This window comes from Pseudomonas sp. FP453 (assembly GCF_030687495.1).
Classification (GTDB): domain Bacteria; phylum Pseudomonadota; class Gammaproteobacteria; order Pseudomonadales; family Pseudomonadaceae; genus Aquipseudomonas.
Genome location: NZ_CP117435.1, coordinates 2,112,501 through 2,170,171, shown reverse-complemented (window position 1 = coordinate 2,170,171; position 57,671 = coordinate 2,112,501). Strand labels below are relative to the sequence as shown.

Annotated in this window: 43 protein-coding genes, 2 rRNA genes and 2 pseudogenes (2 of these 47 cut by a window edge); 23 read left to right on the top strand and 24 right to left on the bottom strand. The window is 63.2% G+C overall.

What is annotated here, in order from left to right; all coding sequences use genetic code 11:
• The 6 genes from PSH87_RS09975 to PSH87_RS09950 form a co-directional block, all read right to left on the bottom strand.
• On the bottom strand, positions 1-173 hold the 5' portion of the coding sequence (locus PSH87_RS09975) for a type III secretion protein (RefSeq protein WP_305433370.1). Its footprint begins 778 nt before the window's first position; 173 of the gene's 951 nt are visible here — the first part of the coding sequence; its start codon is at positions 171-173; its stop codon lies off the left edge, out of view.
• A 137-nt stretch (positions 174-310) separates the two neighbouring features.
• Positions 311-490: a hypothetical protein gene (locus PSH87_RS09970; RefSeq protein ID WP_017736448.1), complete on the bottom strand. Its 180-nt coding sequence runs from the start codon at positions 488-490 to the stop codon at positions 311-313.
• Positions 491-805: 315 nt separating this feature from the next.
• A complete protein-coding gene (locus PSH87_RS09965; RefSeq protein ID WP_305433368.1) occupies positions 806-1,732 on the bottom strand; it encodes a type III secretion effector protein in 927 nt (308 codons plus the stop codon).
• Between the two features lie 197 nt (positions 1,733-1,929).
• On the bottom strand, positions 1,930-4,326 hold the full coding sequence (locus PSH87_RS09960) for a TonB-dependent receptor (RefSeq protein WP_305433366.1): 2,397 nt from the start codon (positions 4,324-4,326) through the stop codon (positions 1,930-1,932).
• A gap of 97 nt (positions 4,327-4,423) precedes the next feature.
• The gene (locus PSH87_RS09955; RefSeq protein WP_305433364.1) at positions 4,424-5,371 is read right to left on the bottom strand and encodes a FecR family protein; all 948 of its coding nucleotides are present in this window, start codon (positions 5,369-5,371) and stop codon (positions 4,424-4,426) included.
• A 14-nt stretch (positions 5,372-5,385) separates the two neighbouring features.
• Complete coding sequence (locus tag PSH87_RS09950; protein WP_305433362.1) at positions 5,386-5,886, bottom strand: sigma-70 family RNA polymerase sigma factor; 501 nt, start codon at positions 5,884-5,886, stop codon at positions 5,386-5,388.
• A gap of 182 nt (positions 5,887-6,068) precedes the next feature.
• Here PSH87_RS09950 and PSH87_RS09945 point away from each other — a divergent pair, with 182 nt between their 5' ends.
• From PSH87_RS09945 to PSH87_RS09925, 5 genes are all read left to right on the top strand, one after another.
• Positions 6,069-6,869 (top strand): SDR family oxidoreductase, encoded by an 801-nt coding sequence (locus tag PSH87_RS09945; protein ID WP_305433361.1) that lies wholly within the window; start codon positions 6,069-6,071, stop codon positions 6,867-6,869.
• Positions 6,862-8,688 carry a glycoside hydrolase family 15 protein gene (locus tag PSH87_RS09940; RefSeq protein ID WP_305433359.1) on the top strand — a complete coding sequence of 609 codons (1,827 nt, stop codon included), beginning with the start codon at positions 6,862-6,864 and terminating at the stop codon, positions 8,686-8,688. Before PSH87_RS09945 ends, PSH87_RS09940 begins: the two co-directional genes overlap by 8 nt.
• A gap of 39 nt (positions 8,689-8,727) precedes the next feature.
• Entirely contained in the window at positions 8,728-9,207 is a 480-nt protein-coding gene (locus tag PSH87_RS09935; RefSeq protein WP_305433357.1) for a cysteine hydrolase family protein, read from the top strand.
• Positions 9,204-10,139 carry a GNAT family N-acetyltransferase gene (locus tag PSH87_RS09930; protein WP_305433355.1) on the top strand — a complete coding sequence of 312 codons (936 nt, stop codon included), beginning with the start codon at positions 9,204-9,206 and terminating at the stop codon, positions 10,137-10,139. Before PSH87_RS09935 ends, PSH87_RS09930 begins: the two co-directional genes overlap by 4 nt.
• A 71-nt stretch (positions 10,140-10,210) precedes the next feature.
• A complete protein-coding gene (locus PSH87_RS09925; protein ID WP_305433353.1) occupies positions 10,211-11,125 on the top strand; it encodes an alpha/beta fold hydrolase in 915 nt (304 codons plus the stop codon).
• Here the strand turns inward: PSH87_RS09925 and PSH87_RS09920 are convergent.
• A pseudogene (locus tag PSH87_RS09920) lies at positions 11,071-12,064 on the bottom strand (GlxA family transcriptional regulator). The gene PSH87_RS09925 and the pseudogene PSH87_RS09920 sit on opposite strands and share 55 nt — an antisense overlap.
• Before the next feature lie 90 nt (positions 12,065-12,154).
• Here PSH87_RS09920 and inhA point away from each other — a divergent pair.
• Entirely contained in the window at positions 12,155-12,835 is a 681-nt protein-coding gene (inhA, locus tag PSH87_RS09915) for an isonitrile hydratase (protein WP_017736430.1), read from the top strand.
• Between the two features lie 86 nt (positions 12,836-12,921).
• Here inhA and PSH87_RS09910 read toward each other — a convergent pair whose 3' ends face one another.
• Positions 12,922-13,551: a LysE family translocator gene (locus PSH87_RS09910; RefSeq protein WP_305433351.1), complete on the bottom strand. Its 630-nt coding sequence runs from the start codon at positions 13,549-13,551 to the stop codon at positions 12,922-12,924.
• A gap of 159 nt (positions 13,552-13,710) precedes the next feature.
• On the opposite strand from PSH87_RS09910, the gene PSH87_RS09905 reads away from it, so the two are divergent.
• The 15 genes and pseudogenes from PSH87_RS09905 (at position 13,711) to PSH87_RS09835 (ending at position 33,546) form a co-directional block, all read left to right on the top strand.
• Entirely contained in the window at positions 13,711-14,226 is a 516-nt protein-coding gene (locus tag PSH87_RS09905) for a sigma-70 family RNA polymerase sigma factor (protein WP_017736428.1), read from the top strand.
• The gene (locus PSH87_RS09900) at positions 14,213-15,163 is read left to right on the top strand and encodes a FecR domain-containing protein (RefSeq protein WP_305433349.1); all 951 of its coding nucleotides are present in this window, start codon (positions 14,213-14,215) and stop codon (positions 15,161-15,163) included. Before PSH87_RS09905 ends, PSH87_RS09900 begins: the two co-directional genes overlap by 14 nt.
• Positions 15,164-15,269: 106 nt before the next feature.
• Positions 15,270-17,756: a TonB-dependent receptor gene (locus PSH87_RS09895; protein WP_305433347.1), complete on the top strand. Its 2,487-nt coding sequence runs from the start codon at positions 15,270-15,272 to the stop codon at positions 17,754-17,756.
• 428 nt (positions 17,757-18,184) lie between these two features.
• Positions 18,185-19,624, top strand: a complete 1,440-nt coding sequence (locus tag PSH87_RS09890; RefSeq protein WP_305433346.1) for an undecaprenyl-phosphate glucose phosphotransferase — start codon at positions 18,185-18,187, stop codon at positions 19,622-19,624.
• Positions 19,624-21,084: a mannose-1-phosphate guanylyltransferase/mannose-6-phosphate isomerase gene (locus tag PSH87_RS09885; protein ID WP_305433344.1), complete on the top strand. Its 1,461-nt coding sequence runs from the start codon at positions 19,624-19,626 to the stop codon at positions 21,082-21,084. Before PSH87_RS09890 ends, PSH87_RS09885 begins: the two co-directional genes overlap by 1 nt.
• A 1-nt stretch (position 21,085) precedes the next feature.
• Positions 21,086-21,997, top strand: coding sequence for a glycosyltransferase family 2 protein (locus tag PSH87_RS09880; protein WP_305433343.1), 912 nt, complete (start codon positions 21,086-21,088; stop codon positions 21,995-21,997).
• A 29-nt stretch (positions 21,998-22,026) separates the two neighbouring features.
• Positions 22,027-22,803 carry a polysaccharide biosynthesis/export family protein gene (locus PSH87_RS09875; RefSeq protein WP_017736422.1) on the top strand — a complete coding sequence of 259 codons (777 nt, stop codon included), beginning with the start codon at positions 22,027-22,029 and terminating at the stop codon, positions 22,801-22,803.
• Positions 22,804-22,817: 14 nt separating this feature from the next.
• Positions 22,818-24,809, top strand: a complete 1,992-nt coding sequence (locus tag PSH87_RS09870; protein WP_305433342.1) for an exopolysaccharide transport family protein — start codon at positions 22,818-22,820, stop codon at positions 24,807-24,809.
• The gene (locus PSH87_RS09865; protein WP_305433340.1) at positions 24,809-25,999 is read left to right on the top strand and encodes a glycosyltransferase; all 1,191 of its coding nucleotides are present in this window, start codon (positions 24,809-24,811) and stop codon (positions 25,997-25,999) included. The genes PSH87_RS09870 and PSH87_RS09865 overlap by 1 nt, the downstream gene beginning before the upstream one ends.
• A complete protein-coding gene (locus PSH87_RS09860; RefSeq protein ID WP_305433339.1) occupies positions 25,989-27,317 on the top strand; it encodes a cellulase family glycosylhydrolase in 1,329 nt (442 codons plus the stop codon). Before PSH87_RS09865 ends, PSH87_RS09860 begins: the two co-directional genes overlap by 11 nt.
• A 7-nt stretch (positions 27,318-27,324) precedes the next feature.
• Positions 27,325-28,543: pseudogene (locus PSH87_RS09855) on the top strand (glycosyltransferase family 4 protein).
• On the top strand, positions 28,534-29,637 hold the full coding sequence (locus PSH87_RS09850) for a glycosyltransferase family 1 protein (protein ID WP_305433337.1): 1,104 nt from the start codon (positions 28,534-28,536) through the stop codon (positions 29,635-29,637). Before PSH87_RS09855 ends, PSH87_RS09850 begins: the two are co-directional and overlap by 10 nt.
• Positions 29,634-31,067 carry an O-antigen ligase gene (locus PSH87_RS09845; RefSeq protein WP_305433335.1) on the top strand — a complete coding sequence of 478 codons (1,434 nt, stop codon included), beginning with the start codon at positions 29,634-29,636 and terminating at the stop codon, positions 31,065-31,067. The genes PSH87_RS09850 and PSH87_RS09845 overlap by 4 nt, the downstream gene beginning before the upstream one ends.
• Positions 31,067-32,476, top strand: a complete 1,410-nt coding sequence (locus tag PSH87_RS09840) for a lipid II flippase MurJ (protein WP_305433334.1) — start codon at positions 31,067-31,069, stop codon at positions 32,474-32,476. Before PSH87_RS09845 ends, PSH87_RS09840 begins: the two co-directional genes overlap by 1 nt.
• Before the next feature lie 14 nt (positions 32,477-32,490).
• Positions 32,491-33,546 carry an acyltransferase family protein gene (locus PSH87_RS09835; RefSeq protein ID WP_370695300.1) on the top strand — a complete coding sequence of 352 codons (1,056 nt, stop codon included), beginning with the start codon at positions 32,491-32,493 and terminating at the stop codon, positions 33,544-33,546.
• A gap of 204 nt (positions 33,547-33,750) precedes the next feature.
• On the opposite strand, the gene PSH87_RS09830 is transcribed toward PSH87_RS09835, so the two are convergent.
• From PSH87_RS09830 to PSH87_RS09805, 6 genes are all read right to left on the bottom strand, one after another.
• Positions 33,751-36,114, bottom strand: coding sequence for a TonB-dependent receptor (locus PSH87_RS09830; RefSeq protein WP_305434284.1), 2,364 nt, complete (start codon positions 36,112-36,114; stop codon positions 33,751-33,753).
• Between the two features lie 127 nt (positions 36,115-36,241).
• Positions 36,242-37,192, bottom strand: coding sequence for a FecR domain-containing protein (locus PSH87_RS09825; protein WP_305433332.1), 951 nt, complete (start codon positions 37,190-37,192; stop codon positions 36,242-36,244).
• On the bottom strand, positions 37,189-37,704 hold the full coding sequence (locus tag PSH87_RS09820; protein ID WP_017736411.1) for a sigma-70 family RNA polymerase sigma factor: 516 nt from the start codon (positions 37,702-37,704) through the stop codon (positions 37,189-37,191). The genes PSH87_RS09825 and PSH87_RS09820 overlap by 4 nt, the downstream gene beginning before the upstream one ends.
• 100 nt (positions 37,705-37,804) lie before the next feature.
• Entirely contained in the window at positions 37,805-38,380 is a 576-nt protein-coding gene (locus PSH87_RS09815; protein ID WP_017736410.1) for a DUF4174 domain-containing protein, read from the bottom strand.
• Positions 38,381-38,545: 165 nt separating this feature from the next.
• A complete protein-coding gene (locus PSH87_RS09810; RefSeq protein WP_305433330.1) occupies positions 38,546-39,178 on the bottom strand; it encodes a glutathione S-transferase in 633 nt (210 codons plus the stop codon).
• Positions 39,179-39,273: 95 nt separating this feature from the next.
• Positions 39,274-41,631 carry a DNA polymerase II gene (locus tag PSH87_RS09805; RefSeq protein ID WP_305433328.1) on the bottom strand — a complete coding sequence of 786 codons (2,358 nt, stop codon included), beginning with the start codon at positions 41,629-41,631 and terminating at the stop codon, positions 39,274-39,276.
• A 181-nt stretch (positions 41,632-41,812) separates the two neighbouring features.
• Here PSH87_RS09805 and PSH87_RS09800 point away from each other — a divergent pair, with 181 nt between their 5' ends.
• The gene (locus tag PSH87_RS09800; RefSeq protein WP_305433327.1) at positions 41,813-44,038 is read left to right on the top strand and encodes a TonB-dependent siderophore receptor; all 2,226 of its coding nucleotides are present in this window, start codon (positions 41,813-41,815) and stop codon (positions 44,036-44,038) included.
• A gap of 148 nt (positions 44,039-44,186) precedes the next feature.
• Here the strand turns inward: PSH87_RS09800 and PSH87_RS09795 are convergent, their stop codons facing one another.
• From PSH87_RS09795 to PSH87_RS09765, 7 genes are all read right to left on the bottom strand, one after another.
• A complete protein-coding gene (locus tag PSH87_RS09795; RefSeq protein ID WP_370695299.1) occupies positions 44,187-46,601 on the bottom strand; it encodes a TonB-dependent siderophore receptor in 2,415 nt (804 codons plus the stop codon).
• 88 nt (positions 46,602-46,689) lie between these two features.
• Positions 46,690-47,664, bottom strand: coding sequence for a FecR family protein (locus tag PSH87_RS09790; RefSeq protein WP_305433323.1), 975 nt, complete (start codon positions 47,662-47,664; stop codon positions 46,690-46,692).
• Positions 47,661-48,173, bottom strand: coding sequence for a sigma-70 family RNA polymerase sigma factor (locus tag PSH87_RS09785; RefSeq protein ID WP_124529244.1), 513 nt, complete (start codon positions 48,171-48,173; stop codon positions 47,661-47,663). Before PSH87_RS09785 ends, PSH87_RS09790 begins: the two co-directional genes overlap by 4 nt.
• 149 nt (positions 48,174-48,322) lie before the next feature.
• Complete coding sequence (locus tag PSH87_RS09780; protein ID WP_017736403.1) at positions 48,323-48,790, bottom strand: SRPBCC family protein; 468 nt, start codon at positions 48,788-48,790, stop codon at positions 48,323-48,325.
• A gap of 80 nt (positions 48,791-48,870) precedes the next feature.
• Entirely contained in the window at positions 48,871-51,369 is a 2,499-nt protein-coding gene (locus tag PSH87_RS09775) for a TonB-dependent receptor (RefSeq protein ID WP_305433318.1), read from the bottom strand.
• Positions 51,370-51,468: 99 nt separating this feature from the next.
• A complete protein-coding gene (locus PSH87_RS09770; RefSeq protein WP_305433316.1) occupies positions 51,469-52,419 on the bottom strand; it encodes a FecR domain-containing protein in 951 nt (316 codons plus the stop codon).
• A gap of 2 nt (positions 52,420-52,421) precedes the next feature.
• Positions 52,422-52,952 (bottom strand): sigma-70 family RNA polymerase sigma factor, encoded by a 531-nt coding sequence (locus PSH87_RS09765; protein WP_305433315.1) that lies wholly within the window; start codon positions 52,950-52,952, stop codon positions 52,422-52,424.
• A gap of 136 nt (positions 52,953-53,088) precedes the next feature.
• Between PSH87_RS09765 and PSH87_RS09760 the strand changes: the two genes are divergently transcribed.
• Positions 53,089-53,490, top strand: coding sequence for a GFA family protein (locus PSH87_RS09760; RefSeq protein WP_305433314.1), 402 nt, complete (start codon positions 53,089-53,091; stop codon positions 53,488-53,490).
• A 1-nt stretch (position 53,491) separates the two neighbouring features.
• Here the strand turns inward: PSH87_RS09760 and mrdA are convergent, their stop codons facing one another.
• From mrdA to PSH87_RS09745, 3 genes are all read right to left on the bottom strand, one after another.
• Complete coding sequence (gene mrdA / locus PSH87_RS09755; protein ID WP_017736398.1) at positions 53,492-55,384, bottom strand: penicillin-binding protein 2; 1,893 nt, start codon at positions 55,382-55,384, stop codon at positions 53,492-53,494.
• 214 nt (positions 55,385-55,598) lie between these two features.
• Positions 55,599-55,714 (bottom strand): 5S ribosomal RNA (gene rrf, locus PSH87_RS09750).
• Positions 55,715-55,870: 156 nt separating this feature from the next.
• Positions 55,871-57,671, bottom strand: a 23S ribosomal RNA gene (locus tag PSH87_RS09745) (it continues 1,086 nt past the right edge of the window).

Below are 57,671 nucleotides of genomic sequence, written 5' to 3'. Positions count from 1 at the left end.
CGAGGTAACTCACCCGATGAGCTGTCACGAGGCCGGGCAGCATGGGGGGGGTCGTTCCAGGCATCGCGGTGGGTGGCCGGTGAACACGCCGCAGATCGTGTGCCCTGTTCTGCCGGCGCCGATGCGCCCGTGGCCGCTTGCCGCGCGTGAGGTAGTGCAGCATCGATTGTCATGCGACTTCTCCAACTTTTCTCAGATCCGTGCTTGGTTCCATGAACACAAGCAAACCTCTGTGGTGAGTGGAGTGCGACAGTTCCAGACTGGCGCAGAATACCAATGACAGTATGTAAAAAGGCGGCCAGACCTGTGCTCAGCCAGGCTTGTGCCGGCGCCAGGCCGCCAGCCCCATGATCAACGTCGCCAAGGCACTGGCAAGGTGTTTCAAGGGCGAGGCCACCGTGCCGTCAGCCAGCCCTGGGGCCAGCATGCCCCTGGCAAAATCATCGGCGACCGGCGCCTGGAATTGCCGTTGGCCGGCAAAGGCTTTCATTCGCCGGGTCTGGGCGCAGCAACTGCTCGCCGGCAGGCTGGCCGGGAGCGCTGCGGCTGTTTCAGCAGTGGCAGCCGCCCCCGCGTCATGCCCACAGCGAAAGGTTTCTGAAAAACCATCCTGGCGAGATTGAAACGACGTTGTTGTCATAGCTGGCCCCTGACTCGATGCCTGAAAAGCGACCCGTCCCACCAGAGCCGCCGAGGTTGTATTACCTGAGTGGCGTCGCTGTGGAAATGGTTCCTGACACATTCATCGCCCGGCATGAGGCACTGCAAAACGCTCACGGTGCCTCATGACACTGCGGCCTTTGCGTCAGGACGACAACCGCTGGAGTTCCCTTCGACTGAGGTATCCATCGCCATTGCGATCCATCGCCATCAGCAAGTTGCCACGCCTGAGCAGTACCTGGGCCAGCTGGATGAGGTGATCCCTGGGAGAGTCGCCCGTCAGGGGTTGGGCAGCGAGTCTGTGCAGGTCCCGGATACTGATTTTGCCGCCCCAACGCCGTGCCAGTTCATCGAAATGGCTGAGCATTTCTCCGGCGATCTCCTTGTCATCCTTGTACCGGAAAAAGTTCGTGTCATTGAGGGCGTTACGCAAGTCTTGCTTGCTGAACCGGTTGTCCGTCGCCCCCGTGCCGTTGTTCCGGTCCAGGGCCTGCATCAGGTCGGGGCGGTTCAGAATTTCCCGGGCCAGGCGAATGTTGTTGTTCATCACCGGGTCGTTGCCAAGGGGTCTACTGGCCATTTCCCCGATGTCACGGGTGGTCATGAAACGCGCGTGATGGGACCCGGTAAACGCCTTGAAGTTATCCAGCAGCGCTTGCGTCAACTGTTCATGGTTCTGCATCGAGTAATCCGGTTTTGGGTGCGGCCTGGAAGGGGCACCGCTACCAGGGTGCGGCCTTGGCGGGGCACCGTTGCAAGGCCTGTGCATGGGCGGACAGTGCCCGCCAAACCAATGGCTCTTCCAGTCTTTGAAGCGCTCCATGAACCCTGGATGCCGCATCGCCTGCGTCGTTGCCAAAGGGTCATGGCGCTGGCCCGCGCGATCGGTCGGCGGTTGATGATCGCCAAACACCGGTCCGGTCTGTTTCTCCTGCGAGCGGAAACTCACGTTCGTCGCGTTTTGGCCGTCAACGGAAGGCGCCGGGCGACTGGCCTTGGCTTGCGGCGCAGGCGATGGCGTATCAAAGGTGGATGATGCAGGTACGGATGACTCGAGGGTCGATACCGACATAGATGGCTCCAGTGCAAGAAGATTGAGTCCTGAACCTGCCAGCCCGACGTCACGTCAAGGCCAATCAGGTAACTCACTGTGTGGCGCACTTGTCGGAAACGGTTCCTGTCAAACCTCATGGCAGTCGAGTGAAACCGTAGGAAAACGCCAAAAAAAATCGCAGCCCTGGAGCTGCGATTTTTCCCACTGGATACAGATCAGAACCCGACGCTTGCCTGTACAAAGAACGTACGTGGCTCACCCAGGTACAGCCCGGCATTGTTATCGCTGGAGCGCGTGTAGTGCTGCTGGTCGAAGACGTTTTTCACCCCCACGCCCAGCTTCAGGTTCGACAGTTGCGCGCCAAAGTCATAGCCACTGCGCACGTTGACCGAGACATAACCCGGAATATCACCGTATTGGCCGTCGGCAGTGCCTTGGGTGATGTAGGTAGTACCCGTGCCCGGCGCGCGCTGGCCGGACTGGGCGTAGACGTCCAGGTTGTGGGTCCAGTGATTGACGTCATAGCGCAGGCCCAACGTTGCCACTTCACGGGAGTACAGCGGCAGGTCACGGCCCTTGAAGGGCACATCGCCTTCGGCGGTGGCCTTGGTGTAGGTGAAACCGGCGTTGGCGGTCAGGCCGTCCAGGCGCGGGTCGAGGTTCGACAGATCGTAGTGGCCCGAAGCTTCGATACCGGTGTGCTTGGTGGCGCCGAGGTTGGTCCAGCCCACCGCGTTGCTGACGTATTGCAGTTCATCGGCGAAGTCGATGTAGAACAGCGTCACTTCGCCACCCCACACGTTGTCGTTGTAGCGCGTGCCCACCTCGTAGGTTTTGGCTTTTTCCGGGTTCAGGCCGCTGGCGGTCTGATCACCTGAACCACCCTGCCCTAGCTGGAAATATTGCAGGCTGCCGAAGGACGTTTCGTAGTTGGCAAACAGCTTCCAGGCGTCGGAGACGTGGTACATCACGCTCAAGGCCGGCAACGGTTCGTTGTTGTGCACCTCGCGGCGTTTTTCCAGGGTACGCGGGCCGGTCAGCGGGACCACCGGGCGATCGTGCCATTCGGTGCGGATGTCTTCGAAGCGGATGCCGGGGGTGATGGTCCACTTGCCGATATCGATCTTGTTATCGACATAGAACGCATTGGCCTCGGTGCCACCGGTACGGTCCTGATACACGTGGCCATCGCTGCGCCCGCCCGGGGTGGGCACGTTGTTGACCAGGTTGAGGCTGGTGGCCTGCTCGTGCATGCCTTCCTTGAGGTAGCGATAACCGACGCTGACTTCCTGGGTGCTCGGGCCCAGGTCAAACACATGGCTCACCCGTGGCTCGATGCCGAAGGTGTAATAGGTGCGCGGGTACGAGCCCAGGATGAGCAGGTCACGGTTGGCGATGTTGCTGCCACGGAAGCTGTCGGAATAGTACGTCAGCACTTCGGCCTGGGTGCGGTCGTCGATCTGCCGGATGTACTTGAAGGACACATCCTTGCGGCGCCCGGTGAAATTGTCCCAGTCGCGCACCGACTGATACGGGTTGGCGTCGAATTGCTTCTGGGTCAGGCCGCCAGGCATGTCGGCGGTGGCGTCGTAGTAGTGGAAGTTGAGGGAGAAGTCGTCTTGATCGGTCGGCGCCCAGTGGGTCTTGAAGATCACGTCGTTAATGTCATTGGAATTGTTGCTGTTGCGATAGCCATCGCCCTTGACCCCGGAGTACAGCAACGCCGCGCCGATGCCGTTGTCTGCGGTGCCGCCGACAAAGGCGTTTTCCAGATGTTTCCAGCCGCCATGGGCCGAGGTTTCCAGGGTGGTGCCGACTTCACCGGAGAACTTTTCCGGGATCGCGCGGGTGACAAAGTTGATCACGCCGCCGACGTTTTGCGGCCCATACCGCACGGAACCGGCACCGCGCACCACGTCGATGCTGTCCAGGTTGCCGGCGGAAATCGGCGCCATCGACAGTTGCGGCTGACCATAGGGGGCAAACGCCGCCGGGACGCCGTCGATCAACACCGTGGAACGTGGCGACAACCGCGAAGTAAGACCACGTACACCGACGTTGAGGGAAATGTCGCTGCCACCGGTGCCGTTGGACTCCTGCACCTGCACGCCCGGCACACGGCGCAACACGTCGCCGACGTTCATCGCACCCTGCTCCACCATGGCCTCGCGGCGGATCACCGTGCGTGCGCCGGGGTGGTTCTGCACCACTTCGGCATTGGCATCGCCGAGCCAGTCGCCGACCACCTTGATGTCGGTGGTGCCCAGTTCCAGCGGCGAGCCGGCTGCACCGGTGCCGCTGCTCAGCGGGCGCAACGTGACCGAGCCGGCGTCGATCTGGTAGTCCAGGCCACTGCCCTGCAGCAGCTGGCGCAGGGCCTGTTCCGGCGAGAGGTTACCGTCCACGGCCGGGGCTTGCTTGCCGGCGACCATGTCCGGGCTGAAGAACACTTGCAGGGACGTTTGCTGGCCCAACTGGCTCAGCGCCGCACCCAGGGGCTGGGCCTGGATATGGATGGCGTCGGCGGCGTACGCCGCGCTGCTGACGGCCAGTGCCAGGGCCAGCGGCGCCCAGCGGGAGATTTTATTGTTGTGGCGAGCAAGTTTTTTCACGTCGAATCGAGTCCTGTGATCGCAAGCAAGTGCGGCCGTTAATGCAAACCAGTTGCAGTTGCAGGAGAAGACGACGAGCGCGGAAAAAACCTGAATGTCAGCGTGAAATAATTTCCTGACTGCCGTCCGGCAACGCGCGCACGGCCACCGGCAGGATGTGGGGCAAGGCCTTGAGCAAGGCCTCGGTGTCGTTGGCCTTGAACACGCTGGTCAGCCGCAGGTTGCCCACCGCCGCCGAGCCCACCCGCAACGGCTGCTCGCGGTAGCGTGAGACTTCCCGCGCCACCTCACCCAAGGTGGCGTTGTTGAACACCAGTTTGCCAGTGCGCCAGGCGGTCAGCTCTTCAGCGTTCACCGCGTAGGCCGGCACCACGTTGCCCTGGCCGTCGATGTGCGTGCCGCGCCCCGCCGTGAGGGTGACGATGGCATCGGCTGCACGCCCTTGCACCTTGACGGTTCCGGCCTCGACCACCACGCGGGTCTGGTCGTCGTCGCGGCGCACGTCAAAACGGGTGCCGGTCACGGTGACCTGCCCGGCCCCGGCGGCGACCACAAACGGTCGGCGGGTGTCATGCTCGACGCTGAACATCGCCTCGCCGCTTTTGAGCACCACACCACGCCGGCCTTTCTCGAAATGCACTGCAACCACGCTGCGACTGTTCAACTCCATCATCGAGCCGTCGGGCAGGGTCACCTGGCGATGTTCTCCCAACCGCGTGCTGAACTCGGCGCTGTAGGGCTTTGGTTGAATGCTGAACACACCCAGGCCAATGGCAACCGCCACCACACCGGCAGCCACCGCATAACGCAACACCGCGCGACGCCCGGGGCGCTCGGCAGGCGCCGCACACAGCGCCTGCAGGCGCGCCTCTGGCACCAGGTCGGCGGCACTCCACAGGCCGCGCAGCACATCGAATTCATACTGGTGGGCGGGATGCGCTTGGCGCCACGCCTCGAACTGCTGGCGCTCGGCGGCGTCCAGCTCGGCGTCTTGCAGGCGCACAAACCATTGCGCGGCCTCGTCTCGGGCACGGTTATCCATCATGGAAGATCCTTGGTTCATGGGGCCAGCGCGTCCAGGCGGTCGCGCAGATGCCGCAGGGTGCGGATCATATACTTTTCCACCATGTTCTTGGACAAGCCCAGGCGGTCGGCGATTTCCTGCTGGGTGAGGCCTTCGATTTTCTGCCAGATGAAAATCCGCCGGCAGTTGAGCGGCAACTCCGCCAGGGCCCGCTCGATGGAATCCGCCAACTGGATCGCGTGCATGAAATGCTCCGGGTCGCCACTGTGGGGCGCACTCTGCTCAAAGGCGTCCAGCCCCAATGCCTCGCGCCGGTCTTCGCGGCGATGGGCGTCCACCGCGATATTGCGCGCCGTCTGATGCAGATAGGCGCGCGGTTGCTCAACCTCGGTGGAGCGGGCCTCCAGCACCCGCACAAAGGTGTCGTGCGCCAGGTCTTCGGCCTGCTGACGGTTCCTCAGGCGGCGCGTCCAGGTGCCGATCAACTCTTCGTAATACTCGAAAAAGCCTGTTCTGCGGGGCGGCTGGGGAATCATCGCGAAGGCACTGGGGAGGCGGGACGTGAATAGTAATGCTTCCTATTAAGTCGGGCAATTGCTACCGGTCGTGTCAGCACAGTTCGACGCGCTGCGGCATCGCCATCGATGCAATCGCCGCTGAACTTACGCCCCGCCCCACCAGTCAGCTGACTGAACCCTCTGACAATGGTGCTTGGCCCATGCTTCTCTCATTGCAGCAACAAGTCGCCCTGGTCACCGGCGCCAGCTCCGGCATCGGCGCAGGCGCCGGCAAGGCCCTGGCCGACGCCGGCGCGGCCGTGGTGCTCAATTACAACGCCCAGGCCGCCCCCGCCGAAGCCCTCGCCGCGCAGATCAACGCCAACGGCGGCCGGGCGATTGCCATCGGTGGCGATGTGTCCAAGGAGGCGGACGTGGAACGCCTGTTCGCCCAGACCCTCGACGCCTTTGGCCACCTCGACATTCTCGTCGCCAACTCCGGCCTGCAAAAAGACGCCAACCTGGTGGACATGAGCCTCGACGACTGGAACACGGTGATCGGCGTCAACCTCACCGGCCAGTTCCTCTGTGCCCGTGCCGCCGTGCGTATCTTCAATCGCCAGGGCGTGCGTGAAGGCGTGTCGCGGGCAGCGGGAAAAATCATCCACATGAGTTCGGTACACCAGTTGATCCCCTGGGCCGGGCATGTGAACTACGCCGCGTCCAAAGGCGGCGTCGAGATGCTGATGCGCACCCTCGCCCAGGAAGTCAGCGAGCAGCGCATCCGTATCAACGGCATTGCACCGGGGGCGATCCGCACGCCGATCAACCGCGCGGCCACCGAGGGCGCAGCGGAAAAGGAGTTGCTGAAGCTGATCCCCTACGGCCGCGTCGGCGACGTGGAAGACGTGGCCAACGCTGTGGTGTGGCTGGCCAGCGACGCCTCCGACTACGTGGTCGGCAGCACCCTGTTCATCGACGGCGGCATGAGCCTTTATCCGGAGTTTCGTGGCAATGGTTGAGTCAAACAACGAAGCGCAAAGCGCCATCGACGCCCACGGCATCATCGGCGACATGCGCACCGCCGCATTGGTCAACGACAAAGGCAGCATCGACTTCTTCTGCTGGCCGGAGTTCGACAGCCCGTCGATCTTCTGCGCCCTGCTGGACAGCCCCGACGCCGGCATTTTCCAGCTCACCCCGGACCTGCCCAACGCCCGCCGCGAGCAGATCTACCTGCCCGACACCAACGTGCTGCAAACCCGCTGGCTCAGCGATGCCGCCGTGGTGGAAATCACCGACCTGCTGGTGATCAGCGATGAAATCGACGACCTGCCGCTATTGATTCGCCGCGTGCGGGTGGTCAGCGGCACGGCCGATATCCACCTGCGCTGCGCCGTACGCCATGACTACGCACGCGCGCCCACCCACGCCGCGCTCGACAACGGCACCGTGTGCTTCAACGCCGACGGCCAGCCCGGCCTGCGCTTGTCTGGCAGCCATCCGCTGCACGTCAAGGAGGGTGCGGCAGTCGCCCGCTTCACCCTGAAGCAGGACGAAGGCGCGGAATTTGTCCTCGGCGGCCAGGAAGATGAACGCGTGGACAGCCGCTGCACCGACCTTGCCCTGGCCCACACCCTGGCGTTCTGGCGCGGCTGGATCGCCCAGTCGAACTACCGCGGGCGCTGGCGCGAAATGGTCAATCGCTCGGCCCTGGCGTTGAAGCTGCTGACCTCACGCAAACACGGCGCAATCATCGCCGCCGCCACCTTCGGCCTGCCGGAAACACCCGGCGGCGAGCGCAACTGGGATTACCGCTACACCTGGATTCGCGACGCTTCGTTTACCGTCTACGCGTTCATGCGCCTGGGCTTTGTCGAGGAGGCCAACGCCTATATGCGCTGGCTCAAAGGGCGGGTCAGTGACTGCTGCGGCCAGCCGATGAAGATCAATATCCTCTATGGCATCGACGGTCGTCAGGAACTGCCGGAAACCGAACTGGCGCACCTCGCCGGCCACGGCGGCGCCAAGCCGGTGCGCATCGGCAATGGGGCGGTCGGGCAGATCCAGCTGGATATCTACGGCGAGCTGATGGACGCGGTGTACCTGGTCAACAAATACGGCGAGGCCATCTCCCATGACGGCTGGCAACACACGGTGGAAGTCGCCGATCAGGTCTGCGAAATCTGGAACAGCGAAGACGTGGGCATCTGGGAAATGCGTGGCGAACAGCATCACTTCCTGCATTCGCGACTAATGTGTTGGGTCGCGCTGGACCGCGCGATCCGCTTGGCCTCCAAGCGCTCGCTACCGGCGCCGTTCGCCCGTTGGGACCAGGCGCGCCAAGCAATCTACGCCGACATCTGGAGCAACTTCTGGAACGCAGAACGCGGGCATTTTGTGCAGCATATCGGCAGCACGGCGCTCGATGGTTCGATGCTGCTGATGCCGCTGGTGCGCTTCGTCGCGGCCACCGACCCGCGTTGGCTGTCGACCCTTGAAGCCATCCAGAAAAGCCTGGTGCGCGACGGCATGGTCTACCGCTACCGCAACGACGACAGCCAGATCGACGGCCTGCAAGGCACCGAAGGCGCGTTTGCCGCGTGCTCATTCTGGTACGTCGAATGCCTCGCGCGCGCCGGGCAAGTGGAAAAGGCCCACCTGGAATTCGAACAACTGCTGCGCTACGCCAACCCGCTGGGCTTGTACGCCGAAGAGTTCGACAGCCAGGCCCGGCACCTGGGCAACACACCCCAGGCCTTGAGCCACCTGGCGTTGATCAGCGCGGCAACGTTCCTCGACCGTAAGCTCAGTGGGGAGAAGACGACCTGGCAGCCCTGAGGCACAATGATCCGCCCTTCGGCTACGGACAGGAACCCCATGCGCCAGGTACTGCTGATCATCGACGTGCAACCGTGCTTCAATCCACCGGCGTGGCTGGTGGACGGCATCACCGCCCTGCTCGGCCGCCTGCCGTCGGTGGCCACCGTCGAGCGCCACGACGAAAGCGTTACCCCTTTTGCCCGCCAGCTCGGCTGGCAACCGGCGCCGGATGACGACAGCCTGATCGCGGCAGATCGCATCTTCATCAAGCACGGCTATGCGCCCACGCCCGAGACGATTGCCTACCTCAAAAGCCTGGCGCCGGCGCGTGTATTGGTGTGTGGCATACAAACCGACACCTGCGTGCTGGCGGCGGGGTTTGCCCTGTTTGATGCGGGGTTGCAGCCGACGTTGATCAGCGACTTGACCGTGGGCTCGTCGCTGGATCGGTCGGGGCAGTTGGGGGTGGAGTTGTGGCGGCATCACTTTGGCAAGGTGGTGGATCGTGAGCAGGTTTTAGCGACAACCACACCATGAGCCTTTTCCCAACACTACACACCCAACGCCTATGCCTGCGTGAACTGGTGGCAAGCGACGCACCGGCAGTGTTCGACATCCACCGCGATGCCGACAGCATGCGTTGGTTCGGCGCCGACGCGATGACCGAACTTGCCCAGGCCGAATCCCTGATCGAAACCTTCGCGCACTGGCGCAGCCAACCCAACCCCGGCACACGCTGGGGGATCGAACACGATGGAAAACTGATCGGCAGTTGTGGCCTGTTCAAGTGGAACCAGAGCTGGAACAGTTGCGCTCTCGCCTGTGAACTAGCGCCCGGCGCGCGTGGCCGGGGGTTGATGCACGAGGCCTTGCAGGCGATGCTCGACTGGGGTTTTGAACAGATGAAATTGCATCGCGTGGAAGCCTGGGTGCATCCGCAAAATACCGCGTCGCTCCAGCTGTTGGCACGACTGGGTTTCCAAGCCGAAGGCACGTTGCGCGAGGCTGGGTTTTGGAATGGCCAGCGACACGATCTGGGTGTATTGGGGTTGTTGAACCAAGAGTGGCTGGCCAAGAAAAACACAGGTATGGGAGGTTCTGTTCGGCTGATGCCCATCCTCTCCATCCTCATTCACGTCCCGAACTGGCGGGCGGCAACCGAGTGGTATGCCGCCGCCTTTCCGTTGGCGACACGCATTCATCATGACCCTGACGACTTCGGCCATTTGGATGTAGCAGGCGTCGCCCTCGAGATCGTCAACGCCGATGACAAGGTTGCATCAGGGGCTGCAGGATCAGTGGTGTACTGGGGAGTAGACGACTTGCAGCAGGCATTGCGCCGGTTTGAGGAACTGGGCGGGACGTTGTATCGCGGGCCGATGGAGATTGAAGGTGGTCATTGGATTTGTCAGGTACGCGACCCGTGGGGAAATTGCATCGGCCTTCGACAAACCGGCTCAAGCAAGTAATCCCTGCCCCCAACCCGCCACAACAATCGGCTAGAGTTTCAGCATCCCTGGCCAGTCGGTAATCACCCACCATGACCACCACCGCCCCGCTGCTCTGCGTGCGCACCTCCATGCTCGATGTGGCGTATGAAGCCCACGGTCCCCTCGACGGACCGCCCGTGATCCTGCTGCATGGTTTCCCCTATGACCCGCGCGGCTATGACGCCATTGCACCGGCGCTGGCCGAGTTGGGCTATCGGGTATTGGTGCCGTACCTGCGCGGGTACGGCCCGACGCGGTTTATCAACGAGCAGGTGATGCGCTCCGGGCAGCAGGCGGCGTTGGCCAAGGACTTGCTGGACTTCATGGATGCGCTGTCGATCCCCCAGGCCACCCTGGCTGGATACGACTGGGGCGGACGCGCCGCGTGTATTGTTGCGGCGCTGTGGCCCGAGCGCGTACGCGGGTTGGTAACCGGGGATGGCTACAACATCCAGGACATTGCCAAGTCGCTCACCCCTCGGGCGCCGGAGACAGAGCATCGGTTGTGGTATCAGTACTACTTTCATACCCAACGGGGCGTGGACGGTCTGACCGCCAATCGCCGTGAGCTGTGCCAGTTGTTATGGACGCTGTGGTCACCGTCCTGGGACGAGGGGGCGGGCCTGTTTGAGCAGAGTGCGCCATCGTTCGACAACCCGGATTTCGTCGAGGTGGTGATTCACTCCTATCGCCACCGTTTCATGTACGCGCCGGGCGACCCGGCACTGGAAGCGATCGAACGGGCGCTGACCCTGCAACCGGCGATTTCGGTGCCGAGCATCTCCCTGTGCGGTGCGGACGACGGGGTGGGGCCGCCGCCCGTGGACGATGATGACGCGGAGCATTTCAGCGGTTTTTATCGGCGCAGGATCTTGCCCGGCGTCGGCCACAATATCCCTCAGGAAGCACCTCAAGCCACGCTGGATGCACTGCTGGAATTACTCGGCGAAAAGCGTTCACGATAGGCCTGCGGCGTCACCGCTAAGGCCCTTAAAAAACTCCGGCGCAGTGTTTCCTCACTGCCAAAACCACATTGCACGGCGATGCGTTTAATCGACGCCGTGCTGTCCGCCAATTGCCGACGGGCCGTCTCGACGCGGATCAATTCGACAGCCCGCGCCGGGGTCTGGCCGGTTTCGTTGCGGTAATGGCGCACGAAGCTGCGCTCGCTCATGCCGGCCTGGGCGGCCAGGGTCGGGATGTTCAGGTCGAGGGTGAGGTTTTCGGCCATCCAGGCGTGGAGTTCGGTGAAGCGGCTGTCGGCCTTTTGCAGGGACAGGGTCACGCTGAACTGGGATTGCCCGCCCGGGCGTTTGAGGAACACCACCAGGTGCCGCGCCACTTCCAGCGCCACTTCGCTGCCGAGGTCGTCTTCCACCAGCGCCAGGCACAGGTCGATGCCGGCGGTGACGCCGGCGGAGGTCCACACTGCGCCTTGGCGGATGAAAATCGGGTTGGATTCCACCGTCAGCGCGGGGAATTTGCGCGCCAGTTCTTCGCAGCGCGTCCAGTGGGTGGCCACGCGGCAGCCATCCAACAAACCACTGGCAGCGAGCAGGAAGGCGCCGGTGCACACCGAGGTCATGCGCCGAGTGTGCCGGGCTTTTTCCCGTACCCAGTCGACCAGTGCCGGGTCGTCGGCGGCGCCGTATACGCCCCAGCCGCCGGCGATCACCAGGGTGTCGCAAGGCGCGTCGATGGCCGGCAACGGCTCGGCCACCAGCGCCAGGCCGGCGGAGGTCATCACCGGCGCCGTTTGCGCGGCGATCAACCGTGACCGCGTAAGGCAACGGCAAGCCGCGCTGGCGCGCCAGGTCATTGGTGGAGGCGAACACCTGCAACGGCCCGGTCACGTCGAGCACCTGGGCATTGGCAAAAGCGAGGACATGGACGATTCGCGGCATGATTGGCGTGATCTGTGGGCTGAATGGCGTATGCGCCAAAGCCTAGGCCCCTAGAGTGAAGCCGTCCACCCCTTTCTCGGAGCGCTGTCCATGACCTTGCAGATCGGCTTTGTGTTGTTCCCCGGCATCCAGCAACTGGATCTCACCGGCCCTTATGACGTCCTCGGCTCGCTGCCGGACGTGACGTTGCACCTGGTGTGGAAAGACCTGGCGCCCGTCACTTCTAGCACCGGGCTGGTGTTCACCCCGACCATGACCTATGCCGATTGCCCTCAGCTGGATGTGATCTGTGTACCGGGCGGTTCCGGCGTGGGTGCGTTGATGGAAGACCCGCAGACCCTCGACTTCCTCACGGTTCAGGCGCAGACCGCGCGGTATGTGACGTCGGTGTGCACCGGTTCATTGGTATTGGGCGCAGCGGGCCTGCTGCGCGGGCGCAAGGCCACCACCCACTGGGCCTACCACGACATGCTCGCCCCGCTCGGCGCGATCCCCGTGCAGGAGCGCGTGGTGCGTGATGGCAACCTGTTGACGGGAGGCGGCATCACCGCTGGCATCGATTTCGCGTTGACCTTGGCTGCGGAACTGTACGACGAAGCGACGGCGCAACTGGTGCAGTTGCAGATTGAATATGCGCCGGCGCCGCCGTTTGACTCGGGTCGTCCGGATACGGCGCCCAAGGCTGTGCTGGAAGAAGCGCACAAGCGCACGGCGCAGTCGCGCCAGACCCGTGGCGAGATTGTCGCGCGAGCCGCCGCTTTGCTGGGCTGACGCCACAATCCCACTGTGTGAATACAATCAAATGTGGGAGCTGGCTTGCCTGCTCCCACAGTTTTACCTCCCACCTTTCAATAGGGTCAGTTGGGACGCGACATCACCGCCAACCGCATCGCCAACACCGTCAGCACCGTCGCCAGCCCCCATTTCTGTAACCAGGCGCTGTACGGGCGCCCGGCAAAGAAACGGCTCAGCGCACCACCAAATGCGCCCAGCACCCCATGAAACACGGCTGCAATCACGGTCAAAACGCCACCGAGCACCATCAGTTGCACGGCAATCGATCCCGCCTGCGGCCGCACAAACTGCGGCAGAAACACCACAAAAAACAACAACGCCTTGGGGTTGAGCAAACTGTTGAGCATCGCTTGCACACACACCCGCCGCAGGGGTACGCGGTGGGCGTGAGCGGTGTCCAATCGCGGACTTTTCTGCAAGGTCTTGAACACCAGCCACAGCAGGTACACCACCCCCGCATAACGAATCAGGTCAAAGGACGGCGGCCAACTGGCCACCAGCGCCGTCACCCCAGTGGCAGTCAACGCGGTCAGCAACAGGTCGGCCACGCCGATGCCCAGTGCGCAGGCCATACCGCCGCGCCAACCGTGACTCACGCCGTGGCTGATGACAAAGGCCATGTTCGGCCCCGGCGATAACAGCAACAGCAAAACAGCACCGCAGAAAACCGCGAGGGTTGCAAGGTCGATCATGCTCAAGCCTCCACCGAGAAAAACCCGGAGCGTAATCCGCACGCGTCGGGCCAACAAAAAATTGTGCTGGATACATTGCGCGCCAGTGATTGCTCATTGCCACAATCAACGCTTAGAATGCGAAACATTATCAATTATGACTGCTGTGCCAGGATGCCCATGTCGAGCGATCACCCACTGGACCCTGCCGCTATCGGCCAGCTGTACCTTGCCCACCATTCCTGGCTGCACGGCTGGTTGAACCGCCGCACCGGCTGCCGCGAGCATGCCGCCGACCTGGCGCAGGAGACGTTTGTGCGCTTGCTCAACGCGCGCAAGCAGCAGACCTTGCAGCAACCGCGCGCGTACCTGAGCAGCATCGCCCGCAGCCTGATGATCGACCAGTACCGGCGCCGCGAATTGGAACGCGCCTACCTCGAAAGCCTCGCGCATTTCCCACAGGCCGAGGTGCCGTCGGAAGAAACCCGGCGCCTGATCCTCGACAGCCTGGAGCGCATCGACCGCCTGCTCGACCAACTCAAGCCGCGCGTGCGCGAAGCCTTCCTGCTCGCCCAATTGGACGGCCTGACCTGTGCGCAAATCGCCCTGCGTCTCGGCGTGTCCAAGGCCACCGTGGAGCGCGACCTGGCCAAGGCGCTGCACGCCTGTTATCGGTTGCGCTATGAGGAATGCTGACCCGCGCCTGGTGGACCAGGCCATCCAGTGGATGATCAAGCTGCGCTTCAATGTCGCCGACGACGCCAGCACCGCCGCGTTTGAACGCTGGCTGCACAGCAGCGCCGAACACCAGCAGGTGTGGCAGCGCGTGGCGACCATGAATGACGATTTCAACCACCTGCCAGCCCAGCTCGGGCGCCGCACCCTCAGCGGCGCGCGGCAACGCATCAGCCGCCGTGAAAGCCTCAAGTTGCTGGGCCTGGTGGCCGGTGCGGCCGGGGTGACCTGGTTCGGCCGCGACTACACGCCGCTGCCCGCCCTGGTGGCCGACTACCGCACCGCCACCGGCGAACAACGACGGGTGACGCTGGACGACGGCAGCCAGGTCCAACTCAACAGTGCCACCGCAATCGATACCACCTTCAACGCAGAACGCCGCAAGGTGCAGTTGCGCCAAGGCGAAATCGTGGTGCAGCCCAGTGGCGACAGTCGTCCCTTCTGGGTCCTGACCCGCAACGCCGACCTGCGTGCCCAAGGCGCGCGCTTGCTGGTCCGTGAAGAAGCCCAAGGCACGTTGATCGCGGTGCAACAGGGCAGCGTGGCGGTGTTTGCCGACCGCCATGACGCCAGCGCCCGCCAAGTGATCCCGCCCGGCGCAGCGGTGCTGATCGACCGCCACGGCATCCGCCCGCCCATCGCCAACGGCCTCGACCCCTGGGCCTGGAGCGACGGCGTGATCAGCGCCCACTACATGCGCCTGGATGATTTCCTCAGCGAATTGGCGCGCTACCGCAACGGGCTGTTGCGTTGCAGCGAGGCAGTGGCCGGATTGCGGGTGTCGGGCACCTATCAGCTGAGCGATACCGATCAGGTGCTGACGCTGGTCGCGCAATCGCTGAACATCGATGTCACCTACCGCAGCCGTTATTGGGTGACCGTCACCCCCCGGGTGTAAACCGTTGAAAAATAAATGAGGTGAATTCGCATTGCCGTTCGACCTGTAAGGAAAGGCCGATCAACAGGCCGGTATTTTCCACTTCCTTCAGGAGCAGCCCACGGTCATGCAAGCGTTCCCCTCCCCCCGTTCCCCCCTCAAGCGCGCGGTCCAGGCCGCCCTGCTGGGCGCCTGCCTGAGCGGCGGTGCCCTGCCCCTGGCCGTGCTGGCCGAGACACCGGCCAGCGATACCCAGGCCCGCGACTGGCACATCGCCGCCGGCTCCCTCGCCAATGCCCTGGACCAGTTCGCCCGCCAGGCCGGCATCAGCCTGTCGTATGACGCCAACAGCGTCGCCGGCAAGACCAGCACCGGCCTGAATGGCCGCTTCGACCAAGAACAGGCCCTCGACCAGTTGTTGCGCGGCCAAGGCCTGCAAGCCCAGCGTCAAGGCAACAGCACCTGGTTGCTGCTGCCGCAGGTGGCGGACAGCGGCGCGCTGAACCTGGGCGCCACCACCATCACTGGCGACCGCCTGGGCGCCACTACCGAGGGCACCGGTTCCTACACCACCGGCGCGGTGACCATCGGCAAAGGCCAACACAGCCTGCGGGAAACGCCGCAATCGGTCAGCGTGATGACCCGCCAGTTGATGGACGACCAGAACGTCACCACCATCGACGACGTGATGGAACGCACGCCCGGCATCACCAGCTACGAGTCGCCCATGGGCGGCAAGTACTTCTATTCCCGTGGCTTCAAGATGCTCGGCCAGTACCAGTACGACGGCGTACCGCTGGACATGGGCAAGGACTACGCCCAGGCCGACAGTTTCAGCGCCAACATGGCGATTTATGACCGCGTGGAAGTGCTCAAGGGTGCGGCCGGCATGCTCAAGGGCGCCGGCACCGCCAGCGGCGCGGTGAACTTCGTGCGCAAGCGGCCCCAGGCCAAGCCCACCACCAGCCTGTCGCTGTCCGCCGGCACGTGGGACAACTACCGCGCCGACCTCGACACCGGCGGCCCGCTGAATGACAGCGGCACCGTGCGCGGCCGTGTGGCGATCAGCCAACAGGATCGCGGCTCGTACATGGACATCGCCAAGCGCAAGGACCAGGCATTCTATGGCGCGCTGGACGTCGACCTGAGCCCCGACACCACCCTGGGCATCGGCGCCAGCTACGAAGACGTCGATGCCACCCCGTGCTGGGGCGGCCTGCCGCGTTATGCCGACGGCAAGAGCGCCAACCTCAGCCGCTCCACGTGCCTGGGCCAATCCTGGAACGACTGGCAGAGCCGTCGCGCCACCTACTTCGTCGATCTCACCCAGCAACTCAACGACGATTGGAAACTCAAGGTCGCGGCCGTGCACAGCCGCAACCTGCAAGACACCAAGTACGCCGCCAGCGAAGGCACTATCCAATACGGCGACCCGGCGCCCACCGCCCTGTCCTACGCCGCGCTGATGGATTACGACCACCGCGACTACGGCCTCGACGCCTACCTGGACGGCAAGTTCGAAGCCTTCGGCCTGGAACACGAGCTGATCCTCGGCGCCAACGGCAGCCGTGGCACCCAGGACGATGTGTACGCGATCCAGAACCTGCCGACGCGCCAGGGCATCTACACGCCCAACCACCATTTGCCGGAGCCGGCCGACAACACCTTCTGGCCGAACATGTACCGTGGTAGCACGATCAAGGAAACCGCCACCCAGTACGGCGCCTACGCCACCTTGCGCCTGCGCCTGGCCGAACCGTTGATGTTCATCGTGGGCAGCCGCGTGAGCTGGTACGACAACCGTCGCCAGTCCTACAGCCTCGGCTGGGGCGAGTGGTCGTTGCAGGATGCGCATTCCCGGGAAACCGGCGAAGTCACGCCGTTCGCCGCGCTGATCTATGACCTCAACGAGCACCTGTCGGTGTACGCCAGCTACGCGGATATCTTCCAGCCGCAAAGCGCCTACGCCACCGCCGATGGCGCCGCGCTCAAGCCGAAGATCGGCGACAACTATGAGCTGGGTATCAAGGGCGAATGGTTCGACGGCCGCCTCAACAGTTCCCTGGCGCTGTTCCGCGCCATCGAGAAAAACGGCGCCGAAACCGACTACGCCAGCTTCTGTGCAACCTCCGCCGATGGCTATTGCTACACCGACACCGCCCGGGTGCGCGCCCAGGGCGTGGAGGCCGAAGTCAGCGGTGAAGTGCTCGAACGCCTGCAGGTGTCTGGCGGCTACACCTACACCCAGACCAAGTCCCTGAAGAACATCGACAGCGCCCTCGAAGGCGGCTCATCCAACACCTACGTGCCCAAGCATATGCTGCGGGTGTGGGGCGACTACCAGCTCGACGGCGCACTGTCGAAATGGAGCGTCGGTACCGGCGTCAACGCCCAGAGCAGCAACTACCGCATGCAGACCATCAAGCTGGAACAGGCCGGTTATGCGGTGTGGAACGCACGGCTGGCGTACCGCGTCGACGACACTTGGACCGTGGCGCTCAACGGCAACAATCTGTTCGACAAAAGCTACTACAACACTGTCGGTACAGCATCGTGGGGCAACTTTTATGGTGAACCGCGCAATTTCACGGTTAGTTTGAAAGGCAACTTCTGATCCCTCGAAAGTCCCGGTGGGCGGGCACTTAGCGTGCCTGTCCACTCCCTCTTTGTCCCCCTTTCCTACTTCCGATTGAAAAAGCTTTCCCCGTTCGGCAGGAAAATTCTCACATTTGTTCCTACACTCAAAATCACACCCCCAGACCGAGTGTTAAGACAAGGAATGTCAAGAAAATGCCGAACGACCTGCTACCCAAGCGCCCTAAACGGCACATCCGCACCACGGTCAACTTATTGACATGGCAGGTCAAGGAAACACTCCCTTAAGTCACCACCCCGCAAATCCCGTCAAATGACGCGCCGCATTTGACTTGGATAGTTGCGTATTACCCAGAGTAGCCGTAGTTCGACTGGCCACTAAGCAGCCTGCTGCCTTATTGACCAAACAGCCGAACAGAAAGTCTGGAGTGCAATGAGGGATGCTGTATGCGAAAGAAGTCGTCCGTTGACAGTTTGTTTTTAACACGTGCCGGTTTTGTTGAGTTTTTTGTTGTTTTCGTCAAATTCATTCATGGCCTGAGTGCCATCCTGCCCCCGCTCGTCCTGGTGTATTTCATTGACCCGGTGGCCCCCGAACTGCGCCCGCACTTCCTTGGGCTGCTGCTGTTTTTTGCGGTGCTCACCATCATTCTGTTCCAGGCCCTGGGCATCTACTCCGAAGAATTGTTCAGCAACCGCCTGCGCCTGAAAACCAAGGTCAAGGCCTGGTCCGCGGCGTTTTGCATCCTGCTGTTCATGTACCAGATCCTGCAATCCTTCCCACAGCTGACCCCACGCAACCTGGTCACCTGGTACTTCGCCAGCCTGGGGCTGTTCTGCCTTGAACGGCTGCTGATGCTGCGCCTGTACCGCAACCTGATGCGCAAGGGCAAATACCTGCAACGCACGGTGATCCTGGGCTTTACCGACACCGCCGTGCACGTCGCCGACCACCTGCAACGCAATGGCGATATCCGCTCGGGCCTGATCGGCTTTATCGACGACCGCACCGAACGTATCCCCAAGGAATTGAGCAACCTGCCGTTGCTGGGCAACTCCCGCGAGCTGGAAAAACTGATCCGCTCCGAGGAGGTCAACCAAGTGATGATCTGCTTGCCGTGGGCGGCCGAGCAGCGCATCCACGGGCTGGTCAATCGCCTGCGGCAGATGTCGGTGAACGTCATGCTGGTGCCGGACATGGCCGCCCTGCGCTACGGTCACAGCAAGATCACCGACGTCGGCGGCATCCTCATGTTCAACACCTCGCAATTGCCGCTGCGGGGCTGGTCGCCGGTGATCAAGCGCCTGGAAGACCTGTTGCTGGCCAGCCTGGCGCTGGTGTGCCTGTCGCCAGTGATGGTGGCGACGGCGATTGCGATCAAGCTCGACTCCAAGGGCCCGGTGCTGTTCCGCCAGAACCGCTACGGCTACAACGACAACGAAATCCGCGTGTTCAAGTTCCGCTCGATGTACACCGACCAGAGCGACTTCACCGCCGAACGCCAGACCACCCGCCAGGACCCGCGCATCACCCGCGTCGGGCGGATCATCCGCAAGACCAGCATCGACGAGCTGCCGCAGCTGTTCAACGTGCTGCTGGGCAACATGTCGATGGTCGGCCCGCGCCCCCATGCCACCGCCACCAAGGCCGCCGGCGTGCCGTTTGAAGTGGCAGTGAGTGAGTACAGCTCGCGCCACCGGGTCAAGCCGGGGATCACCGGTTGGGCGCAGATCAATGGCTTTCGGGGCGAAACCGACACCCTCTACAAGATCCAGAAACGCGTGGAATACGACCTGGAGTACATCTCCAAATGGTCGGTGTGGTTTGACCTGTACATCGTCTTCATGACGGTCCCCGCCGTCCTGTCCACCAAGGAGGTCTATTGATGAACACCCTCAACGGATTGATCCCCTGCATCGTCTCCGGGGGTTCGGGCACGCGGCTGTGGCCGGTGTCGCGACAGAACATGCCCAAGCCCTTCATGCGCATGCGCGACGGCCAGAGCCTGCTGCAAAAAACCTTCCAGCGCGCGGCCAAGTTGCCCGGCGTGGAAAGCGTGCTGACGGTGACCAACCGCGACCTGCTGTTTCGCACCCTGGATGACTACCGCAGCGTCAACAAGGCGCACTTGCCCCTTGACCTGCTGCTGGAGCCGTTCGGGCGCAACACGGCGGCGGCCATTGCGGTGGCGGCGCTGCATGTGCAGGAACACTTCGGCGATGCCGCACAACTGCTGGTGTTGCCGGCCGACCATCTGATCCTCAATGAAGTGGCGTTCGCCGCGGCCGTGACCCAGGCCCGCGACCTCGCCGAGGCCGGCTACCTGGTGACCTTCGGCATCCAGCCCGACCACCCGGAAACCGGCTTTGGCTACATCGAGCAAGGCGAAGCGCTGGGCAGCGGCTACCGGGTCAAGCGCTTCGTCGAAAAACCCGACCTGGCCACCGCCCAGGGCTACCTCGATGGCGGCAAGCACCTGTGGAATGCGGGCATGTTCTGCTTCAAGGCCAGCACCCTGGTGGACGAACTCGCCCGCCACGCGCCGGACGTGCTCACCGCCGCCAAAGCCGCGCTGGAACACAGCCAGAGCCTGCAAAACAAAACCTCGCGCCAGCGTGAACTGGATGCGGATGGCTTCGCCAGCGCGCCGGATATTTCCATCGACGTGGCCTTGATGGAGAAGTCCCGCAACGTCGCCGTAGTGCCCTGCGACATCGGCTGGAGCGATATCGGTTCGTGGGAAGCGCTGCGCCAGCTCACCCCCAGCGACGCCCATGGCAACCAGGTCAATGGCGAGGCGATCCTGCATGACGTGCACAACTGCTACATCGACTCGCCCAAGCGCGTCACCGGCGCCGTCGGCGTGCGCGACCTGATCATCGTCGACACCCCCGATGCGCTGCTGATCGCCGACGCCCATCGCAGCCAGGATGTGCGCTACATCGTCGCCGAGCTCAAGCGCCAGAACCATCCGGCGTACAGCCTGCACCGCACCGTCACCCGGCCGTGGGGCACCTACACCGTGCTGGAGGAAAGCAGCCGCTTCAAGATCAAGCGCATCGTGGTCAAGCCCCAGGCGTCGCTGTCGTTGCAGATGCATCACCATCGCAGCGAGCACTGGGTGGTGGTCAGCGGCGCGGCGCAGATTACCAATGGCGAGCGCGAGTTCCTGATCAACGCCAACGAGTCCACCTACATCCCGGCCGGGCACAAACACCGGCTGACCAACCCCGGCATCATCGACCTGGTGATGATCGAGGTGCAGAGCGGCGAGTACCTGGGCGAAGACGACATCGTGCGCTTCGACGACATCTACGGGCGCGCCCCGGCTGAAGTGAAAAAATGACATGCGCACCTCATTGATCATCCCGACCCGTAACGCTTCCAGCCACCTGGCGCGCCTGCTGCCGGCGCTGGCCATGCAAAGCCTGCAACCGGACGAAACCCTGGTGGTCGACAGCGCCTCCAGCGACGACAGCGTGGCGCGTTTCCGGGAGTTCGGCGCCCGGGTCGAGGTGATCGATGCCCGCGACTTCAACCACGGCGGCACCCGGCGCTGGGCCAGCGAGCAAGTGGGCGGCGAGGCCTTGATCGTGATGACCCAGGACGCCATCCCCGCCAGCCCCGAGACCTTTGCCAACCTGCTCGCCGAGTTGCAGCAAGACCCGCTCAACGGCGTCGCCTACGGCCGCCAATTGCCGCACCCCGGCGCCGGCGTACTGGGCGCACAGTCGCGGCACTTCAACTACCCGGCGCAGAGCCGCAGCAAGAGCCTGGCCGATGCGCCGGAGCTGGGGATCAAGACCTGCTTCAGCTCCGACTCGTTTTCCGTGTACCGGCGCAGCGCCCTGGACGCGGTGGGTGGTTTTCCCGCCGATGTGATCGGCAGCGAAGACGCCTACGTCGCCGCGCGCCTGCTGCTCGACGGCTACAAGGTGCGCTATGCCGCCAGCGCGCAGGTGTATCACTCCCACGATTACACGCTCATGGATGAGTTTCACCGCTACTTCGACATTGGCGTGTTCTACGGCCGCGAGCCGTGGATCCGTGAAGCGTTCGGCGATGCCGGCGGTGAAGGTAAACGCTATGTACTGGCTGAGCTGGCGGCACTGCGCGCAGCCGGTGCGTTGCACCGCGTCCCCGAAGTCCTGGTGCGCAGCGCGTTCAAGTTGCTCGGCTACCGGCTGGGGCATCAGGAACGCCGCCTCCCCCTCGCCCTCAAGCGGCGCATCAGCATGTTTCCCGGTTATTGGAGGTGAGCAGCATGACCCACAGGAAGTCCCCCATGATGAAACGCACCGTGCTCGTCCTGGCCATGCTGGCCCTGGCCGCCTGCAATACCCCCGCGCGCATCGTCGCGCCGGACGGCAAGACTGTAGAGGACGGCAAGCGCGCCCTCGAACAGTTGGCGCAATTGCCGCCCGCCGTGGAACGCATCCGCGTCGGCGACCAGTTGCGCATCGTCCGCGATGCCGGCGAGATGCCGACGCTGTCGGCGTTCAACGTCAGCACCATCTATGAGCTGACGCTGTACACGGTGCAGACCGACGGCAAGATCAACTACCCGTTCCTCGGGCCGATCCAGGTGGCCGGGCGCCAGCCTTCGGAACTCGCCACCGAACTGACCGGCAAGCTCGCGCAGACCTACCGCGAGCCACGGGTGACGGTGAATATCAACCAGGCGCCGGGCAACTCGGTGATCGTCGGCGGCGCGGTGAACAACCCGACGGCGGTGCAGATCGCCACGGCCAACACCTTGGAACAGGCGATTCTCGGCGCCGGCGGGGTCAGCCCGGCGGGCAACGCGAGCATGGTCGCCCTGCTGCGCGAAGACGCCCAGGGCGCCTACCGCGCCTACTTCCTCGACTTCAGCCAGTTGCTCAAGACCGGCCCCAACGGGCGCAAACCGGTGCACCTGCAGCGCGGTGACGTGGTGTTCGTGCCCAAATCCAACGTGGGCGAGCGCATCCAGGGGGTGGATACCTACATGAACCAACTGATTCCGTTCACCAAGTCCATTGGGGTTGGCTACAACTACACGCGAACCAGCGGCGGCAATAACTAAAGGAGCGACATCCCATGATCGAGATCCGTTCTTTTCGTGATCTTCTGCGCCTGTTCTTCATCTTTCGCCGTGAGTTCAAACTGGCGGCGATTGCCGCGCTGGTGATCATCCTGCTCGGCGCGTTCCTGCTGCCGGCCAAGTACGAATCCACCGCGCGCCTGCTGGTCAAGCCGGGGCGCGATTCGACCTTGCCGATCGAGATCAGCAACCGCCAGGCGCTGGTCATGCCCAGCACCCAGCGCGACCCGATTGTCGATGAAGAACGCCTGCTCACCGGGCGCCCCATCGTGCGGGCGGTGGCCGAGCACTACCTGGAAGTCATCGAAAACGCACCGCCGCCCGAAGGGTTCTGGAAGCGCACCAAGCACTACGTCAAGGAAGGCATCGGCGCGATTTTCGGCGGCGTGCGCGTAGTGCTGGAAACCGTTGGTATCGTCGAGAAAACCACCCCGGTGGAGCGCCTCGCCGCCTCCCTGGAAAAGAGCTTTGAAGTGAGCCACGCCGCCGGTTCCACGGTGATGGACATCAGCTTCACCTGGGGCGACCCGGAAATCGCCCAGGCGGTGGTCAAGGATTGGGTCGAGACCTATATCAACGAACGCACCCAGGCCCTGGGGCGCAAGAGCCTCTACGTGTTTTACGAAGGCCAGGTGGCCACCAGCGCCACCGAGATCCAGAGCTACAAGCAACAGATCCTCAAGCACCTCAACGAGATCGGCGCGGCGAGCATCACCGACCGCCTCGAAGACTTGTCCGAGCGCATCAACGTGCTGCGCGGCGAAACCTTCAACACCCAGCGCCTGATTGCTTCCTCCGACAGCGCCATTGCCAGCACGCGCACCCAGCTCAAGACCCAGCCCAAGGAAGTCACCACAGTGCGCCAGATCGCACTGAACCCGCAGCAACAGGACTTGCGTCGCCTGCTCAACCAGAAGCTGCTGGAAAAAGCCGACATGATGCGCACCTACACCGACAACGCGCCGCCGGTGAAGGCCCTCGACGCGTCGATCCGTGCGATGCGCGCCGAGGTTTCCAGCGAAAGCAACACCGTGCAGGCCTCGGAAAACCGTGCGCCGAACACCCTGGAAATCCACTTGCAGCGCGTGCTGCTGGATGAGACCAGCAATAACCAGGCGCTGCGCACGCAGTTGGTGCAACAGCAGAAACAACTGCTCAACCTCGAAGACCAGCGCAAGCAAGCCCTGGAGATCGAACCGGAACTGGCGCGCCTGGCCCGCGAGTTGAACACCACCGAGCGCAACTACGCGCTGTACGTGGACAACCTGGAAAAATCGCGCATCGACCGCGAACTGGACAACAGCCAGATCAGCAACATCGCCGTGATCGAAGAAGCCACCCTGAACCCTGGGCGTATCTTCCCGAAAACCCTGGTGATGCTGTTCCTGGCGATCCCGTTTGCCATCGTCGTCGGCTTGCTGGTGATCTACCTGTGCTACCTGCTGGACCAGCGTATTCACGACGGTGGCCTGGTGGAGCGCAAGTTCGGCCTGCGCCTGTGGACCACCCTGCCGGAGCTGGACACCAGCACCGTGCAAAGTACCAACGCGTTCCACGCCAGTATCTACCGGCTGTACAGCCAGCTCAAACCCGACCGCATTGCGCAGGACGGCCTGACCCTGGGCCTGACGTCGGCGCGCCACGGCGAAGGCGTGACCTTTGTCGTCGAGCAGCTGCGCCATCTGCTGCTGGAAAACGGCGTCAACGTGCGCGTCGGCGGCCTCGTCCCGGCGGAACCTGGCGAAGTGGTGCTGCTGGATGCCTCGGGCCTGCTGGACAACCGCGACGCCTTTGTCACCCTGCGCCGCGCCGACCTGATTGCGCTGGTGGTGGAAGCGCATAAAAGCACGGTGCCGGTGGTGGAACATGCGCTGTCGATCCTCAACACCGCGTTCGGCAAAGTCGACGGCATCATCATCAACCGGCGCAAATTCGAAGTGCCGGCCAAGGTGTTGCGCACCATCGCCAAATACCGGGGGGCGTTCTGATGCGCATCGCCCTGCTCGCTCCCTTGCCGCCGGAAAAGAACGGCATCGCCGACTACGCGAACCATTTCAAGACGGCATTGGAGCAACTGGGCGTGACGGTGGCGACACCGTTGACCGGCGTGGACGGCAACAGCGCAGCGATCCAGCAGGCCATCGCCCGGTTCGACTGGCAGGGTGTGGACCTGGTCCACGCCGAGCTGGGCGGCGGGCGCCTCGGCGAATTCCTCGCCCTGCGCGAATTGCGCAAGGCCCATCCTGGCCTGGCGTTGACCGCCACCGTGCATGACCCGGAGCGCATGGTCTGGCGCCGCGAACACCTGCCCTTCCCGCTGAACCTGTTGGCGCGTTTGCCCAGCCCGTTGCCGCAAGCGGCGGTGGTGCTGGCCGACCCGCTGACCCTGCGCGAAGAACGCCATGTCGCCCAGGGCCTGACACGGCTGATCACCCTCACCCGCCTCGGCGCCGACTGCCTGAGCCAGCGCATGCAACTGCCGGCCGGCAAGGTCGCGGTGATCAACCACGCCAACCTGGCCATCGCGCCCGCGCCGTTGCCGGCGCTGGACACCCTGCACCTGCTGTATTTCGGTTTTATCTACCGGGGCAAAGGCATTGAAGACCTGCTGCAAGCCCTGGCCGATGTGTTCAAGCAAGCCCCCGAATTGCGTGACCGCGTGCGCCTGACCCTGGCCGGTGGCACCGCCGCCGAAATGGCGTTTGGCGCGGGCGGCAATTACCTGGAACAGCTGAACAGCCAGATCGCCGCACTCGGCCTGACCGATTCCATCGACTGGCGGCTGAACCTGCCGGCCAGCGAGATTGCCCAGACGATCCAGGCCCACCATGTGATGGTGTTGCCTTATCGCGAATCAAAAAAACTCGGCCTGCTCGGCCGCCAGCGCGGCACCAGCGGCGCACTGTCCTGGGCCGCCGCGTGCGGGCGCGGGGCGATCACCTCGGATGCGCGGGCGTTTGCCGAAGAAGTCGCCAGCGGCAACGGCGCGATCTATCCCCAAGGCGATGTGGCAGCGCTGGCGGCGCAACTGCTGCGCCTGGCGCGCACGCCGGCGCTGGCGCGGGACTGGGCCGAACGCGCCGGGGAAATCGGCCGCGAACGCCTGTGGCCGTTGACCGCGCAAAAATTCAAGCAGCTCTTTGAACAGGCGATTGCAGGAGCTCCTTATGGCGCGTAAACGCACCTTCCTGGCGACCCTTGTCGTGGTCGCGGCCCTGGGCCTCACCGCCTTTATGTGGGGACGCCAGGCCGACGCCGAGAACCATGTGCTCAAAGGCAACAAGGTCGTGGTGTGGAAGGATTTCCTCGGGGTGAACGCGCAGTTCCTGTGGTTCGCCCCCGCGCGTTACCAATTGCAGATCGACCGCCTCAAGGCCCTGGGCCTGCAATGGGTGCGCCTGGATCTGCACTGGGACCAGTTGGAGCCGGTGGAGAACCAGTACCAGATCGCGACCCTCGACCAGTTGGTCGGCAAGTTGCAAGACAATCAGCTCAAATCGGTGTTCTACCTGGTGGGCTCGGCGCCGTTCGCCACCACCGCGCCGGTGGGTGCGCCGTATCAGGACCAGTACCCGCCGAAAGACCCGAATGTGTTCGCCACGCGCATGGCGCTGCTGTCCCAGCGTTACCCCAGCGTCGATGCCTGGCAGGTGTGGAACGAGCCCAACCTGCTCGGCTTCTGGCGCCCGGTGGCCGATCCTGCGGGCTTTGCCGCGCTATTGACCGCCACGGCAGGCGCCTTGCGCGGGGTCAACCCGAGCAAGCCGGTGGTTGCCGCCGGCATGGCGTTCTTCAGCGAAATGCCCAACGGCCAGACCATGTTCGACGCCCTCGGCGCCCTTGGCGTGGCCAGCCTCAATACGGTGATTTCCTACCACCCTTACACCCAACTGCCGGAAGGCAACGACCCGGCCAACCTGGATTTCATCGCCAAGACCAGCGCACTCAACAGCGCCCTGCGCAACGGCGGCGTGCAGACCCTGTGGAGCACCGAATGGGGCTGGTCCACCTACCCCGGCCCCAAGGACGCGCAAGACCTCATCACCCAACAAGGCCAGGCCGACTACGTGCTGCGGCGCCTGGCGCTGATGAGCGCGATGGATTTCGACAGGATCTTCCTGTTCACCCTCAGCGATCTCGACCAGCGCGCCAGCGTGCGTGACCAGTATTACGGTCTGCTGGATATCGACGCCAACCCCAAGCCGGTGTACACCGCGCTGAAAAACTTTCTCGACATCAGCGGACCGAGCCTGAGCCCCGGCGACCCGCCGCTCGCCGACCAATTGCCCGATGGCCTGTTCAGCATCGGCTGGACCCGCGCCGACGGCCACAAGCTGTGGTTCTTCTGGTCGGCGGCGGGCGGCAACGCGCACTTGCCAGGCCTGGCCAACGCCACCCTGTACGACCCGCTGCTCGGCACGCAAACCCCGCTGACCGGCACCAGCGGCCTGACCGTGACGGTCAAGCCGACCCTGCAAATTCTGTTATGGGATTGACGCGGCCATGCGCATTTTATGGATCCTGCCCTACTCACCCTGGCCCGCCACCAGCGGCGGCAAGACGCGCCAGTTTCACCTGCTGCGCAGCCTCGCGGCGCGCGGGCATCAGATCACCTTGCTGCTGCATGACAAGCACCCGGTAACGCCGGCCGACCGCCAGGTGCTGGAAGCGTTTCTCGAACAATTGATCGTGCTGCCGCGCCGCCCGCTGCGCAGCGTCACAACGTTGCTGGCCGGGCTGTTCGCACCGTACCCGCTGCTGGCCAGCGTGAATGGCCTGTCGGGGGAACTGCAGGACACGTTCGAGTGGCTGTTGGGTGAACAATGGGACGTGGTGCAGATCGAGCACAGCTACACCTTCCAGCCTTACGAAGATGCGCTGGCGCGTAACGCCCAGCCGTTCGTGCTGACCGAGCACAACGTCGAGTCGGCCCTCGGCGCCGCCACCTATGACCGTTTGCCGCGCTGGGCGCTGCCGTTCATTCGCTACGATCAATGGCGCTACGCACGCTGGGAACGCCGCGTGATGCGCCAGGCCACGCAGGTGGTGGCGGTGACCGAAAGCGACGCCGAAGTGCTGGAAAAGATCGCCGGCAAACGGGTGCCGGTGGTGGTCAACGGCGTGGACTGCGATCACTTCGCCAAAGCCCGTCCCGATCCGGTGAGCCGTCGCGTGCTGTTCCTCGGCAACTACGAATACGCGCCGAATGTGGACGCCATCGAGTGGGCCCTGGATGAAATCCTGCCCAAGGTCTGGGCGCGCTGCCCCGATGCGCGCATGAGTGTGTGCGGCTTCGGCATGCCCGCCAGTTGGCGCACGCGCTGGCCGGACCCGCGCATCGAATGGCAGGGCTTTGTGCCCGATCTGCTGGCACTGCAATCGAGCAGTGCGGTGTTCCTCGCCCCGTTGCGCCATGGGCGGCGGCTCCAAGCTCAAGGTCCTCGAAGCCCTGGCCGCCGGCCTGCCGCTGGCCAGCACCGCGCAAGGCGTGTCGGGCCTGGACCTGGTGGCCGGCCTGGACTACCTCGGCGGCCAATCCGCCAGCGCCCTGGCCGATGCCGTGGTGCGCCTGCTGCAATTTCCCGAAGCCGCCGCGCCCATGGGCGAAGCCGGCCGCGCGTATGTGCGCCGCGCCCATGACTGGAGCGTCGCCGCCAGCCAGTTGGAGCAGGTGTACGCCAGCCTCGCGCCGCTCAAACACAAGGAGCCCGCATGCGTGTAGGCCTGGATTACCGCACCGTCGGCACCTCGCCGCAATCGGGGATCAGCCGCCAGGTGTACGCCCTGGAAAGCGCCCTGCGCACGTTGCCGGACATTGAGCTGGAGCGTTTCACCGTGGCGCCCCTGGGCGATGAAACCCGTTTGCAGGCGCATTGCCCAAGCTGGGGCTGTGCCAAGACCGCGATGCACCAACCGCAGAATCGCCTGCGTTTCGAGGCCGGTTTTCTGCCCCGTGCGCTGCGCGAGCAGCACATTGACCTGTACATCAGCACGTTCAACATGGGCCTGCCGCTGCCGCCCAAACCCAAGGGCTTGCGCAGCGTGGTGCTGTTGCACGACCTGTTCCAGATCACCCTGGACAACTACCACGCCAACCGCCTGAAGGCGCTGATCTACAAGACCAGCGATCGCCTGTCGATTGCCTATGCGGTGCGCAGCGCCGACCGCGTGTGGACGCCGTCGCAATACAGCGCCGATGAAACAGCGCGGCTGTTTCCCGGCGCCAAGGACAAGATCCGCGTGCTGCCCAATCAGGTCGATGGCTTTGCCGGGCTGCCCGCCGACCTCAGCGCACGCCAGTTGCCCGAGGGTTACTGGCTGCTGGTGGGCACCCGCGAATTGCGCAAGAACGTGCCATTCCTGGTGGACGCCTGGCAGCAGGCGCGGCGCCAATCCGCCGAGGTGCCGGAGCTGGTGCTGGTGGGCAGCCTCGACCATCTGCCCGAAGCCCAGCGCAGGCTGCCGGGGATTCGCGCCTTGAGCGGTGTGTCGGATGCCGAACTGCACGCGCTGTACCGCCAGGCCTCGCGCTTGTGGCAACCCTCGTACGCCGAAGGTTTCGGCCTGCCGGTGATCGAGGCCCTGAGCGTCGGCACGCCGGTGGCGGTGGCCAGCGGCACCTCGCTGGATGAAATCACCCCGCCGACCGCACCGCGCTTTTCGCCCACCGATGGCCCGGCGCTGGTGCAGTTGATGCTGGACCTGGCGCAACGCCCCGTCGAAGATTCGCCGGAGCAACGCCGCCTGTGGGCTGAGCGCTACAACCCTGGCGCCTATCGCCGCCGCCTGGCCGACCTGATCGAGGAGCTCAAGTGAGACTAAACCTGGCAAACCTCGTCCCCATCCTCTTCGGCGTGCTGTTCGGTGCGCTGGCCTTGTTGCTGTCACCGGCCAAGGCGTTTGTCGCCGTGATTGGCCTGGCGGGCGCGCTGACCATCCTGCGCTTTCCGTTGTGGGGCCTGCTGCTGTTTGCCCTGGTGGCGACGTTCATGCCGTACTCCACGGTGAACCTGGGCATCCGCACCACCGTCAGCGAAGCGATCCTCGCGCTGACCTGGGGCGCCGTGGTGTGGCAACGTTTTTTGTCGCGCGTGCCCGAATCGCCGCGCTTCACCCAGCGCCCCACCGACCAAATGTTGATGTGGCTGATGCTGTTCAGCGTGTTCCCGTTTATCGTCGGCCAGGTCATCACCCACGCCGAGAGCAGCGGCCTGGCCAACTGGCTGCGCTGGTTGCTGAACCTGTCGGGGGTGTTCCTCGCGGCCAAGTTGCTGGTGGAGCGCAAGCACCGTGAAGCGCTGGTGATCGCCCTGTTGCTGGGCACCCTGGCGATGCTGGTGCTGTCGATCGCGGTGTTTGTGCGCACCCGCTCGGGGGCCGGGATTGCGCCGATCCTGGGGCTGTTCAACTACGCCAACTTCGACACGCTCAAGTTCGGCCTGGAAGCCATGTCCTCGCGCATGGGCTCACCCTGGACCCACCCGAATGCCATCGGCGGGATCATGGCGCTGCTGCTGCCGTTGGCGTTCTGCTACGGCATGACCGAGCAAGGCTGGAAGCGTGGCCTCGGCCTCGGCGTGGCGTGCCTGGGCGCGGCGGCGCTGCTGTTGGCCAGTAGCCGTGGCGCGATGGTCAGCCTGGCGCTGGTGCTGCTGTGGATGGCCACGCGTCGCGTGCCGTACACCGGGCGCTTGCTGATGATCGGCGCGGCGCTGACCGTGGCACTGGTGATCGCGTATCCGCCGTTGCAGGACCGGTTGGCGACAATCTTTTCGTCGAGCAACGCCAGTACCGAAGTGCGTTTCGACGAATACCGCATGTTCCCGCAGGCCGTGGCGGCGTATCCGCTGGGCATTGGCTTCAAGGTCGATCCACCGGTGCCGGGCACGCACTTGCTGGGGATCTCCAACCTGTGGCTGAACTACATCTACAAGATCGGCATTCTCGGCATGCTGCTGTTTGTCGCGGTGACCGTGCGCTGGTGGCGTGAGGCGCGGCCGGAAAAAGGCCCGATCCGCCTGACCAAGGACAACGCCCTGTGGCTGGGGACCACGGCGGGCATTCTGGCGGCGTTGGTCAGTGGCTTGTTTGACCACTACTTCAGCTTTGCCGTGGTGATGGTGGCGCTGTTCTGGCTGATGGTGGGGATCAATGTGCTGGAGGCACGCCGGTTGTTTCCGGCACGGTTGCCGCAGGTCAAACACGTCGCGGCGCCTGAGCCGTTGCTTGATGGCGTGCACCCCTGATGCTCGGCTCTGCCGTCTGGCTCACTGTGGCGACCTTGCTCGGCTTGTGCCTGGGCTTTGCCCGCGAATGGTTGCTGGTGACGGCCTGGGGCGCGGGCGAGCGCAGTGATGCGTTCCTGATCGCGCTGTTTTTGCCCGAAGCCTTGCGCATGTCCCTGGCCGGCGGCGTGCTCAGCGCCGCCGCGCTGCCGCTGTACCTGCAACGCCAGGACGGCGAGCGCCTGAGTTGGCTGGCGGTGTTGTTTCCGGCGTTGCTGCTGATCGCGCTGGTGACCAGCCTGTTGCTGACGCTGCTGGCGCCGTGGCTGGTGCAACTGCTCGGCCCCGGGTTGGCGGCAAGTGCCACGGCGTTGGCGGGCAGCAATCTGCAGATCGTCGCGTGGTGCGTGCCGGGCCTGATGCTGCATGCGCTGTTCAGTATTCCGTTGCAGGCCAGCGAGCGGTTTGTGCTGGCGGGGTTGGGCTCGTTGCTGTTCAACCTGCCGCCGGTGACCTACCTCGCCCTCGCCGGCACCGCCACGCAACCGCACACGCTGGCCCTGGCCTGCCTCGCCGGCAGCCTGTTGATGCCGCTGGCGCTGCTGCCGTCGGTCTGGCGCCAGGGCTGGCGGCCGTGGCGTTGGCAGCTGTCGCTGGCGCCACTGCGCGAGCTGGGCCAACGCATCGGCCCGCTACTGTTGAGCAACGGCGCCAGCCAGGGCTTGGCGCTGATCGAGCGGCTGGTGGCGTCGCTGCTGGGGGAAGGCGCGGTGACGTGGGTCAACCTCGCGCGCAAGCTGATGAACCTGCCGCTGATTGCGCTGATGAGCCTTAACCAGGTGCTGCTGGGCATGATGAGCCGGCGCCAGGGAGACGAGCGCCTGGCCCTGCTCAAGCGCGGCCTGGAAACCGCGAGTGTGCTGACCCTGCCCGCCGGTGTCGGGCTGGTGGCGGCGGCCCCGAGTCTGGTGGCGCTGCTGTTGCCCAGGCAATCGGCGGATTCGCCGCTGCCGCTGCTGCTGGCGTGGTTCGCCGTGCCGCTGGTGTTCGGCGCCTGGAACGCATTGCTGGCGCGCTATGCCTACGCCGCGGGGGACACACGCCAACCCTTGCGCTGCGAATTGCTCGGCAGCCTGGTCAACGTACTGTTGCTCGGCGCGCTGCCGTTTATCTTTGGCCTCGCCGGTATTCCGCTGGCGGCGCTGGCCGGTGTGCTGTGCACCGCGCTGCTGCTGATGCAGCGCCAGTCCTTGCTCGCCGCCCTGCCCTGGGCGCGGCAATGGCTGCTGAGCACACTGTTGCTGGGCCTGGCGGCGTTGCTGCTGTTTCGGATTGACGGCGTGTGGCTGCAACTGGGGCTGAGCACCCTGGCCGGCGCCGTGGTGTTGCTGGGCATGGGGCTGTGGCTCAAGCCATGGCGCAAGGCATAAAGGAGGAAGGTCGAGTGAAACATCGCTGGATTCAAATGGATATCGCCAAAGGCATCGGCATCCTGGTGATCGTGTATGCCCACAGCTGGTTTGTGGCCACGTCCCTGGACCTGATGTACCCGATCCTCGCGTCGTTCATTCTGCCGTTGTTCTTCTTTTTGTCGGGCGTGCTGTTCAAGCCGGAACAGCCCTTTGGCGAGATGGCCGTGCGCAAGGCCGACGGCCTGCTCAAGCCGTTTTTCTTCACCATGCTGGTCTACGTGATCGTGCGCGATGTGCTGCGCGGGCAGCCGCTGCTGCCGGACATCGGCGGCGTGCTGTATGCCTCGGTGGACACCATCCCGTGGCAGGCGCTGTGGTTTCTGCCGCATTTCTGGGTGGCGATCCTGTTCAGCTGGTGCGTGCTGCGCCTGATCCAACGCCTGCCGCTGGCGCTGAGTTGTGGGCTGACCGCACTGATTCTGGTGGTGGGCACCTGGATCCTGCCGTGGTTCTGGCAACTGCCGGTGACCGTCGGCGAACGCACCTGGGTCCTGCCCGGTTTGCCCTTCAGCCTGGACGTCACGCTGATCAGCAGCGCGTTTTTCATCCTCGGCTACCTGCTGCGGGACTGGCTGCGCCGGCATGAGGGTTCACTGCTGACGCTGGTGATCTCGGCGGCGCTGTTTGCGGCGGTGTTTCTCTGGCGGGGCGACACCATGGACCTGGCGCAACGGCGCTATGACCACTGGTTGTGGACCAGCCTGCTGGCGGTGATTGGCGTGTACCTGTGCTGGGCCTTGGCGCGGGTGCTGATGGTCTCGGCGCTGCTGACGCGGGCGATGACCTACATTGGCCAGTCCACGTTGATCCTGTTGATCTTCCATGGCGAGATCCAGCACAAGACCTTCGACCTGATGGCGCGCCTGGGGCTGCCTCCGTTAATGGCGGCGTGCGTTGGCTTGGTGGTGGCGGTGGTGGCGCCGTTGCTGATTGGGGAAGTGATCAAGCGGGTGGCGTTCTTGCGTTTTTTCTACTTTCCGTTTCCGGTGCGCAAGAAAACGGAGACCCCGACTCCAGCACGCAACTGAACCCAAATGTGGGAGCGGGCTTGCCCGCGATGGCGATGTGTCAGTTAGTAAAAGGCTGACTGATACACCGCTATCGCAGGCAAGCCAGCTCCCACAGGAGGGTGGCGGTGTGGCCAGATTCTCAGTCTGGCGCAAATCCAGATGTGGGAGCTGGCTTGCCTGCTCCCACATAAGCTCACTCTGACTTGGGGTTAGGCGCTCAGATCAGAAATCGTATTTGACGCCTGTCATCAGGTTGCGCGGCGCGCCATACATGCCGTGGTTGCCGGCATAGCTGAGGTACTCGCGGTCGAACAGGTTGTTGAGGTTCACCGACGCACTCAGCTTGGGCGTCACGTCATACCGCACCAGCAGGTTGGTCACCGCATAGCTGCCCTGGCTGAACGTGTGCAGGTCTTCGCCGACCTTGCTCTGCCAGTTCACCCCGCCGCCCACGGTGAATTTGTCCAGCGCGCCCGGCAGGCGGTAGGTGGTGAAGGTCTTCAGGCTCTGGCGCGGCAAGGTGGTGACGATGCGGTTGTCGTCGGCATCGGTGCTGACGGCGTAGGCGTAGCCCGCGGAGGCTTGCCAGCCTTCGGCCAATTCGCCGTTGAGCTCCAGTTCGACGCCTTCGGTGGTGGTGCCCTTCTCGTTGCGGTAGGTGTCGCCGCCCGGGGTGTCGATCCAGATCGCCAGGTTGTCCTGTTCCAGCTTGAACAGCGCCAGGCTGGTGTTGAGTTTCTCGTCGAAGAAGCTGCCCTTGAGCCCCACTTCGTAGCCCTTGCCTTCCATCGGCGGCAGAGCCTTGTTGTTGATGTCATGCACGCCCATGGCCTGGGGGTTGAAGATCTTGGTGTAGCTGGCGTAGGCCGACCAGTTGTCGGTGAGGTCGTACACCACCCCGGCGTAGGGGATGTAGACGCCGGTTTCGGATTCGTCGGTGCGGGTCTCGGTGCCGCCGTAAGGGCTGGTGACGGTGTCACGTTTCCAGTCGATCACCCGGCTGCCGAGGATCAGGCTGAGGTCGTCGGTAACCCGCAGGCGGGTGCTGAGGTAAGCGGCGTACTGGCTTTCATCCACCGAGGATTTGCCGGTGACGTCGAACACCGGTTTGGCCGAGTTACCGTCCCAGTTGAACAGGTTGTCGATGGCGCCCGCCGGCGAGCCGGAATAGGCGTAGTTCCAGCCGCCGTGGCTCGGCACGCTCTCGCGGTATTTGGACAGGGTCACGCCGGCGATCAGCTCGTGCTCGCGACCGAGCAGGTTGAACGGGCCGGTGGCGTACAGGTCGAGGTTGTCCTGGCGCGGCGTGCCGGAGAAGCGCACCGGCAACTGGGTGGTGCCGCTACCGTCACGGTTGAGGCTGCCGTTGACGTAGTTGAAGATTTCGTCGAACTGGTTTTCGGTATGGGTGAATTCGGCCTTGGCGCTCCAGCCGCTGCCGAACTTCTGCTCGATGGCGGTGAAGAAACTGGTCTGCTCATGGTCGTTGTAGGACCACGACGGCGCGGTGTTCAGCGAGCGGCTGAGGTTGCTGCGCGAGCCGTCGGTAAAGCGCGTGGGTAAACCGGAACGCGCGGGGGCATCGACGTCGGTGCGCAGGTAGCTGAAGCCCATTGTCAGCAGGGTGTCTTCGGTCAGGTCGAACTCGGTAATGCCGTAGAGCAGCTGGCTTTCCTGCTTGTAGCGGTCGATCCAGGAACGTTCGGTCTTGTAGTCCGCCACCAGGCGCCCGCGCACGTTGCCGCTCTCGGTCAGCGGCCCGGACACGTCGAGGCCGGTACCGTAACGGTCCCAGTTGCCCGCCTCGGCGGTCACGCTGGCACGCGCCTCGGCGGTCGGGCGCTTGCGGATCAGGTTGATGGTGGCCGCCGGGTTGCCCATGCCGCTAATCAGGCCGGTGGCGCCGCGCACGATCTCGACGCGGTCGTACATGGCCATGCTTTGGGTGTAGTTGTCCATGCGCGTGGCGGTGGGCACGCCGTCGATCTCGAAGTTCTGGATCTGGAAGCCACGGGAGAAATAACCATCGCTTTCCGAACCCTTGCCATCACGCAGCACGATGATGCCGGGGGTGGCGTCGAGGGTGTCGCTGAGGTTGATCAGCCGCTGGTCGTCGAGGCGCTGGCGCGTCATCACGGTGAGCGATTGCGGGGTTTCCCGTGGGGTCAGGTTCAGGCGCGTCGAGCTGCTGGAGGACTGCGTGGTGTAGGAACCGGTGCCCTCGGTGGTCGAACCCGGCGCCTTGCCGGAGATGGACACGGTGCTCAGTTGCAAGGCGCCGCCCGCCGGGCGCGGCTCCAGCGAGTAGTGGTTGTCGCTGCCACGCACGGCTTGCAGGTCGCTGCTGCTGAGCAGGATCGCCAGGCCGCTGTCCAGGTCATGGCGCCCATGCAGGCCGGGGCTGGTCTTGCCGTCGGTGAGCGCCGCCGGGTAGGACAGCAGGATCTGGCTGGCCTGGCCGAACCGGTTGAGTGCGCCGGCGAGCGAACCGGCCGGGATGTCGAAGTCGATCTGCGGTGCGGCCTGCACCCAGGCCGACGCCAGCAACAACGGCGTGGCGACCGTGAGCGTGGCGATGCCTTGCATGACTGCAAGGGCCAGTGAAGTTTTCAACGTTGTGCGTGGCTGCATGCCGGTTTCCCCAGTGAAGGTAGTGTCTGGGAATACAAGTCTCGTGAGATCGGCAAACGGCTCACCTTGCTGCGAAATAAATTCACACGAGGTGCTGGCGCGGCTTGAGGGTGACCCAGAAGCGCGTGAAATGCTGCACCTCCAATTGCAGGGTCTGCGCCAGGGCGGCGAGGATGCGGTCGGTATCGGCCAGCGGATAGGTGCCCGACACCCGCACGCCGCGCACCGCCGGATCACAGGCCAGGCGCCCGCGCCGATAGCGGCTCAATTCTTCGAGGAAGTCTGCCAGGGGCATGCCCTGGGCGACGATCATGCCGCCGCGCCAGGCCAGTTCGCCGTCCCGTTGCGGGCGGCGGGCGAGCACGGTGTGGGCGTCGAAGCTGATCAGTTCGCCGGGTTGCAGGACCAGGCTGCGCGACGGGATCTGCACCGACAGCGGGCCCTGGTCGGCGCCCAGTTGGGTGAAGCCGTCACGCTGGCGCAGGCTGAAACGGCCGCTGACCGCGCGGGTCAGGCCTTCGGCGGTCTGCACCCACAGCGGGCGGTTGTCGGCGGGGTTGGGGTCCACGAGGATTTCGCCGCGCAGCAGGTGGATCTGGCGTCGCTCGGGGGTGTATTTCACGTCGATGGCGCTGTCGGTGTTGAGTTGCACCTGGGTGTTGTCCGCCAGGTCGATGCGCCAGCGCTCGCCGACGGTGGTGCTGTAGTCGCTGGTCCAGTGTTGCAGCAGTTCGCTGTCCTTGGCGCTCCACGCGGTGGCGCCCACCGCCAGCAGCATGGCGAGGTGCTTGACCACCTGGCGACGGGACAATGTCGGCAGCAATGCCGCGCTGACCAGGGCCTGATGCGCCGGCGCGCGCACGTCTTGCATGCGCTGGAGAAACCGCTGGGAATGCTGCCAGGCCAACTCATGAGCCGGGTCTTGTTCGCGCCAGCGCTGGCATTCGGCGCGGGTCTGTGCGCTGACGTCGGGCGCCTGCAATTCCAGTTGCCAATGCATCGCCTGCTCGGCGGCTTCCAGGGACAGGGTCATGGTTGCTGGCTGTCCAGCAGGATGCAGTGCGCGCCGGCCTTGATAATGTAGCGCTTGACCGTGGCGATGCTGGCGCCGAGGCGCTGGGCAATCTCGCCATGGCTGAGGCCGTCGAGCTGCGACCAGAGGAACGCCTGGCGCACCGGCAAGGCCAGGCGGCTGAGCACTTCGTCGAGGGCGGTGAGGGTTTCCAGCAGGATCCATTGGGTTTCGGCGCTGGGGGCGGCTTCTTCCGGCAACAGGGCCAGGGCCTGCAAGTAGGCCCGTTCGAGCTTTTGCCGACGGAAGTGGTTGGACAGCACGCTCTGCGCCACCTTCGCCAGAAAACTGCGCGGCGCCTGCACTTCGATCGCCTGATTCTTCGCCAGCAAGCGCAGGAACGTGTCCTGGGCCAGGTCGGCGGCACTCTGCGAGCAATTCAGGCGACGCCACAGCCATTGCTGCAACCAACGGTGTTGCTGCTGGTAGAGGGTGGCCAGGTCAGTGGGGCTTACCGCAGGAGTCGACGACATGGGAGGCGCGCACAAGGAATGATGCGCAAATGATAACGGTTATCATATGTTTCGCAAGGTGTCTGCGGTAGGAGCCGGGGGAACCGGCTCCTGGCGCGGGTCAATCGTCCAGTTGTTGCGGCGCAGGCTTGCTGCCGGCCTTGGCCGGTTTGGCGCCTTTGGCGGGGGCCGGTGCGGCCGGTTCGGGTTCTGCGGCGGCGGCGGTTTCTTTTTCCGCCATGGGCATCTGGTCGATGGTGCTGAAGAATTCCTTCAGGTCGAGGGTATCCGGTGGCACGGTCTTCTCGAGTTTCTTCTCGCCATCCTTGCCCACCAGGATGACCTTGGTGCCGCTGCCGGCACCCAGCTTGAGGGCGCGGATCAGGGCGTTGGTTTCTGGCGGCGTGAGTTTCTTGTTGTCCTTGGCGTCCTTGGCGAACTTCTCCCCTTCGGCGCCAATGCTGCCGAACTTCACGGTGTAGAACACCATGCTGCGTGCTTCGAAGGCTTGCTTGTTGGCAGCCTCGTCGAGTTGCTTCTTGAGCGTGGTCAAGGTGGCGTTACCGGAATCAAGCTCCACCACGATCAGCGGACGGGCTTTGCCCACGTCCTGCTTGAGTGGGTTGGTATCATCAGCGGCCAACAGCGGCCCCGTAAAAACCATCAAGGTAGCCAGGGTCAGCGACCGGATGAGCATGCGCACCTCCTTCTAATTCCGTGCAGGGTTCTTGAGTTTCATGTCTGCGACAGTCAAATTCAAGGATGATTCCTACACCACTTTAAGAAAGCGTAGGTCAGGACGCCCGCTACGCAAGGGCTTGAGGCGCCTGCGCGGTGATTGTTTCCACTGATTGCGGAAACATCATGAGACCTTCCAGTCCGGCCAATGCCGCGCAAACACGGGCGCTACAACGGGATCGGCGTCCACCTGCGCCAGGCTCTGGGCAAAGCCCGGGGCCAGGCCGTTCAAGGCCTCCCGCGACTCATCCCAGCGCGACACCGCTGCCGCCATCAGGCCCAGTGCATTCGGCGTGTCGTTGGGGGCGAACAACTGCCCGGCAAACTGATCGGCAAACACCACCCAGGCCTGGTGCAGATAGCGCCGGGTGCCGGTGACCAGTTGCGCCTGCACGGTTTCGTTGACGTTGCCGAGCCAGCGTTGCGGGTAGTCGATGATGCCGATGGCCGAGTAGCAATTGGCGGCGATGTACACCAGCCCGCGAATGATCTGCGCGCGGTTGCCGGCCAGCAATTCGGAGGCGGGAAATTCCAGGCCGAGGTGGATCAGGATCGCTGCGCTTTCAGTCAGCACCTGGCCACCGGGCGTGAGCAAGGTGGGTACTTGCTTGAGCGGGTTGATGCGCGCCAGTTCATCACTGCCAGCGCCCTCTGCCCATGATGCGGCGTCGATTCGGCGCCAGGGCACCGCGCAACGTTGCAGGGCGATTTCGATCATGCACGAGCCGGATTCGTCGATGCCGTAGAGCGTGTACATAAGCGGTCCCTCCGGGGGAATGGTGCGAGAGCGGGGGCCGCTTCGCGGCCCAGCGGGAGCAAGCTCCCTCGCCACAGGTGATTTTATATCCGTGGTTAGAACAGGCCCATCTGGCCGCCGACCAGGGTGCTGAAATCATCGTTCACGAACGGCAGGATGGCATCGGCGACGGGCTGTAGTTGGCGAGTGACATAGTGATCGTAGTCGATAGGCGCCTGGCGGGTTTCCAGGGGTTCCGGGCCGTTGACCGTGATCACGTAGCTGATCCAGCCTCCGCGCTGGTACTGGCGCGGACGCCCGAGGCGGTCGTTGTAGTCGTCCGCCAGGCGCGCGGCGCGCACGTGGGGTGGCACGTTGCGTTCGTAGTCGTCCAGCTGGCGGCGCAGGCGCTTGCGGTAGATCAGCAACTCGTCGAATTCGCCACTCAAGGTGCGCTGCACGTAGTCGCGGATGTAGTCCTGGTGCGGCTGGCGGTGGAAGATGCGCTGGTAGAGTTCCTGCTGGAACCGGCGGGCCAGGGGCGACCAGTCGCTGCGCACGGTTTCCAGGCCTTTGTAGACCATTTCTTCGCGGCCATCGCTGTGCGTGACCAGGCCGGCGTAGCGTTTTTTGCTGCCCTCCTCGGCGCCGCGGATGGTCGGCATGAGGAAGCGGCTGAAGTGGGTTTCGTATTGCAGTTCCAGCGCGCTTTGCAGGCCGAACTCGCTGCGCAGGTGCTCGCGCCACCAGTCGTTGACGTGCTGCACCAAGGCGCGGCCGATGCGCCCGGCGTCCTCCTGGGAATGCTTGCTGCCGAGCCAGACGAAGGTGGAGTCGGTGTCGCCGTAGATCACCTCATAACCCTGGGCTTCGACCAGGGCGCGGGTCTGGCGCATGATCTGGTGGCCGCGCATCGTGATGGACGACGCCAGCCGCGTGTCGAAGAAGCGGCAACCGCTGGAGCCGAGCACGCCGTAGAAGGCGTTCATGATGATTTTCAGCGCCTGGGACAACGGCGCGTTGTGTTCGCGCTTGGCTTCTTCGCGGCCCTCGGACACCCGCGCGACGATGGCCGGCAAGCAGTGCCGGGTGCGCGAGAAACACGCGCCGCGAAAGCCTTCCACCGACTGGCTGTCGTCGGGGTATTTGAGGCCTTCGATCAGGCCCACCGGGTCGATCAGGAAGCTGCGGATGATCGACGGGTAGAGGCTTTTGTAGTCGAGCACCAGCACCGATTCGTAGAGGCCGGGGCGCGAGTCCATGACAAATCCGCCGGGGCTGGCCTGGGGCGGTTTGTCCCCCAGGTTCGGCGCGACGAAACCCTGGCGGTGCATCAGCGGCATGTACAGGTGGGTGAACGCGGCGACCGAGCCGCCGTTGCGGTCGGCCGGCAAGCCGGTGACGCTGGCGCGTTCGAGCAGGAAGGTGAGCAGTTCGGTCTTGGCGAAAATCCGCGTGACCAGTTCGCAGTCCTTGAGGTTGTAGCGCGCCAGGGCGGGCTTGTCCTCGGCGAACATGCGGTTGATTTCGTCCATGCGCTGGTACGGCGTGGAGATGTCCTTGCCTTCGCCGAGCAGGGTTTGCGCGACGTTTTCCAGGCTGAAGGATTCAAAGCTCCAGGTCGCCGAACGCAGGCCCTCGATGCCGTCGATGATCAAGCGCCCCGCCGCTGCGGCGAAGTAGTGGTTGCGGCTGCCGTGTTCGCGCCAGGTCATGGCCTCGCCGCCACGCCCGAGCAGCAGCGGCACGTTGAGGCGCTGGGCGTGTTCGTGGAGCACGCGCAGGTCGAACTGCACCACGTTCCAGCCGATGATTGCATCGGGATCAAAGGTGGCCAGCCAGTGGTTGAGGCGTTCGAGCAGTTGGGCGCGGGTGTCGCAGTAGTCGAGCTTGAAGTCCACCGCCGTGGTCTGGTTCGGCGGGCCGAGCATGTACACCTGGCGCTCGCCGCAGCCTTCGAGGGCGATGGAATAGAGCTCGCCCTTGGCGGTGGTCTCGATGTCCAGGGACACCAGTTTGAGCGCCGGGCGGTAGTCGGGCGCGGGTTTCATCTGCGCATCCGTCAACACACCGTTGGCATCCGGCGTGCCGCCGAACCACACGGGCGCGGTGATGAAGCGTTCCATCATGTAGCGCTCGGGCGGGCGTACGTCGCCTTCGTAGACGTCGACACCGGCGGCGCGCAGGCGTTTTTCCACGTCCATCGCCTGGCGGTGCTGGCGGGTGTAGAGGCCGAGGACCTTGCGGTGGTGGAAATCCAGCAATTCCAGGGGGCGCAATTCGATGTCGCGCTCGCCCTTGAGCAGCCAGTCGAGCGGCTTGCGGTGGGCTTCGGGGATGAACATCACCGAGGTCTGCACGGGGAGGCGTACAAGCCGTGGGCCTTGATCGGTGGCCAGCCAGAAGCTGACCTCCGTGCCCGCCGGGGTGTCGCGCCAATGCCGGGTCAGGACAAAACCCTGCTGTAAATCCACCGTACCGCACCTCAGGAATCGCTATCAGGGCGTGATTCTACTCGGCTATGTGGGCACGCAGACCGCGAAAGTAAATATTTGTTGCGTGACGTTAATAACAATCACTATCATTCGCACCGGAGTCGTATCCGCGCAGCGAGGACGCGCAACGTTTGTTGCCCTTTTCCTCACTGGATCGCCCATGCCCTTCCCTATTCCGTTTCGTCCGACCCTGCTCGCCCTGTGCTGCTCCCTGGGCATCACTGCTCATGCCGCCACCCCAGCCACCCCGCAGGATGCGAACAACCGTCAGGACGGCAACACCCTGGAATTGGGCGCCACCAACATCAGCGCCGACGCGCCCGCGCCAAGCGCCCTGCCCCCGGTGTACGCCGGCGGCCAGGTGGCACGCGGTGGCCAGTTGGGGGTGTTGGGCAACCAGGACATCATGGACGTGCCGTTCAGCATGTCTTCCTACACCGAGAAACTGATCCGCGACCAGCAGGCCGAAACCGTCGGCGATGTGCTGCTCAATGACTCGTCCGTGCGCCAGGCGTCGGGGTATGCCAACCAGGCGCAGACCTTCATGATTCGCGGCTTGCCCCTGAATGGCGACGATATGTCCTACAACGGTCTGTACGGCATCCTGCCGCGCCAGATCATCTCCACCGACGCCCTGGAACGGGTCGAAGTGTTCAAGGGCCCGAATGCCTTTATCAACGGCGTGAGCCCCACCGGTTCGGGGATTGGCGGCGGCGTGAACCTGCAACCCAAGCGCGCCGATGATCTGCCGTTGCGCCGTTTCAGCACCGACATCAGCAGCGATGGCCGGGTGGGTGAGCACTTGGACATTGGCCAGCGCTTTGGTGAAGACCATCAGTTTGGCGCACGGGTGAACCTGTCCCAGCGCGAAGGCGATACCGGCATCGATGATGAAAACCAGCGCTCGAAGCTGTTTGCGGTGGGCCTGGACTACCGTGGCGATGCGTTGCGTGTGTCCGGCGACTTTGTGTACCAGAAGGAGCATATCAACGGTGGGCGCAACTCGGTCTTTACCGGCACCGCCACCCACATCCCGGATGCGCCGTCGGCTGACACCAACTACGCGCCGAGCTGGAGCAGTACCAACCTGGAAGACACCCTGGGCATGCTGCGTGCCGAGTACGACCTGAACGACACCTGGACGGCGTACGCGGCAGGCGGGGTCAAGCACACTCGTGAAATGGGGCGTTACTCGTCGGTAACCCTCACCGACAACCTCGGCAACGCCACCGCCAGCGGTTCGACCATCGCCCACGAAGAAGACAACAGCAGCCTGATGACGGGCCTGAACGGCAAGTTCCAGACCGGTGCGGTGAGCCATCGCCTCAACTTCGGCCTGGCCGGGACCTGGACCCAGGCGCGCAACGCTTATGTGTTTGCCAGCGGCAAGACCACCACCAATATCTACAACCCGGTGACCGGCGCGCCGCCGGCCTTGAACAACCCACGCAACACCCCGGGCACGGACTTCAGCGACCCGGAAATTACCGCGAAGACTTTTGTGCGCAGCGCGGCGGTTTCCGACACCTTTGGTTTCTTCGATGACCGCTTGTTGGTGACCGTTGGCGCCCGTCGCCAGCAGATGGTGGTGCAGGGTTACAACTACGCGAGCGGCACGCGCACGGCGAACTATGACGAGTCGATCACCACGCCGGTCTACGGCCTGGTGTTCAAGCCGTGGGAGCATGTGTCGGTGTACGTCAACCGCATCGAAGGCTTGGCCCAGGGGCCGACGTCGCCGCTGAAACTGGGTGAACGGACGATCATCGGCGGCGGACAAGCCTATGCACCCGCACGCTCCAAGCAGATTGAAGCGGGCGTCAAGGTCGATATGGGCACCTACGGCGCCACGCTGGGTGTTTACCGTATCGAACAGCCGGGGGCCGGTTACTCCGAAGTCGTCGATGCGACCACTGCGCGCTACGTGCGCGAAGGCTTGCAAATCAACAAGGGCGTGGAGCTCAACGTGTTCGGCGAACCGGTCAGCGGCCTGCGTTTGCTCGGCGGTGTGACGGTGATGAAGACCGAACTCAAGGACACGCAGAACGGCGCCAACGATGGCAACCGTGCCATCGGCGTGCCTTCGTTCCAGCTCAACGCCGGGGTGGATTGGGATGTGCCGGGCCTGCAAGGTGTGAGCCTCAATGGGCGCATGCTGCGCACCGGTGGCCAGTACGCGGATGCGGCCAACAACCTCAGCCTGCCGGCGTGGAACCGCTTCGATGTGGGGGCGCGCTACAACTTCAAGGTGGCGCAGCGGGATGTCACTGTAGGCGCGACCGTGGAAAACGTTGCCAATGCGAAATACTGGGAATCGGCGCAAGGCGGATTCCTCAGCCAGGGTGATCCGCGGGTGGCCAAGTTGTCGGCGTCGGTGGATTTCTAAGGCGTTGCGGCAACAGTTGAAGAGTAAACAGTAACCTGTGGCGAGGGAGCTTGCTCCCGTTGGACTGCGCAGCAGTCCCAGCTTTTTGAACAAAGAGCGGGGGCCGCTTCGCGGCCCAGCGGGAGCAAGCTCCCTCGCCACAGTGGTTTTACCAGTCGTAGGACACTTCTACTGATGCTGTGCGTTCTTGTCCGTAGTAGCAACCAAACGCGTAGTTGCACGCCGACACGTACTCGCGATCAAACAGGTTCTGTACGTTCAGGCTGGCTTCTGCGCCTTTAAGGGTGGGGCTGACACGGCCGAGGTCGTAGCTGAGGGTGGTGTCATACACCACAAACGACGGTGTCTTGAAGGTGTTGGCCGAGTTGCCGTATTTCTTGCCGGTATAGCGCGCGCCGCCGCCCACGGTCAGGCCGGCCAGGGCGTCGCCGGCAAAGTGGTAATCGACCCAGGTGCTGGCGGTCCAAGGCGCCTGGGATTCGTTGCGGTTGCCCTCCTCGCCGTAGTTGCTCTTGGTGTAGAACGAGTCCAGGTAGGACACGGCGCCCATCCACTCCACCTGCCCCACCCGCGCCTTGCCTTCGAACTCGACGCCACGTGAACGTACTTCGCCGGCTTGCAGCTGGTATTCCTGATACTCCAGGTCACCGGTCAGCACGTTTTTCTGCTTGATCTGGAACACCGCCAGCGTCAGCAACGCGCTGTCGTTGGGCTGGTATTTGACCCCCGCTTCGTACTGCTCTCCCTCCACCGGTTTGAACGGCGAACCACCGCGCTGCGGCGCCTCGCTGCCAATGGTGGGGAAGAACGATTCGGCGTAGCTGACGTAGGGCGCCAGGCCGAAGTCGGTGAGATAGGTCAGGCCGATGCGTCGGGTGAGTTTCTTGTCTTTGTGGCCTTCGGTGCTGTTGGCCAGCAGGTCGCGGTTTTCCACTTCGGCCCAGTCTTCGCGCAGGCCGACGGTGAGGATAAAGCGGTCGAGCTTGATCTGGTCCTGGGCGTACACGCCGGTCTGCTTGATGGTGTTGTCCCACTTGGTGGTCAGCTTGGGCTGGCTGAGGGTGTGGTAGTTGGTGGGGTTGTACAGGTCGATGATTTCCACGCCATACAGGTTGTAGCCCTGGTACTTGCGGGTGAACTGGCGGTGATCGACGCCGGTGAGCAAGGTGTGGTCGAGGGCGCCGGTGGCGAACTTGAATTGCAGGTTGTTATCGAGGGTGTAGGCCGAGTTGTGCTGGTTCCAGTCGAGCTTGGTGCGGGTGGCGCGGGTGTCGTCGATGCTGTTGTCGGCGCGGCGCACGAAGCCGCCCAGGTAGAAGCCCTTGTAGCGGTCGTTGACGTCGGTGTAGCGCGCGGTCTGGCGGTATTCGAGGTTGTCGCTGAAGGCGTGGGTGAAGTCGTAGCCCAGCACGTATTGATCGCGGATGTAGTTGTTCCAGTCCGAATCGCCGAGGAAGGTATTGCGGTCGATGCGCTTGCCCTGGGAATTGCGATACAGCGTGCCGATGGCCGGCAGCGCCTGGTAGTCGGCCAGGGATTTGTCGCGCTGCAGCTGGGCGTAGACGGTCAGCGCGGTGTCGTCATTCGGTGCCCAGGTCAGGCTGGGGGCGAGCAAGGTGCGGCTGTCGGTGGCATGGTCGACCATCTCGTTGCCGTCGCGGGCCAGGGCGATCAAGCGGTAACTGAGGGTTTTCGCCTCGTCGAGCGGGCCGCTGAAATCCAGCGCGCCGTTGACCCGTTCGTAGCTGCCCACGCCGAATTTGACCTGGTGCCGGGCTTCGGTGGTGGGCCGCTTGGAGACCATATTGATCATCCCGCCCGGCTGGTTCTGCCCATACAGCACCGAGGCCGGGCCCTTGAGCACTTCGATGCGCTCCAGGGTGTAGGGGTCGATCTGCGGCGCGCCGCCGAGGCTGCCGGCGTACGGCAGGTAGGCGCCGTCGAGGTAGAGCAAGGTCGGCGCGAAACCCCGGCTGGCGACTTCATCGGCGATGGTGTTGCGGTCGGTGTAGCCGTTGGTGTCCACGCCCGGCGTGTAGCGCAAGGCCTGGGTCAGGTTGCGTGAGCCTTGCACGGCGATCTGGTCGGCGGTGACCACGTTGACGGTCTGCGGGATTTCCATGATCGGCGTGTCGGTCTTGGTCGCGGTGCCGCTGCGGGTGGCGACGTAACCGTCCACCGGGCCCCAGGCATTTTCCGCCAACTGCCCGGTGATGTTGGTGGGGCCGAGGTTCAGGGCGCCGCTCTCGGGCAGCAGGTACAGGCTCCAGGTGCCGTTCTCGGTGATGATCAAGCCCAACCCGCTGCCGGCCAACGCTTGCTGCACGGCCTGTTCGGCGGTGAACTGGCCGTGGACGGCCGCCGCGCGGCGCCCTTGCAGCAACGCCGGGTTGACGGACAACGTGCGCCCGCTCTCGCGGGACAGGCGGCTGAGGCTGTCGCCCAGGGCGGCAGCGGGCAGGTCGAAAGCGTGGGTGTTGTCCTCGGCCACGGCGGGTTGGCCGATAACGGCCAGGGCCAGGGCCAAGGTCAGCAGGCTGGGACGGATCATCTGGGGTGCCATAAGGGGTGGATACTCGTGGTCAGGTTAGCGTTCTCTAACCCTGACTCGCGAGATCCACGATCCCCTCATGCCGAGTGAGTTTTTTTCGTTATTGCACGTCGATCAGGGTCAGCCACGGGCCGTAGCGACGGATACGCAGCGGGAAGGTTTGTGCGAGGGATTGCAGGGTTTGCTCGGCATTGTCCAACGGATAAACGCCATACACGCGCAGCGCCGCCGCTTGCGGGCTGATGCGCAGGACGCCACGGCCATAGGGCCGCAGTGCATCGATCAGCAGGCCCAGCGGTTCGTCACGGATATCGACCCGGCCGTCACGCCAATCCACGCGCCCGGCCACGCTCAATGCCACCGGGCGCACGGCGCCGGCGTTGAACCAGGCGGCCTGCCCCGCTTCGATCCGCCGTTGGCTGCCGCCAGCCGTGGTGATTTGCACGCTGTGCAACTGCACCGACGCCAGGTTGCCGGCAGACTCCTGACTGACCAAGAACTGCGTGCCCAAGGCCTGGACCTCGCCCTCGGCGGTGGTGATTACGAACGGGCGGTTGGCGTCGGCGGCAACGTCAGCAAACACCTGGCCTTCGCGCAGGCGCACCACGCGGCGCTGGGCGGTGAATTGAATGTCTACCGAGCTGCGTGCGTTGAGGCTCAGGCGGCTGCCGTCGGCCAGCTCGAATGTCCGGCGCTCGCCGGTGCCGGTACGCAGGTCGGCCCACAAGCCATTGAGCGGCTGGTTGCGATCCACAATCGCCGCGCCGCTGGCGCCGAAGACCAGCAGGGCCAAACCACTGCGCAGGACGCTGCGGCGCGAGGGGGAATCAGGGGTCATCAAGGCCTTGGAGGCCGCGCGCAGTTGGCCGGGGCTGTGGGCTTCGACGCGCTGCAGATCGGCAATCGGTTGCTGCAACAGGCTGCCGACCCGCTGCCAGGCCTCCGCGTGCTGCGGGCTGGCGTGCAGCCAGGTGTCGAAGGCCTGGTGCACGCCCAGGTCTTCGCCGGCCGCCTCCAGGCGCAGCAGCCAATCGACGGCGGCGCGGGTGGTGCTGTCGACGTCTGGGCGGGTCATGTCAGGTCTGCCGATTCGGCCAGGCAATGCAGGAACGCGCGGCGCAGGTCGCGCTCGACGGTGGCCAGGGACACGTCCAGTTGCTGGGCGATCATCGGCTGGGTCAGGCCTTCGAGGCGGCTGAGGATGAAGATCTGCCGTACCCGCGCCGGCAGGCCGTTGAGCAGGCGGTCGATGCTTTCCAGGGCTTCACGCACCACGGCCAGGTCTTCTTCGGATGGCGTGTAGCACTCGGGCAACAGCGCCAGGCTGTCGAGGTAGCTTTGCTCCAGGCGTTTGCGCCGCCAGAAGCTGAACAGCAAGCGCCGCGCCACAGTGCTCAGGAACGCGCGGGGCTCGTCGAGCTGGGTGAGCTGGCGCGCGTCCAGCAGGCGAATGAAGGTGTCTTGCGTGAGGTCCGCCGCATCCTGGGGGCATTTCAATTGACGGTACAACCACGCGCGCAGCCAGCGATGGTTGTCGTCATAGAGCGTAGCCAACAAGACTTTGGGATCAGTAGGTAGGGACACGCAAGCTGCCAGGCGTTAATGATAATTCATCTCATTATCTGCGGAGGCTATGGCGTATTGCAATCGCTAAAACATTGGGTGTGTTGCGCAGCCGTGCCGCCAAGGCCGAAAACCCCAAGGGTGGGCATCAGCAGTGATGCCCGTTTGACTCAGGCGCGCCGGGCCTGGCCGAGATAGGTTTCGATATTGCCCATTTGCTCGTCCCAGCCCCGAGAGTTCATCTTGAAGGCTTTTTGACGGCGGGCCTCGGGGATGTGGTCGAACCCGGATTCAACCACCCGCAGCAGGATGCCCGGCGCGCGGTCTTCGATGGTGAACTCCACCAGGGTTGGCGTTTCCTTGTCGTAATCGACACCCTCCTCCACTGCAAACGGGTGCCACCAGAAAGAGAACAACGTTTGCGGCAGGATGCGTTCGATCCTCGCCTTCCAGATCACATGCTCGTAACCGGGATACGTGATCGGCGCCTCAAGGGTTTCACCCACGACAAAGCGTTTGCCCTTGAGGGCGATACCAAACCAGTCGCCGAACTGCTCGGCGTCGGTCAGGGCTTCCCACACCTGGTTACGTGAAGCATTGAGCAGGACTTTTCGTTCTATGCGATCCAATACGTGCATAAGTCACCTCCTGTATTGAAGGTAGGCGACATCAACCAATGCGCAACCTTTTCGGCCACGCATTGGTGTTGCGACTTATCTCAGAACTTCCATTTGGCGTTGACCATCGCATTGCGCGGCTCGCCGTAGGAGCCCGAGTTGAACGTGCCCATGCCGTCGTAATACTTCTTGTCGAACAGGTTGTTGACGTTCAGTCCTACGGACAGGTGCTCGTCCACCTGATAGTTGGCCAGCAGGCCGACCACGGCGAAGGGGTCCTGTACCGCCTTGTAGTACGGCCCGGTGTAGTTGATCTGCGTGGTGGCGTACATCTCGCTTTGCCAGGTGACATTGCCACCCACGGTCAGGCGGTTCAGAGCGCCCGGCAGGCGGTAGGTGGTGCCAAGCTTGAACAGGTTGATCGGCTGGTTGACCTGTACGCGTTCGCCGTCCTTGGCGTGGGATTCGCGGTAGGTGTAGCCGCCGAATACGTTCCAGCCTGCAGCGACTTCGCCGGAAATCTCGGTCTCGACGCCGCGTGTGGTCGTGCCGGCGATGGCCTTGTACACCGTTTTGCCAGTGGCATCGTTGCCCGAATCGGCGGCGGTGTTCTTTTGTTCGATGTCGAACAGGGCGACGCTCGCGTTCAGCGCACCGTCGAAGAATTCGCCCTTGAGGCCGATCTCGTAGTTGTCCCCTTCAAGCGGCGCGAGCGAGCCGCCGCTGGCGGTCTTGTAGAACGTTTGCGGCAGGAAGATGCTGGTGTAGCTGGCGTAGACCGAATAGGTGTCGTTCAGGTCGTAGATGATGCCCGCGTAAGGCGTCACGACGCCGGTCTTCTTGGTTTTGTCGGTGTTTTTCGAGTAGGGCGCGTATTGCGTCACCTCATCGAGTTGCTTCCACCAACTGACACGGGTGCCGAGAATGAGGGTCAGCGGGTCGATCGGTTTCAAACGCAGCGCGCCATACACGCCGGTCTGTTGCAGGGTGGTCACTGCGCCCCCGACTTCGTTGTAGGAACGGCGCCCATACTGGCGGCCATCCCAGGTGAAGATGTTGTCCACATCGCCATAGTCATTGTCTTGGCCGGCCAGGGTGCTGCTGTAGTTGGGAAAGTTCAGGTGGGTGCGCGACGTGCTCGCACCCACTACCAACTCGTGCTCACGGCCACCCAACTGGAACGGGCCATTGGCATACACATCCAGCATGTCCTGGGTCTGGTAGCTGTCGAGACGGTAGATGAATGCCCCGGCACCTTGGCCGGTGACCGGGTCCGGGTAGCCGCCACTGGCGGAAGCGCCCTGCCCTTTGCGGTAGGAATACTGATGGCTGTAGGCGGTCTTCAGGCTCCAGTCGTTGTCGAGTTTATGGTCCAGCATCGTGGTGAAGGTGTAGCTGGTGTTGTCCATGTAACTGGAACGTGTAGCCGGGTTGAAGGAACGGGAAAAATTGGTCTGGCGGCCATTGTTGTAGAACAGCGGAATATGGCCGTAGCTGGTGCCGGTGGCGTCGTTGTTCTGGTAGTCCAGGCTGGTGCGCAGGGTGGTGGCGTCATTCAGGTCGATATCGAGCGCGCCATACATGACGCGCTTGTCTTGCTTGTACCAGTCCACGAAGGATTTCTGCTGCTGGTACGCCGCGACAAATCGCCCGCGCACATTACCGGTTTCCGTCAGCGGGCCGGACACATCGACTTCGGAACGGTAACGGTCCCACGCGCCGGCTTCCCCCGAGAGGTGGGCCTGGAAGTCTTTGGTCGGGCGCTTGCGCACCAGGTTGATGGTGGCGGACGGCGTGCCTGCGCCGCTCATCAAACCGGTAGCACCGCGTACGACTTCGACCCGGTCGTAGAGGGCCATGTCGGAAAGCGGGCCGATATATTGCTGGGATTCGTTGGCGATTTGCGACGGGATGCCGTCGTACTGGAAGTTCTGGATCTCGAAGCCGCGCGAGTAGAAGGAGTAGCGCTCGCTGTCACGATGGTTGCTGCTGATGCCGGGGGTGAAGGTCAGCACCTCGCTGAGGGTGGACAGGTGCTGGTCATCCATCAGTTGGCGGGTGACCACGCTGACCGACTGCGGCGTTTCGCGCAGGGACAGAGGTAACTTTGTCGCGGTACTGGTCGCTCCGGTGGTGTAGGAACCTGTGCTCTCGGTGGTCAGACCTAAACCTTGGGCGTTGATACTGGTGGCACCGAGGGTCAAGGCACCGCCACTGGCCTGGGGCGCCAAGCGGTAACTGCCATCACTGTTGGCGGCGATAGCCAGGTTGCTGCCGGCCAGCAGGCGGGCAAAACCTTGTTCGACGCTATACGTGCCCTGCAGGCCTGCGCTTTGCCTGCCGGCAGTGAGGCCCGAATCGAAGGACAGCACCACGCCTGCATCGCTGGCAAAGCGGCTCAACACCCCACCCAGGGGGCCAGGGGCAATGGCGAACGCCTGCTGCTGGCTGGCCGCCATTGCATTGGAGCCGCTTGCCAACAAGGGAGCCAGCAGCCCGGCCTGCACCATCAGCGACACGCCAAACAACGCGACCTGCAAGGGCTTTTTGCGAAATGACCGAGGCGGTTGATTGGCGACTGAGGTTTGCCCTGCGCGCATGTTGACTCCTGATGGTTCGGAACGAATGAAGGGGGTTTGCAGGAGGAGTCGAACGAGGGGCGGCAAATCGACAACGGAAGTTGAGAATTATTTTCGATGTCAGGCGCGCGGGGCCAACGTCGTCCAGTAGCGGGTACGTGAAACGAGGCGCACCGGTAGCGCGTGGGTCAAGGCGTTGAGGGTCAGGTCGATATCGTCCAGGGAGTACGCACCGGATACCGGCAGGTGGGCGATTTCCGTGGCGCACCCCAGGTAGCCCTGGCGGTAGCGTGCCAACTCGGCCACCAGGCGGTCCAGCCGCCAATGGTCGACGATCAGCCGCCCCTGCGCCCAGGCGCCTGCGCCGGGGTCGTTCGGCCGCAGGGCGAGCATGCGCAGGGCATCGAAAGTGACGGTCTGGCCGGCGGTGACTACCGTTTCCGCAGGATCGACGCCCAGACGCACCGCCACAGCGTGTTGCAATACGCTCATCGCCGTGAAGTCGTCGAACTGGCGCACGTCAAAGCGCGTGCCCAGCGCGCGCATTTCACCGTGGGCGCTGCGCACCAGAAACGGTCGGGGGTCGGGAGCCGTTTCCACGAGGATTTCTCCGGCACGCAAAATCACCAAGCGGTGTTCGGCTGTGTAGTGGATATCCACCGCACTGGCGGTATTGAGGGACAATTGGCTGCCATCATCCAGGCGCAGGCTGTGTCGCTCGCCCGTGGTAGTGCGTTGATCGGCCATCCATTGCGGGGCCTGTCGATAGCCGGACCAACCGATGGCGCTTACACCCGTACCGATCACCACGCCCTTGAGCAATGCGCGGCGTCCCAGTTGCAGGGATTGGTCGGCGGCGACGTCCAGCACATTCACGGCGACGGCACCCGGCAGGCATTGGAGCTGGCTGCGAAGGGCTTCTACGCGCTGCCAGGCCCATTGGTTCAGCGCGCTTTCGTCGCGCCAGGTGAGCCAGGCCACATGCAACTGCGGGTCACCGGGCTCGGCGGCCAATCGGGCGACCCAGTGGGCGGCCGAACTGAGGGCCTGATGTTTCGGATCACGGGCCACCGTCAATGCTCCAGGGCGAAGATCAGGCAATGCTCGGTGGCCCTGGCAATGTATTTGGTCACCGAACTCACCGACACCTGTAGCTGTTCGGCGATTTCCTTGTAAGGCATTCCCTGCAACTGCGAGAGCAGGAAGGCGCGTTTGGCCTTGTGCCCCAGGCCATCGAGCATGGCGTCCAGGCGTTGCAGGGTTTCGATCACCAGCAACCGCTCTTCTGGCGAAATGGCATAGGCCTGCGGTTGTTCGGCCAAGGCTTGCAGATAAGCCTGCTCAAGGGCTTTGCGACGGAAGCTGTCGATCATCACGCGCTTGGCAATTGTCACCAGAAAATGCCGCGGTTCTTTCAGCTCAGCGGCCAAAGGCTGGGTGCGCTCAGCCAGCAACAAACGGATAAACGTGTCTTGCGCCAGGTCTGCGGCCTGATGAGAACAACCCAGGCGCGCGCGCAGCCAGCTGACCAACCAGCGGTGGTGGTCACCGTAGAGTTGGCCAACCGGTTCGTGAGGGGAATGAGGCACAGCAGACGAAGGCATAATGATATTGTGCGCGAATGAGAACGCTTCGCAATTTAGACCAATGCCGGAATAAGGGCAATGATTTGTATCACTTGTGATGCGCAGCGCGGCGGCGAACGGTAGATTGCTCCCCTCCCCTTTGAGGTGAAGCACCATGACTCAACAGCTCCATGGAAGTTGTGCCTGCAAGGCCGTGCAGTATCAGGTGGACAGCCTGGATATGCCCATCAGCCACTGCCATTGCCAAAGCTGTCGCAAGGTCCACGCGGCGGCGTTCGTTGCGACTGCCGGTGTGATGCGCGAGCACTTCCGCTGGAGACAGGGCGAGGCGCTTTTAACGTCGTACGAATCTTCGCCAGGGAAAATCAGGCATTTCTGCTCGCGCTGCGGCTCACATCTGATGGCCGAGCGTGGGTATCAACCCCATGTGATTGTGCGGGTGGCGACGTTGGATGATGACCCAGGCATGCTTCCTGCTTCGCATATCTGGACCGCCCACGATGTGCCATGGCTGGCACATGAGGGCGTAGAACAGTGGGCCGAGTGGCAGGTGTGAGTCAGACGTGCGGGTCGCCGGGCGCTTTGGCCGGCGTCGCGTATTGAGGCTTCAGGTGGCCGTCCTGGTCGAGTAGCCAGGCGTCCATGATCTGTCGCACCACAGGGCCGGCCACCCGGCCGCCCGCCTCGCCGTTTTCGATCATCACCGAGATCACGATTTTAGGGTGCTCGGCGGGCGCGAAGCCGACGAACAAGGCGTTGTCGCGGTGGCGCTCCAGGGTCTTGTTACGGTTGTAACGCTCGCCCTGCTTGATCGCCACCACTTGTGCCGTACCACTCTTGCCGGCAATGCGGTATTGCGCGCCTTGTGCGGCGGCGCGGGCGATGCCACGCGGGTCGTGCATCACCAGTTGCATGCCGTGGTTGACCTGCTCCCAGTCACGCGGGTCCTTGAGGACCACGTTGGGCATCGGGTTTTCGTCCACCGGGGCCACGCCATTGATGGTCTTGGCCAGGTGCGGGCGATTCCATACGCCTTTGTTGGCAATCAACGCGGTGGCCTGGGCCAGTTGCAGCGGGGTGACCTGCATATACCCCTGGCCGATGCCGAGGATCACGGTTTCGCCGGGGAACCAGGGTTGGCGGCGGGTGGCGCGTTTCCAGGATTGGGACGGCATCAGGCCGGCGGATTCTTCGAACATGTCGAGGGAGACTTTCTGGCCAAGGCCGAATTCGGCCAGGTAATCGTGCAGGCGATCGATGCCGAGCTTGTGCGCCAGGTCGTAGAAGTAGGTGTCGTTGGAACGCATGATGGCTGCGTCCATGTCCACCCAACCGTCGCCGCTGTGGTTCCAGTTGCGGTACTTGTGGTCGAAGTCGGGCAGTTGGTAGTAGCCGGGGTCGAACACGCGGGTCTGGGCTGTGACGACACCGCTGTCCAATCCGGCGATGGCGACCTCGGGTTTGATCGTCGAGCCCGGCGCATAGAGCCCGCGCAGTACGCGGTTGAAGAGCGGCCGGTCGATGGAGTCGTGCAGTGCGGCGTATTCCTTGAAGCTGATGCCGGTGACAAACATGTTCGGGTCAAAGCTCGGCTTGCTGACCATGGCCAGTACTTCGCCGGTCTGCGGGTCGAGGGCAACCACCGAACCACGACGATCGCCCAAGGCTTCTTCTGCGGCTTCCTGGAGGTGGACGTCGAGGCTGAGCACGATGTTTTTGCCGGGGATTGGGTCAGTGTGCTTGAGCACACGCAGCACACGGCCTTGGGCGTTGGTCTCGACTTCCTCGTAACCAACGTGGCCGTGGAGTTCGGATTCGTAGAAACGCTCGATACCGGTCTTGCCGATGGACTGTGTGCCACGGTACTCCACCGAGTCGAGGGACTTGGATTCCTTTTCGTTGATCCGGCCAACGTAGCCGATGGAGTGGGCGAAGTGCGCGCCCAAGGGATAGTGGCGAACGAATTGCGGCTCGACGTCCACGCCGGGCAAACGGAACTCGTTCACGGCCAGCACGGCGATCTGTTCTTCGGTCAACTCGTAGAACAAGGTGACGGGGACGAACGGGTGGCGTGCCTGCTTCAGCGCTTTGTCGAACACGGCGCGGTCTTCGGCAGGCAGATGCAGCAGATCGACGATGGCGTCCAGCTCACCCTTGAGATCAGTGGTGCGCTCACGGGTGATGGTGAGGTTGTAGCTGGGGCGGTTGTCGGCCAGTACCACGCCGTTGCGGTCATAGATCAGGCCGCGCGTCGGCGTGATGGGGAGGACGTGTACGCGGTTGTTTTCAGAAATCGTGGAGTGGTAGTCGAACTGTACGACCTGCAGGAAGTACATGCGGCCTACCAGGGCACAGGTGATGCCAATCACCAACAGCGCGCAGGCGAGCAGACGCTTGTTGACCAGGCGGTTTTCTTTTTCGTGATCTTTGATGGGTATGGCTTCAGGCATTTCTACAGCATCTCGTTGAAGAAGGGCGACGCCGCATCCTGCGGATGAAAGATCAGTCCTTGTGAAAATGTGCTGCACCATAGCAAAAATGTAGAAACACTTTGTATTGATTTCCCCAACGGTAGGCTCAAGGAGCATGTCGATACTTGGCTGGCTTTTCGACCGCCCAAAACAAAACCCCATCTGCTTTCGCAAATGGGGTTTCGGAATTTAATCTTGACGATGACCTACTCTCACATGGGGAAACCCCACACTACCATCGGCGATGCATCGTTTCACTGCTGAGTTCGGGATGGGATCAGGTGGTTCCAATGCTCTATGGTCGTCAAGAAATTCGGGTACTGAGTCGTGACCAGATGGCCTCGCTTCAGCAAATTGGGTATGTGACAGCTTTCGGTGTTTTGTGAGAATCGAACTTTCGGTTCTATCGTCTTCACACACCGCAATCTGATGCTCTTTCGAGTAGTCAAATTGCTTGGGTGTTATATGGTCAAGCCTCACGGGCAATTAGTATTGGTTAGCTCAACGCCTCACAGCGCTTACACAAACCTATCAACGTCGTAGTCTTCGACGGCCCTTCAGGGAACTCAAGGTTCCAGTGAGATCTCATCTTGAGGCTAGTTTCCCGCTTAGATGCTTTCAGCGGTTATCTATTCCGAACATAGCTACCCGGCAATGCCACTGGCGTGACAACCGGAACACCAGAGGTTCGTCCACTCCGGTCCTCTCGTACTAGGAGCAGCCCCTCTCAAATCTCAAACGTCCACGGCAGATAGGGACCGAACTGTCTCACGACGTTCTAAACCCAGCTCGCGTACCACTTTAAATGGCGAACAGCCATACCCTTGGGACCGGCTTCAGCCCCAGGATGTGATGAGCCGACATCGAGGTGCCAAACACCGCCGTCGATATGAACTCTTGGGCGGTATCAGCCTGTTATCCCCGGAGTACCTTTTATCCGTTGAGCGATGGCCCTTCCATACAGAACCACCGGATCACTAAGACCTACTTTCGTACCTGCTCGACGTGTCTGTCTCGCAGTCAAGCGCGCTTTTGCCTTTATACTCTACGACCGATTTCCGACCGGTCTGAGCGCACCTTCGTACTCCTCCGTTACTCTTTAGGAGGAGACCGCCCCAGTCAAACTACCCACCATACACTGTCCTCGATCCGGATAACGGACCTGAGTTAGAACCTCAAAGTTGCCAGGGTGGTATTTCAAGGTTGGCTCCACGCAGACTGGCGTCCACGCTTCAAAGCCTCCCACCTATCCTACACAAGCAAATTCAAAGTCCAGTGCAAAGCTATAGTAAAGGTTCACGGGGTCTTTCCGTCTAGCCGCGGATACACTGCATCTTCACAGCGATTTCAATTTCACTGAGTCTCGGGTGGAGACAGCGCCGCCATCGTTACGCCATTCGTGCAGGTCGGAACTTACCCGACAAGGAATTTCGCTACCTTAGGACCGTTATAGTTACGGCCGCCGTTTACCGGGGCTTCGATCAAGAGCTTCGCGTTAGCTAACCCCATCAATTAACCTTCCGGCACCGGGCAGGCGTCACACCCTATACGTCCACTTTCGTGTTTGCAGAGTGCTGTGTTTTAATAAACAGTCGCAGCGGCCTGGTATCTTCGACCGGCATGAGCTTACGGAGCAAGTCCTTCACCCTCACCGGCGCACCTTCTCCCGAAGTTACGGTGCCATTTTGCCTAGTTCCTTCACCCGAGTTCTCTCAAGCGCCTTGGTATTCTCTACCCAACCACCTGTGTCGGTTTGGGGTACGGTTCCTGGTTACCTGAAGCTTAGAAGCTTTTCTTGGAAGCATGGCATCAACCACTTCGTTAACTAAAAGTTAACTCGTCATCAGCTCTCGGCCTTAGAATCCCGGATTTACCTAAGATTCCAGCCTACCACCTTAAACTTGGACAACCAACGCCAAGCTGGCCTAGCCTTCTCCGTCCCTCCATCGCAATAACCAGAAGTACAGGAATATTAACCTGTTTTCCATCGACTACGCTTTTCAGCCTCGCCTTAGGGACCGACTAACCCTGCGTCGATTAACGTTGCGCAGGAAACCTTGGTCTTTCGGCGTGGGTGTTTTTCACACCCATTGTCGTTACTCATGTCAGCATTCGCACTTCTGATACCTCCAGCAAGCTTCTCAACTCACCTTCACAGGCTTACAGAACGCTCCTCTACCGCATCACTTACGTGATACCCGTAGCTTCGGTGTATGGTTTGAGCCCCGTTACATCTTCCGCGCAGGCCGACTCGACTAGTGAGCTA

Excerpts from the sequence above, each read along its gene's own strand:
- PSH87_RS09885 (WP_305433344.1), top strand. The coding sequence starts at position 19,624 with ATGAACACCCTCAACGGATTGATCCCCTGCATCGTCTCCGGGGGTTCG.
- PSH87_RS09950 (WP_305433362.1), bottom strand. The coding sequence starts at position 5,886 with ATGATTCCCCAGCCGCCCCGCAGAACAGGCTTTTTCGAGTATTACGAA.
- PSH87_RS09810 (WP_305433330.1), bottom strand. The coding sequence starts at position 39,178 with ATGTACACGCTCTACGGCATCGACGAATCCGGCTCGTGCATGATCGAA.
- PSH87_RS09935 (WP_305433357.1), top strand. The coding sequence starts at position 8,728 with ATGCGCCAGGTACTGCTGATCATCGACGTGCAACCGTGCTTCAATCCA.
- PSH87_RS09800 (WP_305433327.1), top strand. The coding sequence starts at position 41,813 with ATGCCCTTCCCTATTCCGTTTCGTCCGACCCTGCTCGCCCTGTGCTGC.
- PSH87_RS09850 (WP_305433337.1), top strand. The coding sequence starts at position 28,534 with ATGCGTGTAGGCCTGGATTACCGCACCGTCGGCACCTCGCCGCAATCG.
- PSH87_RS09910 (WP_305433351.1), bottom strand. The coding sequence starts at position 13,551 with ATGATCGACCTTGCAACCCTCGCGGTTTTCTGCGGTGCTGTTTTGCTG.
- PSH87_RS09925 (WP_305433353.1), top strand. The coding sequence starts at position 10,211 with ATGACCACCACCGCCCCGCTGCTCTGCGTGCGCACCTCCATGCTCGAT.
- PSH87_RS09940 (WP_305433359.1), top strand. The coding sequence starts at position 6,862 with ATGGTTGAGTCAAACAACGAAGCGCAAAGCGCCATCGACGCCCACGGC.
- PSH87_RS09875 (WP_017736422.1), top strand. The coding sequence starts at position 22,027 with ATGAAACGCACCGTGCTCGTCCTGGCCATGCTGGCCCTGGCCGCCTGC.
- PSH87_RS09825 (WP_305433332.1), bottom strand. The coding sequence starts at position 37,192 with ATGACCCTGTCCCTGGAAGCCGCCGAGCAGGCGATGCATTGGCAACTG.
- PSH87_RS09930 (WP_305433355.1), top strand. The coding sequence starts at position 9,204 with ATGAGCCTTTTCCCAACACTACACACCCAACGCCTATGCCTGCGTGAA.
- PSH87_RS09900 (WP_305433349.1), top strand. The coding sequence starts at position 14,213 with ATGAGGAATGCTGACCCGCGCCTGGTGGACCAGGCCATCCAGTGGATG.
- inhA (WP_017736430.1), top strand. The coding sequence starts at position 12,155 with ATGACCTTGCAGATCGGCTTTGTGTTGTTCCCCGGCATCCAGCAACTG.
- PSH87_RS09870 (WP_305433342.1), top strand. The coding sequence starts at position 22,818 with ATGATCGAGATCCGTTCTTTTCGTGATCTTCTGCGCCTGTTCTTCATC.
- PSH87_RS09965 (WP_305433368.1), bottom strand. The coding sequence starts at position 1,732 with ATGTCGGTATCGACCCTCGAGTCATCCGTACCTGCATCATCCACCTTT.
- PSH87_RS09955 (WP_305433364.1), bottom strand. The coding sequence starts at position 5,371 with ATGATGGATAACCGTGCCCGAGACGAGGCCGCGCAATGGTTTGTGCGC.
- PSH87_RS09840 (WP_305433334.1), top strand. The coding sequence starts at position 31,067 with ATGCTCGGCTCTGCCGTCTGGCTCACTGTGGCGACCTTGCTCGGCTTG.
- PSH87_RS09815 (WP_017736410.1), bottom strand. The coding sequence starts at position 38,380 with ATGCTCATCCGGTCGCTGACCCTGGCTACCTTGATGGTTTTTACGGGG.
- PSH87_RS09945 (WP_305433361.1), top strand. The coding sequence starts at position 6,069 with ATGCTTCTCTCATTGCAGCAACAAGTCGCCCTGGTCACCGGCGCCAGC.
- PSH87_RS09830 (WP_305434284.1), bottom strand. The coding sequence starts at position 36,114 with ATGCAAGGCATCGCCACGCTCACGGTCGCCACGCCGTTGTTGCTGGCG.
- PSH87_RS09880 (WP_305433343.1), top strand. The coding sequence starts at position 21,086 with ATGCGCACCTCATTGATCATCCCGACCCGTAACGCTTCCAGCCACCTG.
- PSH87_RS09790 (WP_305433323.1), bottom strand. The coding sequence starts at position 47,664 with ATGACCCGCCCAGACGTCGACAGCACCACCCGCGCCGCCGTCGATTGG.
- PSH87_RS09795 (WP_370695299.1), bottom strand. The coding sequence starts at position 46,601 with ATGGCACCCCAGATGATCCGTCCCAGCCTGCTGACCTTGGCCCTGGCC.
- PSH87_RS09890 (WP_305433346.1), top strand. The coding sequence starts at position 18,185 with ATGCGAAAGAAGTCGTCCGTTGACAGTTTGTTTTTAACACGTGCCGGT.
- PSH87_RS09970 (WP_017736448.1), bottom strand. The coding sequence starts at position 490 with ATGAAAGCCTTTGCCGGCCAACGGCAATTCCAGGCGCCGGTCGCCGAT.
- PSH87_RS09860 (WP_305433339.1), top strand. The coding sequence starts at position 25,989 with ATGGCGCGTAAACGCACCTTCCTGGCGACCCTTGTCGTGGTCGCGGCC.
- PSH87_RS09775 (WP_305433318.1), bottom strand. The coding sequence starts at position 51,369 with ATGCGCGCAGGGCAAACCTCAGTCGCCAATCAACCGCCTCGGTCATTT.
- PSH87_RS09780 (WP_017736403.1), bottom strand. The coding sequence starts at position 48,790 with ATGCACGTATTGGATCGCATAGAACGAAAAGTCCTGCTCAATGCTTCA.
- PSH87_RS09760 (WP_305433314.1), top strand. The coding sequence starts at position 53,089 with ATGACTCAACAGCTCCATGGAAGTTGTGCCTGCAAGGCCGTGCAGTAT.
- PSH87_RS09895 (WP_305433347.1), top strand. The coding sequence starts at position 15,270 with ATGCAAGCGTTCCCCTCCCCCCGTTCCCCCCTCAAGCGCGCGGTCCAG.
- mrdA (WP_017736398.1), bottom strand. The coding sequence starts at position 55,384 with ATGCCTGAAGCCATACCCATCAAAGATCACGAAAAAGAAAACCGCCTG.
- PSH87_RS09765 (WP_305433315.1), bottom strand. The coding sequence starts at position 52,952 with ATGCCTTCGTCTGCTGTGCCTCATTCCCCTCACGAACCGGTTGGCCAA.
- PSH87_RS09865 (WP_305433340.1), top strand. The coding sequence starts at position 24,809 with ATGCGCATCGCCCTGCTCGCTCCCTTGCCGCCGGAAAAGAACGGCATC.
- PSH87_RS09820 (WP_017736411.1), bottom strand. The coding sequence starts at position 37,704 with ATGTCGTCGACTCCTGCGGTAAGCCCCACTGACCTGGCCACCCTCTAC.
- PSH87_RS09905 (WP_017736428.1), top strand. The coding sequence starts at position 13,711 with ATGTCGAGCGATCACCCACTGGACCCTGCCGCTATCGGCCAGCTGTAC.